The 57,671-nt window shown below is 42.0% G+C and carries 48 protein-coding genes and 1 pseudogene (2 of these 49 cut by a window edge); 18 read left to right on the top strand and 31 right to left on the bottom strand.

The genetic code is table 11. From position 1 onward, the window contains the following. Positions 1 to 1,310, top strand: partial view of a radical SAM/SPASM domain-containing protein gene (locus tag IQ274_RS21505; protein WP_194143365.1) — the 3' portion only. 181 nt of this gene lie to the left of the window's left edge; only the last 1,310 of its 1,491 coding nucleotides appear in the window; its start codon lies off the left edge, out of view; its stop codon occupies positions 1,308 to 1,310. Between the two features lie 133 nt (positions 1,311 to 1,443). On the opposite strand, the gene IQ274_RS21500 is transcribed toward IQ274_RS21505, so the two are convergent. From IQ274_RS21500 to IQ274_RS21465, 8 genes are all read right to left on the bottom strand, one after another. After that, a complete protein-coding gene (locus IQ274_RS21500) occupies positions 1,444 to 2,145 on the bottom strand; it encodes a hypothetical protein (protein ID WP_194143364.1) in 702 nt (233 codons plus the stop codon). 839 nt (positions 2,146 to 2,984) lie between these two features. Continuing rightward, a complete protein-coding gene (locus IQ274_RS21495; protein WP_194143363.1) occupies positions 2,985 to 4,178 on the bottom strand; it encodes an MFS transporter in 1,194 nt (397 codons plus the stop codon). A 12-nt stretch (positions 4,179 to 4,190) separates the two neighbouring features. Further along, positions 4,191 to 4,763, bottom strand: coding sequence for a Uma2 family endonuclease (locus IQ274_RS21490; protein ID WP_194143362.1), 573 nt, complete (start codon positions 4,761 to 4,763; stop codon positions 4,191 to 4,193). Between the two features lie 94 nt (positions 4,764 to 4,857). Then, positions 4,858 to 7,017: a DNA helicase RecQ gene (recQ, locus tag IQ274_RS21485; RefSeq protein WP_194143361.1), complete on the bottom strand. Its 2,160-nt coding sequence runs from the start codon at positions 7,015 to 7,017 to the stop codon at positions 4,858 to 4,860. 162 nt (positions 7,018 to 7,179) lie between these two features. Further along, a complete protein-coding gene (locus IQ274_RS21480; protein WP_202985799.1) occupies positions 7,180 to 9,033 on the bottom strand; it encodes a DUF4157 domain-containing protein in 1,854 nt (617 codons plus the stop codon). A 355-nt stretch (positions 9,034 to 9,388) separates the two neighbouring features. Next, entirely contained in the window at positions 9,389 to 10,951 is a 1,563-nt protein-coding gene (locus IQ274_RS21475; protein ID WP_163929733.1) for an AAA-like domain-containing protein, read from the bottom strand. 133 nt (positions 10,952 to 11,084) lie between these two features. Beyond that, complete coding sequence (locus tag IQ274_RS21470; protein WP_194143360.1) at positions 11,085 to 12,470, bottom strand: AAA-like domain-containing protein; 1,386 nt, start codon at positions 12,468 to 12,470, stop codon at positions 11,085 to 11,087. A 221-nt stretch (positions 12,471 to 12,691) separates the two neighbouring features. Then, positions 12,692 to 13,354, bottom strand: coding sequence for a class I SAM-dependent methyltransferase (locus IQ274_RS21465; RefSeq protein WP_194143359.1), 663 nt, complete (start codon positions 13,352 to 13,354; stop codon positions 12,692 to 12,694). Positions 13,355 to 13,928: 574 nt separating this feature from the next. On the opposite strand from IQ274_RS21465, the gene IQ274_RS21460 reads away from it, so the two are divergent. The 5 genes and pseudogenes from IQ274_RS21460 to IQ274_RS21440 all read left to right on the top strand — a co-directional run bounded on the left by IQ274_RS21460 (position 13,929) and on the right by IQ274_RS21440 (position 18,072). Beyond that, complete coding sequence (locus tag IQ274_RS21460; protein ID WP_163937818.1) at positions 13,929 to 14,867, top strand: phosphoribulokinase; 939 nt, start codon at positions 13,929 to 13,931, stop codon at positions 14,865 to 14,867. 217 nt (positions 14,868 to 15,084) lie between these two features. Then, positions 15,085 to 15,816, top strand: a complete 732-nt coding sequence (gene radC, locus IQ274_RS21455; RefSeq protein WP_163937806.1) for a RadC family protein — start codon at positions 15,085 to 15,087, stop codon at positions 15,814 to 15,816. 21 nt (positions 15,817 to 15,837) lie between these two features. After that, positions 15,838 to 16,041, top strand: a pseudogene (locus IQ274_RS21450) (TIGR00341 family protein); the annotation flags it as partial. 70 nt (positions 16,042 to 16,111) lie between these two features. Continuing rightward, positions 16,112 to 17,665, top strand: coding sequence for a cation:proton antiporter (locus tag IQ274_RS21445; protein WP_163937820.1), 1,554 nt, complete (start codon positions 16,112 to 16,114; stop codon positions 17,663 to 17,665). A gap of 23 nt (positions 17,666 to 17,688) precedes the next feature. Further along, positions 17,689 to 18,072: a hypothetical protein gene (locus tag IQ274_RS21440; protein WP_194143358.1), complete on the top strand. Its 384-nt coding sequence runs from the start codon at positions 17,689 to 17,691 to the stop codon at positions 18,070 to 18,072. 113 nt (positions 18,073 to 18,185) lie between these two features. On the opposite strand, the gene IQ274_RS21435 is transcribed toward IQ274_RS21440, so the two are convergent. The 6 genes from IQ274_RS21435 to IQ274_RS21410 all read right to left on the bottom strand — a co-directional run bounded on the left by IQ274_RS21435 (position 18,186) and on the right by IQ274_RS21410 (position 25,262). Then, on the bottom strand, positions 18,186 to 18,743 hold the full coding sequence (locus IQ274_RS21435; protein WP_194143357.1) for a DUF3124 domain-containing protein: 558 nt from the start codon (positions 18,741 to 18,743) through the stop codon (positions 18,186 to 18,188). Between the two features lie 76 nt (positions 18,744 to 18,819). Next, entirely contained in the window at positions 18,820 to 19,497 is a 678-nt protein-coding gene (locus tag IQ274_RS21430; RefSeq protein ID WP_012412607.1) for a potassium channel family protein, read from the bottom strand. Between the two features lie 88 nt (positions 19,498 to 19,585). Further along, a complete protein-coding gene (locus tag IQ274_RS21425) occupies positions 19,586 to 20,122 on the bottom strand; it encodes a general stress protein (protein WP_194143356.1) in 537 nt (178 codons plus the stop codon). A gap of 117 nt (positions 20,123 to 20,239) precedes the next feature. Further along, complete coding sequence (locus tag IQ274_RS21420) at positions 20,240 to 23,245, bottom strand: MFS transporter (protein ID WP_194143355.1); 3,006 nt, start codon at positions 23,243 to 23,245, stop codon at positions 20,240 to 20,242. A gap of 336 nt (positions 23,246 to 23,581) precedes the next feature. Further along, complete coding sequence (infC, locus tag IQ274_RS21415) at positions 23,582 to 24,115, bottom strand: translation initiation factor IF-3 (protein ID WP_012412604.1); 534 nt, start codon at positions 24,113 to 24,115, stop codon at positions 23,582 to 23,584. A gap of 664 nt (positions 24,116 to 24,779) precedes the next feature. Beyond that, positions 24,780 to 25,262, bottom strand: coding sequence for a DUF4385 domain-containing protein (locus tag IQ274_RS21410; RefSeq protein ID WP_163936080.1), 483 nt, complete (start codon positions 25,260 to 25,262; stop codon positions 24,780 to 24,782). A gap of 77 nt (positions 25,263 to 25,339) precedes the next feature. On the opposite strand from IQ274_RS21410, the gene IQ274_RS21405 reads away from it, so the two are divergent. After that, positions 25,340 to 25,807: a VOC family protein gene (locus IQ274_RS21405; protein WP_194143354.1), complete on the top strand. Its 468-nt coding sequence runs from the start codon at positions 25,340 to 25,342 to the stop codon at positions 25,805 to 25,807. A 28-nt stretch (positions 25,808 to 25,835) separates the two neighbouring features. Continuing rightward, positions 25,836 to 26,132, top strand: coding sequence for a hypothetical protein (locus IQ274_RS21400; RefSeq protein ID WP_194143353.1), 297 nt, complete (start codon positions 25,836 to 25,838; stop codon positions 26,130 to 26,132). A gap of 86 nt (positions 26,133 to 26,218) precedes the next feature. Here IQ274_RS21400 and IQ274_RS21395 read toward each other — a convergent pair whose 3' ends face one another. After that, positions 26,219 to 26,902: a Uma2 family endonuclease gene (locus tag IQ274_RS21395; protein ID WP_194143352.1), complete on the bottom strand. Its 684-nt coding sequence runs from the start codon at positions 26,900 to 26,902 to the stop codon at positions 26,219 to 26,221. An 86-nt stretch (positions 26,903 to 26,988) separates the two neighbouring features. Then, complete coding sequence (locus IQ274_RS21390) at positions 26,989 to 27,753, bottom strand: class I SAM-dependent methyltransferase (protein WP_163936068.1); 765 nt, start codon at positions 27,751 to 27,753, stop codon at positions 26,989 to 26,991. 154 nt (positions 27,754 to 27,907) lie between these two features. Here IQ274_RS21390 and IQ274_RS21385 point away from each other — a divergent pair, with 154 nt between their 5' ends. Beyond that, positions 27,908 to 30,169: a cation:proton antiporter gene (locus tag IQ274_RS21385; RefSeq protein ID WP_194143351.1), complete on the top strand. Its 2,262-nt coding sequence runs from the start codon at positions 27,908 to 27,910 to the stop codon at positions 30,167 to 30,169. A 277-nt stretch (positions 30,170 to 30,446) separates the two neighbouring features. Here the strand turns inward: IQ274_RS21385 and IQ274_RS21380 are convergent, their stop codons facing one another. The 6 genes from IQ274_RS21380 to IQ274_RS21355 form a co-directional block, all read right to left on the bottom strand. Beyond that, positions 30,447 to 31,859 carry a TolC family protein gene (locus tag IQ274_RS21380; protein ID WP_194143350.1) on the bottom strand — a complete coding sequence of 471 codons (1,413 nt, stop codon included), beginning with the start codon at positions 31,857 to 31,859 and terminating at the stop codon, positions 30,447 to 30,449. A 116-nt stretch (positions 31,860 to 31,975) separates the two neighbouring features. Then, a complete protein-coding gene (locus tag IQ274_RS21375) occupies positions 31,976 to 32,647 on the bottom strand; it encodes an ABC transporter ATP-binding protein (protein WP_163936059.1) in 672 nt (223 codons plus the stop codon). Between the two features lie 125 nt (positions 32,648 to 32,772). Then, positions 32,773 to 34,053: an ABC transporter permease gene (locus IQ274_RS21370; protein WP_175586931.1), complete on the bottom strand. Its 1,281-nt coding sequence runs from the start codon at positions 34,051 to 34,053 to the stop codon at positions 32,773 to 32,775. A 22-nt stretch (positions 34,054 to 34,075) separates the two neighbouring features. Further along, positions 34,076 to 35,662: an efflux RND transporter periplasmic adaptor subunit gene (locus IQ274_RS21365; protein ID WP_163936056.1), complete on the bottom strand. Its 1,587-nt coding sequence runs from the start codon at positions 35,660 to 35,662 to the stop codon at positions 34,076 to 34,078. A 99-nt stretch (positions 35,663 to 35,761) separates the two neighbouring features. Continuing rightward, a complete protein-coding gene (locus IQ274_RS21360; RefSeq protein WP_163936053.1) occupies positions 35,762 to 36,316 on the bottom strand; it encodes a hypothetical protein in 555 nt (184 codons plus the stop codon). Positions 36,317 to 36,584: 268 nt separating this feature from the next. Next, positions 36,585 to 37,223 carry a TetR/AcrR family transcriptional regulator gene (locus IQ274_RS21355; protein WP_163936050.1) on the bottom strand — a complete coding sequence of 213 codons (639 nt, stop codon included), beginning with the start codon at positions 37,221 to 37,223 and terminating at the stop codon, positions 36,585 to 36,587. 145 nt (positions 37,224 to 37,368) lie between these two features. On the opposite strand from IQ274_RS21355, the gene IQ274_RS21350 reads away from it, so the two are divergent. Next, positions 37,369 to 38,256, top strand: a complete 888-nt coding sequence (locus IQ274_RS21350; protein WP_163936046.1) for a tetratricopeptide repeat protein — start codon at positions 37,369 to 37,371, stop codon at positions 38,254 to 38,256. Between the two features lie 428 nt (positions 38,257 to 38,684). On the opposite strand, the gene IQ274_RS21345 is transcribed toward IQ274_RS21350, so the two are convergent. Beyond that, positions 38,685 to 39,092: a response regulator gene (locus IQ274_RS21345; RefSeq protein WP_012412589.1), complete on the bottom strand. Its 408-nt coding sequence runs from the start codon at positions 39,090 to 39,092 to the stop codon at positions 38,685 to 38,687. Positions 39,093 to 39,418: 326 nt separating this feature from the next. Here IQ274_RS21345 and gyrA point away from each other — a divergent pair, with 326 nt between their 5' ends. The 4 genes from gyrA to IQ274_RS21325 all read left to right on the top strand — a co-directional run bounded on the left by gyrA (position 39,419) and on the right by IQ274_RS21325 (position 42,968). Continuing rightward, complete coding sequence (gene gyrA, locus IQ274_RS21340) at positions 39,419 to 41,929, top strand: DNA gyrase subunit A (protein ID WP_194143349.1); 2,511 nt, start codon at positions 39,419 to 39,421, stop codon at positions 41,927 to 41,929. Between the two features lie 9 nt (positions 41,930 to 41,938). Beyond that, positions 41,939 to 42,097: a hypothetical protein gene (locus IQ274_RS21335; protein ID WP_194143348.1), complete on the top strand. Its 159-nt coding sequence runs from the start codon at positions 41,939 to 41,941 to the stop codon at positions 42,095 to 42,097. 158 nt (positions 42,098 to 42,255) lie between these two features. Beyond that, positions 42,256 to 42,387: a GNAT family N-acetyltransferase gene (locus IQ274_RS38050; RefSeq protein WP_194143371.1), complete on the top strand. Its 132-nt coding sequence runs from the start codon at positions 42,256 to 42,258 to the stop codon at positions 42,385 to 42,387. Between the two features lie 395 nt (positions 42,388 to 42,782). Continuing rightward, positions 42,783 to 42,968: a chlorophyll a/b-binding protein gene (locus tag IQ274_RS21325; protein WP_069073374.1), complete on the top strand. Its 186-nt coding sequence runs from the start codon at positions 42,783 to 42,785 to the stop codon at positions 42,966 to 42,968. A 136-nt stretch (positions 42,969 to 43,104) separates the two neighbouring features. On the opposite strand, the gene rpoD is transcribed toward IQ274_RS21325, so the two are convergent. Together rpoD and gyrB are read right to left on the bottom strand one after the other, a co-directional pair. Then, positions 43,105 to 44,274: an RNA polymerase sigma factor RpoD gene (rpoD, locus tag IQ274_RS21320; RefSeq protein WP_012412585.1), complete on the bottom strand. Its 1,170-nt coding sequence runs from the start codon at positions 44,272 to 44,274 to the stop codon at positions 43,105 to 43,107. 1,620 nt (positions 44,275 to 45,894) lie between these two features. Continuing rightward, entirely contained in the window at positions 45,895 to 47,832 is a 1,938-nt protein-coding gene (gene gyrB, locus IQ274_RS21315; protein ID WP_163929230.1) for a DNA topoisomerase (ATP-hydrolyzing) subunit B, read from the bottom strand. A gap of 197 nt (positions 47,833 to 48,029) precedes the next feature. On the opposite strand from gyrB, the gene miaA reads away from it, so the two are divergent. Further along, positions 48,030 to 48,938, top strand: coding sequence for a tRNA (adenosine(37)-N6)-dimethylallyltransferase MiaA (gene miaA / locus IQ274_RS21310; RefSeq protein ID WP_194143347.1), 909 nt, complete (start codon positions 48,030 to 48,032; stop codon positions 48,936 to 48,938). 217 nt (positions 48,939 to 49,155) lie between these two features. Here the strand turns inward: miaA and IQ274_RS21305 are convergent, their stop codons facing one another. Further along, entirely contained in the window at positions 49,156 to 49,857 is a 702-nt protein-coding gene (locus tag IQ274_RS21305) for a diacylglycerol/polyprenol kinase family protein (RefSeq protein WP_194143346.1), read from the bottom strand. A gap of 61 nt (positions 49,858 to 49,918) precedes the next feature. Here IQ274_RS21305 and yidD point away from each other — a divergent pair, with 61 nt between their 5' ends. The 3 genes from yidD to ychF all read left to right on the top strand — a co-directional run bounded on the left by yidD (position 49,919) and on the right by ychF (position 51,688). Continuing rightward, the gene (yidD, locus tag IQ274_RS21300; protein WP_163929227.1) at positions 49,919 to 50,155 is read left to right on the top strand and encodes a membrane protein insertion efficiency factor YidD; all 237 of its coding nucleotides are present in this window, start codon (positions 49,919 to 49,921) and stop codon (positions 50,153 to 50,155) included. A 198-nt stretch (positions 50,156 to 50,353) separates the two neighbouring features. Further along, on the top strand, positions 50,354 to 50,551 hold the full coding sequence (locus IQ274_RS21295; protein ID WP_194143345.1) for a hypothetical protein: 198 nt from the start codon (positions 50,354 to 50,356) through the stop codon (positions 50,549 to 50,551). Positions 50,552 to 50,596: 45 nt separating this feature from the next. Further along, on the top strand, positions 50,597 to 51,688 hold the full coding sequence (gene ychF / locus IQ274_RS21290) for a redox-regulated ATPase YchF (protein WP_194143344.1): 1,092 nt from the start codon (positions 50,597 to 50,599) through the stop codon (positions 51,686 to 51,688). Positions 51,689 to 51,732: 44 nt separating this feature from the next. Here the strand turns inward: ychF and IQ274_RS21285 are convergent, their stop codons facing one another. The 5 genes from IQ274_RS21285 to IQ274_RS21265 all read right to left on the bottom strand — a co-directional run. After that, entirely contained in the window at positions 51,733 to 51,870 is a 138-nt protein-coding gene (locus IQ274_RS21285; RefSeq protein ID WP_194143343.1) for a hypothetical protein, read from the bottom strand. Positions 51,871 to 51,892: 22 nt separating this feature from the next. Beyond that, positions 51,893 to 52,822, bottom strand: coding sequence for a hypothetical protein (locus IQ274_RS21280; protein ID WP_228058289.1), 930 nt, complete (start codon positions 52,820 to 52,822; stop codon positions 51,893 to 51,895). A gap of 293 nt (positions 52,823 to 53,115) precedes the next feature. Continuing rightward, positions 53,116 to 55,404 carry a response regulator gene (locus tag IQ274_RS21275; protein WP_163929233.1) on the bottom strand — a complete coding sequence of 763 codons (2,289 nt, stop codon included), beginning with the start codon at positions 55,402 to 55,404 and terminating at the stop codon, positions 53,116 to 53,118. Positions 55,405 to 55,409: 5 nt separating this feature from the next. Beyond that, on the bottom strand, positions 55,410 to 55,835 hold the full coding sequence (locus IQ274_RS21270) for a response regulator (protein ID WP_175586658.1): 426 nt from the start codon (positions 55,833 to 55,835) through the stop codon (positions 55,410 to 55,412). Positions 55,836 to 55,852: 17 nt separating this feature from the next. Further along, on the bottom strand, positions 55,853 to 57,671 hold the 3' portion of the coding sequence (locus IQ274_RS21265; protein WP_163929222.1) for a GAF domain-containing protein. 743 nt of this gene lie beyond the right edge of the window; 1,819 of the gene's 2,562 nt are visible here — the last part of the coding sequence; its start codon lies beyond the right edge, outside the window — the gene reads right to left on this strand; the stop codon is at positions 55,853 to 55,855.

Here is a 57,671-nt window from a genome sequence, read left to right as displayed (position 1 = left end):
CCAATTCGCAAATAATGAATCTAGATGATACTTACTCTATCTGTTATGGAACTAATCATAAAGTAGCAGTTCTAAATGAATCCGCATTATATTTACGAAATATATTTACAAATTCTCATAAATTAGATGATATCACAAAAGAGAATTCTCACATTAACCAAACAGACTTACAGACAGCTATTCAAGAGCTATATCAAGCCCGTTTAATTGTTCCTAAAAATAGCTCATTTAACCTAAATGAAATACCAGAAACTTTATCTGCATGGTTACATATCACCGATCGCTGTAACTTAAGATGTGACTACTGCTATCTTCCTCATTTAGCAAGGGATATGTCAATAGAGATAGGCAGAGCAGCTATTGAATCTACATTTCGCTCTGCGAGCTTAAATCATTATCGCCGCGTCAAACTGAAGTATGCCGGAGGAGAAGCATTATTATGCTCTCCTTTAATTAAAGAACTGCATTTATACGCTCAATCCCTTAGCAAAGAAAGAGGCATTATATTAGATGGAGTTGTTCTCAGTAATGGAACATTGATTACACCTGAGATTATCGAGATGCTTCAAAGATTGAATCTGCGTCTCATGATTTCACTAGATGGATTATCAGATTTCCACAATATCCAACGAAATTACGCAGGCGGAAAGGGTTCATTTCAAGATGTTGAACGGGGTATTAAGATTGCTTTACAAAATGGGCTGATACCCGATATTTCCATCACCATTAGCGGGCGCAATGCAGAAGGATTACCCGATCTGATTGAATGGATATTGGAGAATAATCTGCCCTTTAGTTTCAACTTTTATCGTGAAAATGAACTGTCAGCTTCTTACGAAGACTTGCAACTAGAAGAATCTAGAATGATTCAAGGAATGTTAGCAGCATTCAAAGTTATTGAATTGAAATTACCTAATCGAAGCTTATTAGGTTCATTAGTCGATCGTGCTAATTTAGCATCTCCTCATAAACGAACTTGTGGAGTTGGGCAAAGCTATCTTGTATTTGATTATCAAGGACAAATTGCCAAATGTCAGATGCAGCTACATAAAACTATATCCTCAGTTGATGTTCAAGATCCTTTAAGTGTTGTGCGACAAGATAAAACAGGTATTCAGAATTTATCTGTTGAAGACAAAGAAGGCTGTCGTACATGTGAGTGGAAATACTGGTGTACGGGTGGTTGCTCTTTGGCTACGTTTAAGGCTACAGGCCGTTATGATATTCAATCTCCAAATTGCAATATTTATAAAGCTCTATATCCTGAAGCTCTCCGCTTAGAGGGCTTACGCCTTCTCAAATATAGTTAAGTTAGGATTTGATTCTCCCTAACCATCCTTAAGAAGCAGGGAACTAAGCCACCCTTTTTAAGGGGTGGGTTGGGGTGATATTCTGAGTCTAAACACCAATTTACAGGTGGAAAATGTTCTTGAATGCAGACTGCTACCGATATTCTTTTTCTGGTACTCTAAAAGCTGCATATTTCCATTCATTACCTTCTAAATATTCAATTTTAAACTCTCCTTTAGTCACCAAACTAATATCTTTCAGTTGTACTATCGCGTTTTCTCCTAATAAAACACATTCAGAGTTACTAGTGGAAGGTTGATTTGGTGTTGTAGTTATTTGATTAATTATTTTACGTTGTAATTCTTGATATTGTTGCTCTGTTATTAATTTCGAATCGTATAATTTTTTTATATCTCTTAGTTGGGTTTCTATATTTGAGCCACCTTGATTTGACACATTACCTACTTGACAAGAATCTGGCTTAAAAGCAATTTTTCTAACAGGATGATCCCACCATTTAGAAACCTGAGTTAACCAATTAGTTGTTCTTGTTGTATGTACTACTTTTACTTGATTATCAGTTATTTCTAAACGAACCCAATCAGTGGATCTTTTTTGAATCAAACCAGCAAATCCCCAAGACAAAACACTTCCTACTGAAACACCAGAATCTGCTAGATGAAGCTTTATAACTCTAGGTTCTATAGCTTGTCCTATTTTAATTGGAGCCAAAGCTATAGAGTTAATATTCTTAGCAAAGAAATTAGGATTCTTTTCTGTCGCAGTGGAAGGCTTTACTGCTGTCGAATTTGCAACCAATACTGCTACTAGCAAAATGCTAACTCTCTTGCTCATGATTATGATTATTTATCTTACTGAAAAACGTGTAAAATAATAGACTATAGTAATTAATTTCAGCTTGTCAAGAAAATAATATTTAAGGCTAGCCCTTTCAAGGTGGATAACAATTTTAGACATTAACTTCTTATCTCTGTATCCTCCGTATTATCTGCACTTGTGTAGTTAAAATAATTACTTTTTAAATGCATAGGCACAGAGAAGCCAGTGCGTTGGGCGGGTTCCCCGACTTGTCGCAACTGGCGGGACGCAGAGGAAAAGAGATTTTACGAGTCGAATTGAAATTATAAGAATATATTAAGTTAGCTTATAACCGATAAAAGAAATTAAAATGCTGCTTTGAAGCAATTGTACTAATTTTGCTTCAAACTAAAAATATAGTAAACACCAATTTTGAAATAAGGACGATCGCACATGAGTTTAATCGATGGTATATTACTGACGCTGCTAAATACTGTTGCTTGCCTTGCGCTGCCTAAATTGCTAGTAATTCTATCTGCAAAAAGCCAAAACACTTCACCATTGCGCTCTACTGCAACATCAAAAGATTCTAACTCTGAAATCCCCAGTTTTTCTTAATATAAGCTGATTGTTTATAGATATCGCTTTGATGAGGAGAAAATTTAGTTATTGGTGCAAAGCCATATCTTAATGAAAGTTATGCACATTTTTTTCGGAAAATAATAAGTGTGCATACTTTCAAAAAATAAAATTTTTAGAGAGAAAAAAGCTGGTCTACAGTACAGCGAAAACCTAAGCAATAGAGAATAATTACAGTATTACTACTAAATAAAGCTTTTAGCAGCTTGATCTTGCTTTGTTACCGCGATTTTTTGTTATTCTTTATTTATTTTTGCTGTAATTGTTTTAGGTCTGACGATAATAAAAAATCCGAGCAAAGTAAAAACTAACATTTGCCAAGTTACCAAATTCCAGCCACCAAGATTCCAGCATAATAAACCAATGCTAGTACCTACAGCACCGCCGATAAAATAGATAGTTATGTAAACTGTGTTAATGCGACTATTCGATTGAGCATCAAGAGTGTATATCCTTGCGACATTGGTGACTTGAATTGCCTGCACACCTACATCTAGTAACAATACAGCAACAGCGATCGCCAGTGCAGAATTAGAAGCAATTTTAGCAATTACTAAACTTGCAATGACGAGCGATACAGCAATTGTCAAGGAACGTTGCGAGTTACCTCGATCGGCTAGTTTACCAAAAACTGGTGCCATCAATGCACCTGCGATCGCCACAAAACCATACATTCCAATTGTGTCAGATTGAAAATTGAAAGGCGCTCCGCTTAAATGGAAAGTCAACGTTGTCCAAAATGAGCAAAATACACCAAACAATAACCCGCCTATTAAAGACGCTTCTCTTAATAAAGAAAAGCGTTTAAATTGTTTAATTGTTGAGTTTAATAATTCCAAATAATAACCGTTAAATTCATTTTTAATATTAGGTAAATATATATTTAGTAAGACAGTCACAATTAAAACCATTACTGCCGAAAATCCATATACATAACGCCAATTCAACCATTCAGCAATATATCCACTAAAAACCCTTGCTCCTAAAACTCCAATCAATATACCAGTAAAAATGTAGCCTACAGTTTTGCCTGTAGTTACTCTATCTATACTTGCTGCTAAGGGAAGAATAACCTGAGCCGATACTGTCGCAATCCCAATCGCTACACTCAATATCCAAACTTCAATGATGTTTTGTGAAAACGTCATGAGTATCAACAAACAAAACAAACATATCAATAAGGAAAGAATTAATTTTTTCTTGTTGATTTTATCGCCCAAGGGGATTAAAAAGAAAAGCCCAAAACCGTAACCAACTTGTGAAAGCACAGATATGCTACCCACTTCGCCTTCACCAACTCGAAAAGAAGATGCAATATCTTTGAGGATTGGCTGATTATAATAAATGTTGGCAACACAGACACCAGATGCGATCGCCATAATCAGTACCTGGACTTTAGTTAATCCGCTACTTGAGATTTGTTTTTCCATTCAACCTAAAATTTATACAGGAAAAAACTGGTTGACATTACAGCTAAAACCAGGTAATAGCGGAGAAATTATATTATCACTACTAAATAAGGTGGCTACCAAGTTAAGTTGACTTTGTTCGCGTCGATAGACCTCTAGTTTACGCGATCGCCAATCACCAATCCAATATTCTTTTACTCCTCTGGAAGAATAAAGTTTAAGTTTAGCTTCTTTATCTCGTCTTTGATCTTCGTTGCTAGCAGACAAAACTTCGACTACTAAATCTGGTGCGCCAGTTAAATGTCCCGCTTCATCCAATGTTAGCGCCAAGGTTTCTTTCGTAACCCAAACTACATCAGGAATCACATTATCTGATTCTGAAAACAAAACGCCGGGGTTGATTACAGCTTCTCCTAAACCAGTAGACTCTGACCAAATGTTAAGCTGTTGGAAAATTTTGCCACAAGTTTGCTGATGTTTAAAGTGAGGTGTCCTGGTCATAAATAATTCTCCATCAACTATCTCGTAGTGCGTCCCTTCATTTTCTGGGAAGAGTTCCACATCATGAATTGTCCAGCGTACTCCTGTATTAAGCATCTGACTCATTAGATAACTCCTTTAATCTTGCTGTTGTATTTTAATAAAATATAATTCATCATTCATACTAATTGATTCTGTATTCTGTGTTCTTCTTCAATCATCACTTGCGATTTTCACGCCGCCACTTACAGCGTACTAGGCGAATTTCATCAAAACTGTAGCTTTCACCTAGTTGTTCTTTAATAGGAGTGAGGGAAATATCACCGAGTACTTCTAAAACTTGCCAAATTTTTTGTTGATGTTCTAAAGGTACTAATTGATTTAAATCAACTGGCTGATTTTTCTCAATTAGTTTTTCTAGATGGCTGCTAACTGTTGCCGGACTAAGGTTCCGCTTTTGGGCAATTTGAGCAATATTTAAACCTTGTTGATGTAATTGTAATGTTTGTAATTCGGTGTAAGAAGAAGATGATTTGGCAGAAGATACGGAAGTAGCAGATTTATTTTGCAAACCTTTTTCTTGGCGGTAGGCGCGAATTTCTGTAATGAACTTTTCGCCATATTGAGCGAGTTTATGACTACCAACACCAGAAAGTTTGGCAAATTCATTTAAGTTTTGGGGTTGCACCTGTACCATCAATTTTAAAGTGGAATCGTGGAATATCACGTAAGGTGGTACAGATTGCTCATCAGCCAATTCTTTACGTAGCGATCGCAACTTCTGTAATAATATTTCTGCAACTTCTGCTTTTTCACTCCCCTGTTCCCAGGTAATCTTTTGGACTGTGGTTACAGCTAGCGAAACTGTGCGTTGTTTTCGCATTACTTCCCAACTTAAGGCATTTAGTTTTAAAACTGAGTAACCATCGCTAGTTTGTTCTATTAACCCTTGATGTAAAAGCGATCGCCCCAACATTCGCCATTCATCTAGAGTTCTATCTTTACCAATACCGTAGGTGGAAAGTTTATCGTGTTCGTATTGAATAATTTTGTCTTTTTTTGCCCCCCGCAACACATCAATTATGTGTAGCATCCCAAATCTTTCTTTGCAACGCGCCACACAAGATAAAAACTTCATGGCTTCAACTGTCCAGTCTTGCATGGGTTTGGGATGACGACAATTGTCACAGTTACCGCAATTCCCAGGAAACCTTTCTCCAAAATAACCTAGTTGAATCGTTCGCCGACAATCAGTGCCTTCAGCGTAATCGATCATCTGCCGCAGTTGTTGTTTAGCAATCAACTGTTCTTGAGGGTCAGTTTTTTGATCGATACTCCATTCAATTGTTTTAACATCACCAAAGCTGAAAAATATTGTACAGCGAGATGGTTCTCCGTCTCTACCTGCTCTACCAGATTCTTGATAATAACTTTCTATATTTCTGGGCAGATCAAAGTGAACTACCAATCGCACATCAGGTTTATTAATTCCCATTCCAAAGGCGATTGTTGCTACCATTACCCGGACATCATCTCGAATAAATCGCGTTTGATTACTACTACGTTCTTCATCACTTAATCCGGCGTGATAAGGTAGAGCAATAACTTTATCATTTTGTAGTTTGAAAGTTAGTTCATCAACTTTTTTACGAGTTAAAGAATAAATAATTGTCGAACCTTCCGTTTCTCGAATTAGTTCTAATAATTCAGCGTAAGCATATTTAGTTTTAGGACGAACTTCGTAATAAAGATTTTCACGGTTAAAACTGGCAAGATGAATGCTAGGTTGCTTTAGTCCTAGTTGTTGAATGATATCACTACGGACGCGATCAGTTGCTGTGGCAGTAAGGGCGACGGTAGGAACATCAGGATAGCGTTTCCGCAGAGATTTCAACTGGCGATATTCTGGACGAAAGTCATGTCCCCATTCCGAAACGCAGTGCGCTTCATCAATAGCAAAGCTAGAAATACCGATTTTTTCTTTAACTAAATCGAGAAATGGGAGAAACCTTTCACTGAGGAGACGTTCAGGGGCGACGTATAGTAATTTTACTTTACCGCTGAGGATGGCTTCTTCCCGCGATCGCACCTTGTAAGCATTCAAACTGCTATTGAGAAATGTCGCGTTAATATTATTATTTCGCAGTGCTTCTACTTGGTCTTGCATCAAAGCAATTAACGGCGACACCACCACCGTTAATCCATTTTTTAACAATGCTGGTAGTTGAAAACACAGAGATTTTCCCCCACCAGTCGGCATCACAACCATTAAATCTCGATTTTGCAGCGCATCTTCGATAATTTGCCGTTGTCCGGGGCGGAATCTGTCGTAACCGAAGTGATATTTTAGCGCTTGTTCGAGATGGGGATACTGAAGCATAGCGATCGCTTTTTCGGGGGCTATCTGCGTGAGTAGTTATGAAGATATCAGGATTTTAACTCACATCATCGGCAGCTTTGGTCACACCTGCATTTCTATTGGCGATCGCTTGACTTTTAAGACAGTTGCTACAAAATTAGCGATCGCACGGCGAAAAAGATGTTACACAATGTCCATAGCGTCTGTGGAAATTCCTTTAAGGGGCTCTTTCAATGCCACCGTATTCTTAAGTGTGTCGTCTAGTGCTTTACACACCTCCTCGAAAGATTTGGTAGCTGGCTTGTCGTGAGATTGGGTATTAAATTCTACAATAACGGGAGGCGTATAAGTGTTGATACCTGTCTCAAAATTAAAATGATAAGAAATACGGGTTGCAACCGGGATGCTTATTCCGTCAACTATAAAGTCTTGCTTCCTAGCATTCACAACTAGATTAAGCTTCCACGCTTGGTCTTTGCTTAACAGTCGCTTTATCTTTGTCTCATAACTAAGCATCTCTGTATTTGCCGCTGCTGTTCCTAGCACCAAGTTTTCACTGATTTGTTGAGGCTGGTTGGTTCGTTGGATCAAGTCTTTTGATTTTTGGGATAGATCGCCAACGTGTGTCTGCCCGATGCTGAAAGCCACCAAGTGGAGCCATTCCCACGATAACGGGGTGGGGCACTCAAACCCTAATTTATGCGCGGCTGCATTGGGACTGATATTATCCATCACCTTAGTCTGCGTGATGTTGCGCTTGCTGCCGCTTGGAAGATCATTATAGCCATGCCCAACAGAAAAAGACATCTGGTTGTTTGTGTCTTCTCCTTGAGAAACACCGCCTTTGGGATACTGAACTAATCCACCCATCCCGCTTGTGACTGTTTCCATAGTAGTGCCACCGCTTGGGTCATAACGGAAGGGGAAGGGTGGGGTATAAGAAGTGTCTATACTTGTGTCCAGAGGTGCTGCTCCCACCAACTGCCGCGCTTCATTTATAGTGTAGGTTTTTGAAGTGTCATTGTGAAGTCCTTGGATTTTAGTCTTCTGTTGTTGGTTCAAGTCCTTCATAACTTTGGTATTGGATTTCAGCGTTCCCGGTTGATAGCCTTCAATTTGACGCTGAATGGGGGCTGGGAAACTCAGATGCCCATTCTGTTGCACCACATGAGTCAATTCATGCGCCAGCAACTCCTGCCCTCCTCGACTCCCCGGCTCATACGTCCCCTGCCGAAAGAACACGTCCTGCCCCGTCGTAAACGCCTTCGCCTGTATCGACTGATTTAACTGATCAGCCTGGGAATCTGTGTGAACCTTCACCCTACTGAAATCAGCTCCAAACGCTTGCTCCATCGGTTCACAGATATTGTTTGCCAATGGCTGTCCCCCACCCCGTGCCTGATTGATGGATGTTTCCAAATCTTGTGTAGCTGCCATACCATCGTCCGACACACGCTGCACCATCGGTTTCATTTGCAATTCATCTTCTTCATCAAGCAATTCTTCGCGCTGGATATTGCTTGATGGTTTCATTTGCAATTCTTCTTCTTCTTCGGGCAATGACTCGCGCTGAAGTTTCTCGCTCTGTGGCTGATGAATCTTTTGCACTACCTGACGTGCTGTTTCATCGGCTTCCTGCTCGTACTTATCTCCAGGTTCCCCAATTGTCAGCTTTGCCTGAATTGGTGCTGCTATATTTGGTTTTCTTAGTGGAATATTGGCAAAGTTATGACCAAATCGAGTTGCGTGTTCCAGTCGAGAATTCAATAATCCATCCATCTTGGCTTGCAGCACAGTCAGCCGTTCTTGTCCCTCTGGCGTAATCTTGGCATATTTTGCTTGTAATTCCAGTCCAGTAGCCTCAATACTTTGTTCTGCAAAGGCAACATCCTCTATGTCCGTTTCTGTCACTGATGCAACTGATGCTTTTTGAACTTTGCTCCCAAACGGTCTATACGTCAATTTCGGGTTTTGTTCTGCTGCTTGGGGATTGGTATTAATAGATGAGGGAGTCTTTGATAATTTCTTATTGTGCATTATTTTTACAAGTTCTTTATTTGCACTTAACCTGACATTAAGCTTTTGGTCTACTGATATTGGGTAATAACTTTATCGTAAGAAACAAATATGTATGTCAATACTTTTCGGGTTTTGGGGGAAAGGGGAAAGGGAAAAGGTTTGAATTTCCCTTTCCCCATTACCCTTTAACCTTTCCCCAGAGCAAAAGAGAGATTATTGGGTTTAACCGAAAAGTATTGATATGTATGTAGGACTGCGTTAAATTATTTGATTGTTCGAAAAATGTATTCATCTATCCCCAGATATAGATTACCGCTTAAATAATGAATGCAAATTTCATGAATACCGCAAAATTTTAAATCTCAAATTCGCCTCAGCATCGATCTAACCGAGAAATTGCAGTTTTCACTTTGCCTTGATGCTCTATTCGGGTACATTTTAGCTGTGATTCTAAAGCATCAATCTTTCGTAAAAGCGAGACTCCCCACACTATAGAAATCACCAACTTGATTGTCATACCCGCTAGCAAGAGTGTGACTATTGTGGAAGTTTTCTTTTGTTGAGCTAATCTTTTTTGTTGTTCTGCAAGTCGTGCTTCAACTTCTTTGGCACGTTCTGCTTCTAATGATTGCTGCATTTCTCGCCGATCTAATTCTTCACTAGCAGCTAAAAATCGATAATCTAAATTGCTCAAGCTTTTGCCATGTGCCCAGGTTTGGGCATCAATCAAGGCTTGTCCGCGCAATAGGCGAGATTCATCATTTTCTTTTGAGGCTATCCACGCATTGAAAGTTTCATAGTAGGGGCGCAGGTAAGCTAATTTTTTTCCAACCCATTCTAAATTGAAAACTTCTTCATAAATTCGGTTTTTGATTTGGAGAAAACCTTGCTTTTTAACCACTAAACCAGACAGCAATAGTTCTACTTGTTCTCGACTATCATCGGCTGGTACTTCCACTCCTTGGAGGATTTGCTGATAAATTCCTAGCAATCTGGCGGCAATTTGTTCGTTTCTGAGGATGCGATCGCGAATTGTCCGCAAATGTTCTGGTTCATCTTGTGATTCCCATTGATCGATGATGTGCGATCGCACCACATTTTCTATCCAAAATTCTTCTGTACCAGGGGGAATTTTTAACTTTCTACCCACATCATCTTGAGATAGACTAACAAGTAACCGACACAGCTTTTGAGTCAGAAATGGTTGCCCTTTTGTCCAAGCTAATACTTCCTTCAAAACTTTTTGGGGATGATTGTCTTTAATATCCAGTCCTAAAGATAGTGGTTGAGCTTCTTCAAATGTAAAGCCATTTACTCGGATAGCTTTACCAAAATTAAACTTTGTAATATGGTTTTGATATAAAATTAAATCTGAAGGTGTAGCAACACCAAAAATTGCAAATGTAATCCGAGCATACTCTGGATCAATTGCTCGTTGGTTATAACAAAACCGAATCAAGCTAAAAAAATCATCCACAGAGAAATCGAGACCGAGAATACTATCAATTTCATCAATAAAAATGAATAGCCTTTCGTTAGAAAACTGAACTAACAGAATTTCTGATATAAACCGACTAAGTTTCTGAGCTAAAGAAATATCATTTTTTTCTTGCCACCAGGTTTTTAAATTGACTTTTCCTAACAGTTTAAAACCCAGCCACAAATCGCCTACAACTCCCTTATACCACTGTTCGGGAGTTATATTTTCGCAACCAATATTAGTCATATCAATGGTGACACATCGAAAGCCTTCTTGTTGCAAGCGATGCTTGGTTTTTACCATAAGTGAAGATTTGCCCATTTGCCTACTGCTTAGGATGTAGCAAAATTCACCATGCTTTAAGGCTTCGTAAAGTTCCACATCCGCTTTGCGCTCAACATAGCTAGGAGCATCACTGGTTAAAGTGCCACCAACTTGATATCGATAACTGTTCATTTGATTTAAAATTTTAAATTAGTTCTCGTTCTTAATAAATAAATTTCTATCGGAACAATTAATAAAATTCATATTAAGAACGAGAATTACTTATTTTGATTATTTATCTTTCAACAGTCTACCAGAACAACTACTATCCTGAGTGCTTTCCAAGCTGTTGGCTAAAGTAAAGGCGATATAATTCACACATAACATGAGCTTGATTACCGTTGAGTTTAACCAAACCCATACTTTCTAGCTTATAAGCAGCGATCGCGTCTAGCTCTACTTTTTCATCTGTTGCAATTACCTGTTGCATAGCTGACATTAATTTTGGGTCTTTTTGCAGTAAGCTCAACAGTTCCCGTAAATGCTGACTGTAAATTCCCACTGGTGTAGATGCAGTTTCTAGTAATACCTCTAATGTCATTTCCTCCTGACATAGATGATAAAGCGCAAGGCTCACCAAATAGGGATGTCCTCCTACCATTGCTTGTAAGGGTGCAAGGCGTTTTGCGTCTTCGGAGCCGTCTGCACAATTTAGTCCATAAGACAATGCTAAATTCTGTACCTGATTGAGAGTCAATGGTGGGAGCGTAATTGTGATCCCGACATTGAAAGGCGATTGGTTAAGCTTTAGTGGAATATATATTTCTGTGGTGTGAACTACCACCATCCGTAGTTTTTGCCAGATTTGATCCTGCTTTGCTTGTTCGTGCCAAAATCGCAGCATTGGCAGAAAATCTTGGGCAATATTGGGATGTTCAAAAACTCGATGAACTTCATTCAAAGCCAAAACTAGAGGACTATTATCAATGTATTGCAGTAAATATGCTTCAAAATAGATTTTGCAGCTTACTTTGCTGCCCATTTCCGTATCCCAAAAATCATCTAGACAGGGAAGGAGATTTAACTGTCTGCTGACATTGACACAAAACCAACGCAAAAATTTATCAAGAGAAGCAAAAACATCTTGATCGGCTTCTTGAAAGTCCAAATAGACGATTTGATAACCTTGCTCTCTAGCATAAGCAATCATCCGGTTGAGCAGCGAACTTTTTCCTGTCTTTCTAGGTGCTTTGATTCGGATTAAGCAACCAGGGTATAAAATCTCGTTACAAACAAGTTCTTCCAGAGGAGGGCGGTTGATGTAAAGAGGAGAACCCAGTGGTACGGGGCCGCTAGGAAATTCAATTTTGCTTGCTGAAAACGAGTCTGGAGACACCATTTCTAAATTAGATTTTTCATTGACTTCTTGTTGGCTCTGATTTTCCCGATCGCCTATTTTTTCTTGCAGGTATTTCTTCAAGGCTAAATGCAGATTTTTTTTGGTTATTTTTTTTCCAAGTGCGATAGAAAGGTCTTGCCACAACTCAGAGCCAACTTCTTTGATGTAATTGTCGCGGTAGCCTGATTCCTCTGCCATTTCACCATAGGTTTTGCCCAACCACGACTGAGACAGCACAAAGCACTGAATGGAAGCAAGAGGTTTGTCTTGCAGAATTGTTTCTACTGCTTGCAGAATATCTTCCACGGACATTAAACTTTAAACAATTACTAGATATAGTTATCTATTTTGATCTATTAATAATATACAACCGAATAAATACTAAAAAAAAGAAAAATAAATTTCTAAAAATACAGTTTTTTAAACTATAATTTAATATTGCTTACTTCAAAAAGCTTGCTTATTTTTAAGCAAGATTAGGGAAAGTCAAGTATTAACCTAAGCAGATTGGGTTTTGAAAAGTTAGAAAGACATCACTTTTTCAGTGCCAGAGTCAAACCATCTGCGATTGCTACTAAACTCAGACTAACTCGCTGGTCTTGATGCAGCTTTTGATTAAAGGCACGAATCCTTTTAGTTCTATTATCCTGTACTTGGGGGTCGGCAACCCTGCCTGACCAGAGAACATTATCGATCGCAATTAGTCCCCCTCTTCGCACTAATTGCAGCGATCGCTCATAATAACCATCATAGTTGCTCTTATCTGCATCGATGAAAGCAAAATCAAAGCTTTCCGCTTCTCCTGTTGCCAGTAACCGATCTAAAGTCTCCAAAGCTGGGGCAATGTGCAGTTGAATTTTATCCGCCACTCCCGCTTGCTGCCAATAACGCCGCGCGATCGTTGTAAATTCTTCACTCACATCACAGGCTACCACCTTGCCGTCGCTCGGTAACGCCAAGGCTACCACCAGGGAACTATAACCTGTAAAGACCCCTACTTCCAGAGTTTTTTTCGCTCCTAGCAACTGCACCAGTAACGCCAAAAATTGCCCCTGTTCAGGAGCAATCTGCATTCTACCTACTGGATGCTGGGCTGTTTCTTGCCTCAATTGGGTTAAAAGTTCTGGTTCTCGGAGAGAGACTGATAGTAAATAGTCATAAAGGTTTTGTTCGAGTCCTAGCGTTTGAGTGGTCATAACGTGCCTTTTTCTTTTACCTAAACCCCACAGACTAATTATCTGGTTTTTAGGCTTAAAGCCCTTACCAATGACAAATGACAAAGGACAAAGTACAGAGTCCCGAATTGGCCTGCAACCCCAGTTGGCAAGCAGTGGAAGGAAATTACTCAAGAACGGATAGTTCCATCAGAATGGGTAGGCAGGGAAGGCATCTTCCCCTGGGAAGCGAAAGTGTACGCTCTAGTTTAATAGTGATACCGCTCAGGAAAAAATGATGTTAGGTCAGGTATGGTAAGCCAACCTGACTCAGTACTACTCGGTTAAAGGGAAAAGGTTAAGGGCAAAAGGAGTGAAAGGCACGATATATAAGGTTTTCCCCCTTTAACCTTTTCCCTTTCCCCCTGCCCCTCGCCCCCTTGCCTCTTTTGACTCATCAGCTATGTAGATGGCAATAAACCAGCGCATAGATATTTTATATGTAGAGATATTGCATACCAAGGCTTTGCTTGAGTTACTTGCCTAAACCCTTCTAGAATTAAAACTATTGTAGGGAAATTGTATTAATAAACTTACTTTTATTCTGGGAGGTATGATGAGCCGTCCAATAATTCTTGGTATTGTCGGCGACAGCGCTGCTGGGAAAACAACACTAACGCGGGGAATCGCTCAGGCACTCGGCCCAGAAAATGTCACAATCATCTGTACAGATGATTACCACCGTTACGATCGCCAACAACGCGCAGAAATTGGCATCACTGCCCTCCACCCAGACTGCAACCATTTAGATATTATGCAGCAACACCTGTCGCTGCTACGCACCGGACAGCCCATTCTCAAGCCAGTTTATAGCCATAAAACAGGCACATTCGAGCCACCGCAGTATATCAAGCCCAGTAAATTCGTAGTTATTGAAGGATTACTCGGTTATTCGACTCGTGCGGCCCGTGATTCTTACGATGTTAAAGTTTATCTTGCGCCTCCTGAAGAATTACGTGCTAAGTGGAAAGTCAAGCGAGATACGCAAAAGCGGGGCTACACACCTGAACAGGTGCTAGCAGAATTAGAAAAGCGCGAACCAGACTCATCACAGTTTATCCGTCCGCAACGGCAATGGTCTGATATAGTTATTAGTTTTTATCCACCGACTGATGAAGATGATGAAACCAATGGACACCTAAATGTTCGATTGGTACTGCGTCCGACAATTCCCCATCCAGATTTCACCGTAATTACCAATTCTAGTTATGGTAATTCTGACTCAGCCATTCGTCTGGGGCTAGACAGAGACATGAGTAAGCCTGTGGATGTCTTAGAAGTTGATGGTCATGCAACCTTAGAACAGGTGAATAAGCTAGAGCATATTATTTGTTCTGATATGCCCCATCTCCGAAATCTTTGCGATCGCGAAAGTAATCCAGAACTGGGTAAAATTGCTGGTACAACTGGAGAGACATTGCAAAGTTACCCTCTGGCTTTGACTCAGCTAATCATTACCTACCACATGCTCAAAGCAACGCAAATTTATCAATAATCAGCGAAGATGGAGGGGTTTAACGAACATAGCGTAGTTTACCACCGTAGGCATCGTCCTAAATCATATTATTTTTAGTTTTCCCTTTGAAAGTTGCAAATGAAATTACCCACATAACCTTACCAAGGTTAAAGATTTTCTCAAATAAAGGTGATTTTGACAGCAAACGAGGGATAACTAAGGATAGTTTGATGTGTGGTGACGATTTTCTTTGTTTATGACCTATTGCCTCAGAATTGCTGACCTACCTACAAATGAGCGTCCGCGTGAGCGATTAATGACGCATGGTGCCAAAATTTTAGCCACAGCAGAGTTAATCGCAATTCTTCTAGGCACTGGTCAAGGCCCAGGAAAACTATCTGCTGTGGGTTTGGGACAATTTATTTTGAGCGAATTAGGCAAACACCAACGCGATCCTTTGGCGGTTTTGCGAGAAGTTAGCCCCGCAGAGTTGATGCTAATTTCTGGTGTTGGCCCGGCGAAGGCGACAAGTATTTTAGCAGCAATTGAATTGGGCAAACGCGCCTTTCAATCTCGACCGAATGATGGCACATTGATTGATAGCCCCCTTGCTGCTGCCGCTACCCTCAGTCAAGATTTGATGTGGCAGACACAAGAACGTTTTGCAGTGGTGCTATTAGATGTTAAGAATCGCTTGCTAGGTACGCAAGTAATTACCATTGGTACAGCAACCGAAACCCTAGCCTCTCCGCGTGATATTTTTCGGGAAGTTATTCGTCAAGGCGCAACGCGGGCAATAGTTGCCCACAACCATCCTTCTGGGAACCTTGAACCTAGCCATGAAGATATAGAATTGACGCGCCAGTTGTTAGCAGGGGCGCAGCTTTTGGGCATTCCGGTACTAGATCATCTGATTTTGGGTAATGGCAATCATCAGAGTTTACGGGAAATAACGACCTTGTGGGATGAACACCCGCAAGGGGATTAGTGAAAAAGCAGGGAGCAGGGGCGATTGCAGTTACTTAACAGAAATACCAATTGGTTGGCAAATCCCCCAGAAGTCCGTTTGATTGTCCGGGCAAGGGAACCTGTGACACCTCGGCAAGTAAAGTTATTAGAAGAATTTATTAAACAAGAGATGGGGCAAGCATTCACTTTAATTTTTGAAGTTGGTCAAGTGGAAGAAATTAGAAGTTCTGAACCCACACCCTGAAGTTGCTAATTTGGCATGAATGAAGAGAGAATCTATCAGTCAAGCCCAACTAACTTTCCAAAACGTAATAGTGGATGTAACTCAATTAGTTAAAGTTTCAATTATTCTCTTGCTGCTTGCTACAGGTGTAGCTTTGCTATCCCGGCGGTTGCGAATCCCTTATGTGACGGGTTTAGTATTGGCAGGTTTACCAATCACTGAGCTATTATCTCGTCCGATTGGTTTAAATCCAACCTTGGTTTTGAATCTTTTCTTACCAATTCTCATCTTTGAAGCTGGCATTAATACAGATGTCAGCCGCCTACGCAGCACCTTTAAACCAATTGCCCTGCTAGCTGGCCCTGGGGCTGTGCTTTCCAGTGGGATTATTGCCGCCCTGTTAAAATTTGGGCTGGGACTGAGTTGGATACCTGCGTTATTTGTCGGAGTAATTCTGGCAAATACTGATACAGTTTCTATGATTGCCGTCTTTAAGGAAATACCAGTACCCTCCCGGCTTTCCACCATCGTTGAAGGAGAAACTTTATTTAATGATGCAGCTGCTCTAGTTTCATTCAACCTAATTTTGCAAGTATATTCTACAGGTTCACTCACATTTATAGAGGGAATCCAACAACTGCTATTTATCTCTCTAGGAGGCTGCGTTGTCGGGTTAGTCTTGGGCTACTTGAGCATACCTGTATTCGCCCGTTTAGATGATGCCCTTAGCAGCTTATTACTAACAGTGGCAGTTGCATTGGGAACTTTTCAGGTTGGGCAATTTCTTGGTGTATCGGGTGCGGTGGCTGTAGTTGTCGCTGGATTAATTTTCGGAAATTTAGGGCTTTCTCAGAATACTTCTGCTTCTAGTCGCATCACTTTGTTGAGTTTTTGGGAGTATGCCAGTTTTACCGTCAACACCTTTATTTTTTTGTTAATTGGTGTAGAAATAGACCTGGTAACGCTCTGGAGAACTTTACCTGCAATTCTCTTTGCAGTTTTGGCTTATCAAGTTGGGCGAGTTCTTACAGTCTATCCGTTGCTAGCAGGGATTCGTTTGATTGACCGTCCAATTCCATTGCGCTGGCAACATTTACTTTTTTTAGGTAACATCAAAGGTTCGCTCTCGATGGCTCTGGCATTGAGTTTACCAGAAACACTACCAGGGCGAGATGTTCTCATCGCTTTAGTTTTTGGTAGTGTGCTGGTGTCGTTAGTTGGACAGGGTTTAAGTTTGCCTTGGGTGGTAAAACGCTTACAGTTATCTAAATTTTCTGAAGTTCAACAACAGGTTGAAGAGTTACAAGCCCAGTTGATGACGGGTAAGGCCGCACAAGATGAATTAGATAGCTTGTTGAAATCGGGTGTATTACCAAAAGCTGTTTATGAAGAGATGCGTTCAGCTTATCAAGTGCGAATTGCCGGTGCAGAAAAGACACTGCGGGAACTATATAATCGTCGTCCTGATGAGTTAGACGGCAAAAGTAACAGCAGTGGTAAACTTGATGCCATTCGCCGCCGTTTACTGCTGGCAGAAAAAGGAGCGCTTAATGAGGCGATGCGGAAGCGAATTCTCTCAGAAGAAATTGTGCGCGGACGGATACAAAATCTTGATGAACAATTGCTGAAGTTAGATGATGATTAAATGTGGGGAATGGGAAATAGAGAATGGGGAATGGGGAATGGGGAATTGGGAATAGTCTGAGCTTCGTTGATGAACCTCTGAGCTTTGTGAATGAACCTCTGAGCTTTGTGAATGAACCTCTGAGCTTTGTGAATGAACCTCTGAGCTTTGTGAATGAACCTCTGAGCTTTGTCGATGAACCTCTGAGCTTTGTCGATGAACCTCTGAGCTTTGTCGATGAACCTTTGAGCTTTGTCGATGAACCTTTGAGCTTTGTGAATGAACCTCTGAGCTTTGTCGATGAACCTTTGAGCTTTGTCGATGAACCTTTGAGCTTTGTCGATGAACCTTTGAGCTTTGTCGATGAACCTTTGAGCTTTGTCGATGAACCTCTGAGCTTTGTGAGTGAACCTCTGAGCTTTGGCTGATTGATTGGGAACTGCTGCCTCCGCTTAGACATTTAGTCAGAGACTCAATCAATGCATTCTTATACAGAGCATGAAAACGAAGAAAAACTTAATTACGAATTACGAATTACGAATTACGAAGGCGATCGCTTATAGTTCTTTTGACTTTTGATCGCTCTACCAGGACTGATAAAAGAAATTCCTTGTTGGAAGTCAGTACCAATCATGACTGCCTCCACTATGGGTTCGGATATTTCTGTTTGAGCTACCCACTCGACAATAAAGTTTGCGCCTAAACCTCCACTAGTGTCATTTCTATTTATAAAAAAATCTGTAGAAGCTAGCGCATCAATTTGAATAGGACGTTCCAAATACTGTTTAACTAATTTCCCTTCTGAGTTGTAGTAGCGTACAGAAGTAATAACGATCGGATTGGTCAAATCTGTATTCCGAATACTGAGTGTAACTGCTAACTCGAAAATTTCCTGCTTATTGTGATGATAGATATGTGAATAGACAGGAACATAAATAGTTTGACCGCTTGCTATCTTAAAATTCTTATCTAGCGTTACTATTTTTTGAACTGGGGTTGCTTGAATAGCGTCGGGTTGTGATTTGGGTGAAATATTTGTTGATTGACAAGATGCCAGAAAAATAAGAGCGATCGCTAAAATATATGGATAAAGCTTCATCAAAACTATTTACACCCATTTTTTTATACATTTGTAGCTAATCCCACCTAATAAATAGTTTCAGTCGGGACTACGCTCAACATCTTTGTTCAATAAAATCAATAACTTGATGTAAAGATCCTGGTTTAGTCACAATCAACACTGTTGAATGAGGTTCCAGTATTGTACTGCCATTAGGAATCATCAAATCTTCGTGAGGATGGGATTGATAACCAATAATTAGCGAACCACTAGGAAATCGGGCATCCTGAGCGATTTCGGCAACACTACGACCAGCAACATAGCAATTGTTTGGGATGGCAAGTTTCAAAACCTCAATCTGTCCTTGCTCAAAATGCATCATTGATTCCACTTGGGGATACTCAATGGCATTCACCATTGTTGAAACTGATAGTTCAACAGTACTAATGATATGGTTGGCTCCAGCTATCCGCAATGGTTCGGCAAAATCTGGGTGGCGCATCCGACTCAAAATATGGGTGACACCATAGTGTTTAGCAAGAGTTACCATTGCCAAGTTTAAGGCATCACTTCTTAAGACAGCTGCCAAAGAACCGGCTTTGCGAATCCCAGCTTCTAGCAATACTTCTGTACTTACAGCACTGCCTTCAAAAGCCATTGCCCCTACTTGTTCACGGGCATAACGACAAGCAATAGGGTCAACGTCAATTACAGCAACAGTATGTCCTAGCTCTACGAGTTTTTGGGCTAAACTTAAGCCCACTAAACCAGCTCCACCTATTAGTACGTACATAGCTGCTCTTTTTACTTTATTTGATCTTCCTATTCCACTTTACAAGTTAGGAAAGTAATGAAAGCGTAGCTTGTATAGAGATATACGTTCAGCTTCTGGGAATATCAAAAATACGCCATTCTTGAATACCAAAACGCTTCAGAATTGGTTCGGCTTGATGGATACTGTGTTCTGTACTTTCTATTGTCACTAAATAATCGCCTTGAAATACTCGGTCATTATAGAGTTTGGCGGCTTCTTCAGGAAGAAACCAACCCCGCAGTGCGCCAATAAGACCGCCAGCCGCTGCACTAGCTCCACTTCCTAAAAGTGTGGCTAAAACAGACTCCGCTGCTAGTGCTGGGCCAAAACCAGGAATAAGCAAAATACCCAAACCCGCAACCAAGGTAAGTAAACCTCCCACCCTAGCACCGGCTAATCCACCCGCCTTAGCACCTTCAGCAGGAGTGATAGTACTTTCACTCGTGTCGGAACTGTCAAGTTGCTCATTGAGCTTGGGTGTTTTAGTGATTACAGAAATCTCATGCATCGGAAAGCCACTACTTCTGAGTTCGTCGAGCGCCTGTAGTGCAATTTGGCGGTCGCGAAATATACCAATAGCGTGTTGAAGTTGTCCAGAAGCCATTTTGTTTGCCTCCCAAAAGCATTGATGAACCTGCAAAGCTTTTACTGGTGATTGATTTGTCTATAGCCTTACAAACAAATGTGGCCACAAAGTGATAGCACTTGTAAGCAGTTAGATTTATTCGTAGCGATTGAATTGGTATTTTTCGAGCAACTCCTTTACTTGAGCAGCTACCAAAGGATGTGGATCTTTTTGTAACTGGGGTAAGATTTGCAGGAGGACGCGATGTGAAACCATATTTAGATATGCGATCGCAGCTTCTCTAACAAAGCCTGTTGGATGACGCAAACTCACTAAAATCTCAGAACTGGTAAGTCGGATGCGAGTCACTTGAGCAAAATGGAAACAACAAGCTAGACACCAATCAGAAAGGAAGTTACCTAACATCAGCAATCTGTGGAGGCGATCGCTAACTAGCATATTCTCATATTCTACGATCTTGGCTTCTACAAGATGTTGCAATTTTTCTGACTGCGGTCGGTTATCTAAAATATTCAGCAACAGAGACTTGCAAGGCAAAGTTACGGTATGCTCTAAGATTTCTAAACCCCGTGCTAAATTTACCACAGAGAGCGATCGCAGATTAAATGCTGCTGCCTGCATCTTTTCTGGTGAGTAAAGCAGTCTGAGCAACAGTAGCAGCCGCTCTTTCACATCCAATTCCAATTCTAAAAGGGCGCGTTGGAGTAACTCAGAGACAATCGCAATCCTCTGGCTTGATTGATGATTTTCTTTTTCATCTAATATTTTCAAGTCTATATATGCACCATAAATCTCACCTAAAAACTTTAATTCCTGCTCAATTAAATTTTCTACCCGACTTTCATAAAACCGATCTACTAAACCTCTAATTCCTGGTTGTTTATGTATTTTTAGTAAGCTCCGAAGAATATGATCCCTAGTTATACCCCAGGATGCCTCCAAGTTTTCCCATAAGGTCTCTAATGCTTCCTGAGTGCCAATTTGAGCAATGGTACGCCAAGCGTACATCCGCACTACTTCTGGTTTGTAAATATTGTTAGCTAACCGCAACAGCATCTCTATCGCTTCATTTTCTAGTCGCACTAGGGATGACATTGCTATAGTGCGGGTTGATTTGTAATAAAGTGCTGCAATCAGCGCCGAATAGTATTCCTCTAAATGGGTTGCTGCAATCATTTCCAATACGGCACAGCGCACCCGTAACGACTCATCTTGTAATAAATTTGGGATGTGAATCCGTAACGCTTGTAAATAAACTGCTTCTCTAAGGGCTCTAACTCCATTCACCCGTTCCCGTTCTTTCTTATGAGTTAACATCCGCCGCATAGTTTGGGTAGCTGCTACCTTTTGCATCGGCGTTCCCTGACGTAAGACTAAAGCGGCGGCGGTAGCGCGGATGAGTGAGTTTTGGCGGGGGTTCAGATATTCTTCTAGGATGCTTAAATTGGGATTTGGTTCAGCTAGCCAAACGTAACGTAGTGCTAGGGCAAAAACTTCGGGGTTAGTTTCTTGGGGTTGTTCTAACAAAGGACGAATCGCAGATAGATAAGCGGGATTTGCACCTGCTATCAGCATCACTTCCAAACTTTGGCGCTGCAAATCTGGGGTTAACTTAACTAACAGGGGTGCTAAAACTTCCGCAGCTCCTTGAGAGTCAATTTGGGCTAAAAGTTCAATACAAGAGCGTTTATCAGCCTCGCTGCCTTTTTCTCCCAAGGCTTTGACTACACCTTGCTTGAAGAATCGTAAGCCGACATTGGTTGCACTCAACTGGCCCCGTGCCACACTCAAGACTAACAGTTCAACGTAGCGCGATCGCAATTCCCAAACTACTTTTAAACAGGTGCTAGCTATCAGCATTGTTTCTGCCACCAACACCCACTTTTGCAGGGATACGGGTACAAAGCGGTTACAAAACAATAGAGTTGCAAAAATTAGTACTCCTGTCAAACCTGTAGCGATCGCTTCGGCGGTTCCGCCAGATAAAGTCTGCATCCGGCTGCGAATTGACTCTGGAATCGGTTGGTACAGGATGGGGCCGCTACTCATGACAAAGGTGTAGCGCAGAAGTTCATCGCAAAATTTGACAATTATCAGACCCCAGAAAAAGCTTTGCGATTGTATGGCTGGAATTAAATGCAAAAATACCAGCACTCCTGGTAATGAAAAGCCTACGGTGATTGGTAAAAGTGTCGCGGTGAAAAATACCCCCATCCGTTCAATGAGTCGGCTGGAAATAAACCACTGCAATAACAACTCACACAGTCCCAACATCCCACCAAAAAGACCCAAGAAACTGGCGAGTTCTCGGTCGCTCATATTGGATTTGAGTTCGCGCAGATATTGAAAATCTATTAATAACCCAATGACTTGCAATAGGCCCACGAAAGCAAACAATTGCCAAACATAGCGCTTCAGCGGACTTTTAATAAAGCGCTCTCGTGAAGCTTGTTCTTCAGGAATTAGTCTTTGTGGAGTTTCAGGAAAAGCCGCTCGATAGTGATTAGTTAAATACAATAAAATCCCCGATCCGAATAAAATCACTACACAGGCGATGAAGATGATCTTATTCAGCGAGGTGTATTGCACTAGCCAAGGCAAACTAAAGCCACTAATCACATCTGCTACCAAAAGTCCACTACTCACCAGTGGGTAAGTCCGCTTAATCTCTCGAATGTTAAATATTTGGTTAGCGACAATGGAGGTGTTGAGGTCATTAACTACATAAAGGGCATCTACCCATAGCCGCAGCAGAAAGGCCGAAATAACTACCAGGTAAGAAACATGAGATCCCCAACGTAATAAAACTAATAGAAGTAATGGCATCAACATGCAAGGTGCGATCGCTACAATCACCTGGCGTAACGGAAAAATCCTTTGCAGCCAAGAGTATAAAAAAACCAGTGCTGCGCTCATAACGGCACTGGCAATATACATCCACGGCAATAGATGAGTCCCATATTCATCCAAAAACAGCGCCACCGTACTGTCTTCTGCCCACCGCAATCCTACACATACAGTTGTGTAAAAAATAAACATTAGTTGTGTTCGTTCACTCTCCTCTGGCCGGAGATTCACCCACTGTAGTAGTCGTGGTAAAACAACTTTATTTACAGCAAACCAGTGATTTTTCAGTTCCATGCAGTTTTATTTTCTGGTAGTATCACCGCCCAATAGGGGCAGGGGGCAGGGGAGGCAGGAAGACAAGGGGGCATTATTGAACAAGTCTCTCTCTTGTCTCCCTTGTCTCTTCTTCATGCCCAATGCCCAATGCCCCATTCCCCATTCCCCCTTCCCCTGGAAATAGCAAAAGTCCTGAGCAACTGAGTATTATGTTTCCCACTCAGCCTTCAAGACTATCGATTTGAGATAAATTTAAACGACTTCAAAGTTTTGGACATATCTTGTATCCAAACGAAAAAACCCCTGACTTCTAACCAGGGGTTTTCAAACTTGGTCTATTAAACAGTTAGAGGATTATTTCTTGGGCGAGATAAGCATCATCATGTTTCGCCCTTCTTTTTTAGGCGCTTGTTGAAGCTCACCAAAAGGCTCCAAATCCGTTGCCATTCGCTTGAGCAAATCTTCTGCTAGGTCGCTGTGTTGAATTTCTCGACCCCGGAACATCACAGTCGCTTTGACTTTATCGCCATCTTTCAAAAAGCGCTCTGCTTGCTTAACACGCACGTTGTAGTCGTGTTCTTCTATTTTGTAACGCATCTTAACTTCTTTGACATCAGCCGTGTGCTGCTTTTTCCGGGCTTCCCGCGCCTTTTTCTCCTGCTCAAACTTATATTTCCCGTAGTCCATAATCCGACAAACTGGCGGGTCAGCTTTGTCACTTATAAGCACCAAATCTAACTCTTTCTCTTCTGCTAGTTGTAGTGCTTCCTGTGGGGGCATAATTCCCAATTGGGCACCGTCAGTATCAATGACCCGAATTTTCGGGAAGCGAATTCGTTCGTTAATTTGGGGCAGATCGCGAGTTCTTTTCTTCTCAATCACAGGCATTATGATTTGTGGGAGCTCTTAATGAAGGATTTGGTGTGGTCTTGATTGGTATGCCTCAGAGGCAAAATACGGAAATAACTCAGGACTGAAAACATAGTCTACAGTTCTAGAGTAACTAATCCATAAAATAGTTGCGTCGTTGTATTTGTCATTTTACTAACTCTGAGAGAATTTCTCTGCAATAGTTAATCTAAATTACACAACCTAGACACATGTTAAATATTATTACAACTTTTGCTCAATAATGTTGACAGTCGAATTAAGCACTGTTTTTCCAGAATCCCAAGCTTACAGTATGTAGATACATCTAGTAAAACTTATGTAACATATTAACTTACATTAAGTATTTTAGCATTTAAAATGGCAGTTAGAAACCGTAGCTACACTAGGTTTTACCCTCCTGTGTGGGTTGCAAACCCTCCATTCTCCTGAGACTACCCTGCGGCAAGGCTTTGTTGAGGTTTGTATAGCTGCTCATAAAACAAGGTAGTAATCAGATTGACACTATCAGGTCTAAAGACACGCTCGATTCTCCAAGTCAAGTTCGCCTTCCCTATTCAGCTTCGTGAGCGTTCTCAAGGTTAGAGAAAAAGCAATAACACACAGGCAGACTTCGTTTATGATGCAAGATGAACCGCGATTTCTAATGGCCAGGTATATTGATTTACAAAGGTGAGGTGCTTTCATACATCTGTTTATGCTTGGCTAAAAGCTCTTGATATTTCTCATTTGTCTTTGCTTGTATCCACTTGGCTTTAAAAATTGCTGCTGACTCGGCTTTAACAGGGTCTTCTTCGTAAGGAAGAATCTCTTTTTTCGAACCTGAAGTTTCCGAATTTTGTTTATATTTTCTGCCGGTTTTATGATTAGCATAACGGCGAGAGCGAGTATAACCCATTTGGATAAACTTTCGTGCCATATCTGCGCCGATAAAATCATCTTGTTTTAGATAAGCAAGAAACATTTCGTAGATTTTTTCACTTGATTCTCTAGCAATCTCAGGATTTTTGAACCGCCAGTAGGGAAGAATTTCTGATTTGTATGGTTCTACCAAAAGTACGCCCTGTTCACCCTTGCCAACGCGATATAGTTCAGGATGTTGGCGAAAATCGATATTTTTAAAGTCTAAAGAATAATCAAATGGCATGATAGATTTTTATTAGGAATAATAAACTTTAAATAAAAAGTTCAGCTTCTATCCTAGTAAGGAGATTTTCTTCTACTATGCTATCTAGCACCCAATCTGTTAACAGTGTCCTTGCGCCAGGAAATTTGCGTAAAGTGCATCACATTGCCCTCAATGTCCAGGATATGCAAGCTTCCCGCTATTTTTATGGAACAATCTTGGGTTTACACGAACTTACAGGCGACGAAGTACCCGCAACTCTGACGGAACTTGTCGCATCAGGGAAAGTAGCGAACTTTATTACCCCGGATGGGACGATACTGGATTTATTTGGGGAACCAGAATTATCACCACCAGATCCCAATCCAGAGAAGACATTCACCAGAGCCTACCATTTGGCTTTTGACATCGATCCACAGTTATTCGATCGTGCAGTGACAGTGATCAGAGAAAATAAAATAGCGATCGCATACGGCCCAGTCACTCGTCCTACTGGTAGAGGTGTGTATTTTTACGATCCAGATGGCTTTATGATTGAAATTCGTTGCGATCCAGAAGCTAGTTAACTTAGGGGTAAAAACAAAAGTATCTACTATGGCTGCAAATCTCACGCAAATTTTTAAAGTAATCGAAGATACTATTACAAAACCGCCAATTCCACACGAACCATATAAGCAATCATTGAAAGCCTGGGCGATGTATTGTTTGCGAGACAAAGGTTTTATAGTCGCTTATGCTCAAAATGCTGACTTTGCCATTGAAAGAAAACGTGAAGAGAAGCTATATTTTAAAGTTTCAAACAGCCCGGATGATTTAGATAATTCTTTTAACTGGATAGTTTGGGATAGTGTAACTAAAAGCGTCAGTCTCATTACCCAAAAAACAGACTGAGATCAACAAAGTTCTGTAACCGAAAATTAGTAATTAATCGTGTAGATTAACTACCTGTCTTCTATCAGGTAATTACGAATTACGAATTAATTATCAGATAATTGCTGCACAAATATCTGATGTTCTGGCGAATTTAATCCCAACTGCAACACAGACCATACTTGCTGCATATTGCCAGCAAGTAAATTTGGCATTGACAACCATAAACCAGGAAATATTTGGCTTTTAATAATTCCATCTGCATCCACTTCTAATGACGCATATTCTCCTTGTTGCAGGCTAAACCAATCTAATTTATTTTCAAATATTTGCCAAACAATATATTCTTTTACCCCATTACGTCTATAGACTTTTTTCTTGTCATGTAAGTCAATAGCAACACTGCTAGCAGCTATCTCTATTACGAGTTCTGGCGCACCTTCTATGTAGTCATCATCGCTCAAACGAGATTGTCCTTTAGCTGCTGGTGTGATTAATAACACTCCATCTGGTTGGGGTTCATTGTCTCGATCCAAGCGGACTGTTGGCTCAATTCCCAATCTCACTCCAGGAGTGGCAATTTGGTAAGTCCACAACCAGCCGATTAGATGACCATGTGGTTCAACATGACTTTCAAAGCGTAATGGTGATGCCAAGTATACAACTCCTTCAATTAATTCTGCCTTTTGGTGACGGGACATTGCCTGATAGCGTCGTTCAAATTCGTAGCGAGTGAGGCGATCGCCATTTTCTAAAGGAGGAATTCGTTGCTTGAGTGATAAGTTAACCATGATTTTCTGCTCTGGCTAGGAGTCTTACTTTATTATCCCTTGAAACCTTAATTACGAATTACGTTAGCGTAGCGGGGCGTAGCCCATTACGAATTAGTGTTGGGTTTCTCAAATACCATTAAATGCTGTTGAGGTAACAAGTTTTTAGTTTCACGCCAAACCAGATCAACGGCTTGCATTTCTTTGCGGACTTGCTTTTGAGTCATTTTGTGCAGACCTTTAATCATAATAAAGGCATTTTCACCTCGGTACTCAACCAAAACTACTCGACCACCTGGTTTTAGTGCTTTCACAATTCCTTGCATCACTTCTTGAGGATACTCAAGTTCATGATAAGCATCTACCATCAATGCCAAATCGATACTTTCAGATGGTAAGTTTGGGTTATTAAGGGTTGCTAAAACAGGCTCAACATTGATGATATTTTTCTCTTTTTTGAACAACTCAATTATTTCTAACATTTCTGGTTGAACATCTACAGCCAACACCTTCCCCTCTGTTAATAAGGGCGCAATGCGAAAGCTCAAGTAACCTGTACCAGCACCAATATCAGCCACTACATCGTTAGATTTAAGATTAAGGAGGCTCACGATTTTACTTGGCTGTTCCTCCACCTCTCGGCTTTGTCGTTCTAGCCAGCCAGCGCCTGTATATCCCATAACTTTGGCAATTTCTCGCCCCATATAGTATTTGCCAATACCATCTGGACTATGGATAATACGCTGTTCGTAAACCGTGGTGGATGAAGAAGCGGCTAATGCTATGGAAGCTTTGTCAACCAGCAAGCATTCAAGTATTAACAGGAAAATTACTATCAAAGGTAAGATTTTAAGCTTGTGGTTATAACTCATCTGTGCCTCAATTAATAATTGTCGCGGGTTGGGGGATCTGTTGTGCGTAAGTCATTATCATGACACTTTAAGCTTCTAGACCGATGTGTAAATAAACATTTCAGGATTTACTTGAACAGCCCGTTTAAAATTTGTAATCCAACCTTTGGACATTATGCAAAACCTGTCCCTAATGTTAGTGCCTGTACTCGCTGCACAGAAAGTAGCAGGTGACGGTTTAATTAAACCTCTCGGTCATCATGAGTTGCTGTTGGTGCTGGTGCAGCTGTCACTATTGCTGCTCGTAGCGCGGGGATTAGGTGAGTTAATGCGCCGAATTAACCTCCCGCCTGTTGTTGGGGAATTATTGGCGGGTGTGCTGCTTGGCCCCTCTCTTTTTGGTTTGCTCCTTCCAGACTTGCAAGCTCACATCTTTCCCAAAAGTCAAGAACAATCTAATTTACTTTCGGTGATTTCTTGGTTAGGTGTGTTATTTTTGCTGATTGTAACTGGGTTGGAGACGGATCTCAAGCTAATTCTTCGTAAGGGTAAAACGGCTCTGCTGATTTCACTGGGCGGAATTATTGTCCCGTTTATCACCGGCTTTGGATTGGGCTGGCTATTGCCAGATAGTTTTTTAGCCGACCCAGAAAAGCGACTAGTATTCAGTCTATTTATCGCCACAGCAATGAGTATTTCGGCAGTACCAGTGATTGCCAAGGTGCTGATGGACTTAAACCTGATTCGCCGTGACATTGGTCAAGTAACCTTAGCGGCTGGGATGACTGACGACACCATCGGCTGGATTTTACTTTCTGTGGTTTCAGGTCTAGCTAGTAGCGGCAAGTTTGACCTTGGGACAATTTTCCATTCCGTGAGTGCGGCTATATTATTTCTAGCGATCGCTTTCACAATTGGACGTACCATCGTAGATCAGATTTTGCGCTGGGTTGATGACTATGTTGGTGGAATCGCCGCTAGTATGTCGGTTGTGCTGATTCTTTCGCTCGCCGCAGCAGCACTTACCCATGCATTAGGTCTAGAAGCAGCATTAGGTGCTTTCGTGCTGGGGATTCTGGCCGGTCAATCCCGTCGCTTTAGCAATGAAGCTGGACACATGCTAGAAGTCTTCACAGCAAGCTTTCTAGCGCCAATTTTCTTTGCTTCAGCTGGCTTGAAAGTTAATTTGCTAGCTCTGTTAGTCCCCCAGACGTTGTTATTTGGCTTGATTGTTCTCGCTGTCGCCTGTGTTGGCAAATTTACAGGTGCCTACCTTGGTTCTCGCGTCGGTGGCTTGAGTCATTGGGAAGGTTTGGCGATGGGTTCCGGGATGAATGCTCGCGGGGCAATGGAAATTGTCGTTGCCACGATTGGTTTATCTTTGGGAGTCCTGAATCCCCAGATGTACTCAATTATTGTTATGGTGGCGATCGTCACTTCCCTAATGGCTCCACCCCTTCTGCGCTGGACTTTATCAAAAGTGGTTATGAGTGAGGAGGAAGCTCAACGGTTGGAACAAGAAGAGCAGGATAGCCGCAGCTTTATCAAGCAAATCCACCGTATTTTAATACCTACTAGTGGTGGTACCAACATCCAACTCGCAGCGCAATTAGTGGGCTACATGGCTCACCAAAACTCGATAGAAGTGACATCTCTATATGCCCTGAGTGACAAGCAGCCCCAAAAGAAAGGCCGCCGGGCAGCAACCCAGCTTAAAGATACCGCCGCAGAGGAAGCTCTGGCTTCTGTTGCTGAGGAAATGCAGCTACCTGATAATACGACCCTGCAAACAAAAATGGAGTCTGGGCGTAGTAAAGCCGAGGTAATTTTGAATGAAGCGAACAAAAACTATGACTTGATCGTATTAGGAGCTTCCGAACAGATACGCCCCCAGAAAACATTGTTCAATTTGCTTGTAGATCGGGTAGTACAAGAAGCGCCATGTGCAACGATGGTGGTCAAGTCGCACCTACCCCAAGCTAAAGGCGAGATATGCAAAATCGCTCAACAAAAGCTGACAAAGATTCTGGTGCCAACTGTGGGGACAGAATATAGTAAAAATGCTGTAGAGATGGCAAGTACGATCGCTGCTCAAACGGGAGCATTAGTGATGATCGTGAACGTGATTAATTTGCCACAAGTTGAGTATATTCTATACGAACAGCGATCGCTAACTCCAGTGAAGGAAATTGCTCACGATCTGCTTGAACAGCAAGCAGCAATTGGCCGCAATCTAGGTGCTGATGTCAAAACCTATATTCTTCAAGGAACCAGCCCAGAAAGGGAAATCCTCAAGTTTGCCCAAACCCAGGAAGTTGACCTAATTATTCTCGGAAGTAATATCCGAATGGTTACGGGTCGTGTTTTCTTCGGTCACAGAGTAGATGCAATTTTGAGTAAAGCCCATTGCCCAGTAGCAGTAATTACCGTACCATAGTCTTTCTCAGCTGCATCTAAGCAAACTTTTCTTTAATAATTCCCCCTTTTCCCCCTCATCTCCCCCTGCTCCCCTGCCTCCTGCCCTCTGCCCCCTGCCTTTCAAGGGTAGGTTTTTTAGAATCTCAAAAATAGTTGAGAAAATTCTCAATTGTTTAACGTGGTTTGGTCATTTTAGGATTTAAGCATCGGCTGAAATAGCCAAAAAATGACCAAATACAAAATACCTACCCTTGAAAGCTACCCTTAAAGCGATGGGATATTTTTTCGGAAGTCCCCTAGCGGGAAGCTCTGGAAGTAACCGATCGTTGCAAATTAGCTAAAGCGCGATTGTAATCCAAAATAGCTGTGACTCGATTACCTTCTGCTCTTGTGAGGTCATTTTCAGCAGAGATCACCTCTGTTTGAGTGCCCACACCAGCTTGAAACCTCAGCCTTGCTAAATTCAAAGCTTCCCTGGCTTGATTTAAAGCCACACTAGAAGTCTGCACATTATTTAAATTAGATTGCAATTGAGAATAGAATTGTTCTACATCAAAGCGAATTTGGTCACGCTGGGTGGCAAATTGACTCTCTGCGATCGCAATATTTGTTCTCGACTGAGCTGCCCTTGCTCTTGCTGCTCCTCCATCAAACAAAGTGAGATTTCCTTGGAGCCCTACTGAATAGCCATCAGTAATGCTGACACCATCATCATAGCGATCTAGCAGGTTGTAGTTGCCTACCAAACTAATTTGCGGCCCTAACTGTGAAAGTGCTTGCCGTCGCTGTTGCTCACTAATGTTACGTTGTGCTAATTGCTGTTGCAATTCTGGACGATTTTGAAACGCTTGGACAATACTTTGTTCTACCGTCTGCGGCCAAAGACCGGCTAACTGTACAGGATCTGCGGTACTGATATCAACTGACTGCGACAAACTTAACGTAGTGGCAAGCTGACGACGGGCAATTTGCTGCTGCGAGATAGCATTTGTCAGTTGTTGTTGGGCGTTTGCTAAATTCACCTGAGCTTGCAGCACATCGAACCGCGTACCCACTCCCGCCTGTTCTCTGGCTTGAGTATCCCGCAAACTAGCCTGGGCATTCTCCACAGCAGCTCGGTTAATTCTTACTTGTTCATCTGCTTGTTGCAAATCGTAGTATTGAGTCGTGGCATTCAACCTAATTGTCAAAGACTGACTTTCAACATTCAATTCATCCACACGTAGTTGTTCTTCAGCTGCTTGGATTGCCCCTTGTCGATTACCGGAGGTGTAGAGGTCGTAATTTAGTTGTGCTGAACCATTAAAAGAGGTACTGGATTGAGATGAATTATTAGTAAAACCATTACCACTATTAGTCAAATTACTGTTGATTCCCAAAGTAGGAAATAAGGCAGCTTGAGATTCGCGTAGAGCTGAACGACTGCGTTCTAGCTGTAATATTGCTACCTGTAAATCTCGATTATTGCGTCGTGCTAGTTCCAAAGCTTGTGCCAAAGTGATTGGCACAGTTCCCTGAATCCTTACTTCCTGGGGTTTAGTAGGAAATTGCAGAGGATTGGGATTAGGGTTGAGGTAATCAGGAACCTGCACAGAGCTTGAGTTATTCTGCGGTTTTGGGGGAGTTACAGCACTTGCTAAAGCTGGAAAAAGAATCGCAAACGCAACACCAACCCAGGTAGAATGCACAAATAATAAGCTAAAATTCATAATCTAGATGTAGTCATTAATTAGGTTTTTTGAGGATACAATCAAAAGTTTTTATCCTGATTGACCTATAGAAATTTAAAGTTTAAATTCCTCCTCTAAGGGTTGATATTAACAAATTAGCCAACAATCAAGCCATCCTGAACTCGAATAATCCTTTTGGTTTGAGCAGCGATATCTGGTTCATGAGTGACAATTACAATTGTGATTCCTTGGTCATTAAGTTCTGTCAGCAAATTCATCACCTCATGAGAAGTTTCAGTATCTAAAGCTCCTGTTGGCTCATCTGCCAAAACTAATGCAGGTCGGTTGACTAAAGCACGAGCGATCGCTACCCGTTGTTGTTGACCTCCAGATAGTTGACTAGGACGATTAGCTATGCGTCCCTGTAATCCTACTTTTTCCAGGGCTTCTAATGCCCTTTCACGGCGTTTTGGCTTGGGTAAGTTAGCGTAAACCATTGGTAACATAACGTTTTCCAGGGCTGTTGCCCTCGCCAATAGGTTAAATTGTTGGAAAACAAAACCTATCCTTTGGTTGCGAATATACGCTAATTCATCATCATCAAAAGTCGTCAGGTTTCTCCCTTCAAAAATATAGTCTCCAGTTGTCGGACGATCCAGACATCCCAAAATATTCATGAGCGTGGATTTGCCCGAACCTGACGCACCCATAATCGAGACATATTCCCCTTCCTCAATAGAGAGTTGAATTCCCTTGAGTATTGGAACACTAACTTCTCCCAAGTGATAGGTTTTAGTAATAGATTCCATCCAAATCATTGTTGGCATAAGATTTAAAAGTTAGGAGTTAGGAGTTAAGAGTAGAGACGCGATTAATCGTGTCTCTACAGGAGTTTGTAATTACGAATTACGTTAGCGTCGCGGGGCGTAGCCCATTACGAATTACGAATTATTTAGTCGCTTCTTAAAGCATTAATTGGATCTAATTTAGATGCGTTTCGTGCTGGAATTACCCCAGCGACTAAGCCAACACTCAACGAGAGTACAAATCCAGCAATAATCGACAAGAAAGAAATGACAAAGGGAAATTTGAAAATACTTGAAGCTATAAAGGCTAATAAAATCCCAGTGGCCATCCCAATACCTCCGCCAACAATGGAAATTACGATCGCTTCAGCTAAAAATTGATTAAGGATTGCCGAATTGGTGGCTCCTACAGCTTTGCGAATCCCGATCTCTCGCGTCCGCTCAACTACGGAAACTAGCATAATGTTGGCAATACCAATTCCACCAACCACTAACGAAATGCCAGCGATCGCTACCACCATTACTGTAAATAAACCTACAACACTAGTAAAAGTACTAACAATATCAGCTTGATTAGTTAGCCGAAAATCATCAGCTTGTGGCGGATAAATGTTGTGACGCAGACGTAAGAGATTGGTAACTTGAAACTGAGCAGCTTCTAACTGCTCCTGATTAGCGCCTTTGACTAAAATTCCATTTACAGAAACGCCTACTAAAGCATTGTTCCCAACTAGTCTCTTCGACATACTAGTTAGAGGAATGAAAACCTGGTCATCTCGATCCATCGGCCCCTGAGAGCCTTTAGGTTCCATCACCCCAATTACTTGATAAGCCTCTCCCTGAATGCGAATTTTCTCGCCAATAGGATTTACACCCTGTCCAAAGAGCGTGCTTTGAACTGTAGGGCCAAGAATAGCTACCTGTGCGACAGTATCTAGTTCTTCTTGAGTAAAATATCTCCCTTGCTGGGGGTGAGTATTTCTGACTTCTGGATAATTTAAATCTGTGCCATAAATGGTTGTTGAAGTGTTCTGTCCTGCATACACAACTTGAGCAGTCCGTTGGAGATAAGCAGAAACCATCTGTGCTGATGGTGCTTGTGTAGCGATCGCTTTTGCATCTTCCCAGGTCAAGGTGCTGCTAGAACCGACTCCTTGACGGACATTCCCGCTTCTTGCAGCACCCGCTAAGATTTGGATCACATCTGTACCCAATGCTTGTATCTGTTGCTCTACGCCCTTTTGCACTCCCTGACCAACAGAAGTAATGGCAATGACTGATGAAATCCCAATAATCACGCCCAACATCGTTAGACCTGTGCGTAATTTGTTACTCCACAATGTCTCTGCCGCCATTGTCAAGATTTCCAGCAACGGTACTGTGCGGGTCTTCTTAGCTTTGTAAAAGCCCTTAAATATCTTAAACATAAGGTTTTATTTAAAACTCACTTTAAGGGGAACCACCGCCTGAACGACCACCGCCGCCACCGGCTCCTCTTCCGCCACCGCCACCGCCAGTTCCACCGCCTCCTCCAATACCAGGGAAAACTCCTCCTCGTGGTGTTGATTGCGGGCGCGACCCTGGTGGAAAACTGAGTAATACTCTCTCGTTTCCTGTCAATCCAGACTTAACTTCGGTAAAGTTATTTGCGGTGACACCAGTCTCGATGCGAGTAAAGACAGGTTTGTTATCTGCTCCAGCCACATATACACCTGTGGCATTTTGTTGTCGCACAACTGACGCGGTTGGCACGACTAAAACATTTTCAACCTGACCGACTTGAAAATCTACTTCCGCATTCATCCCAGACCGCAGTAATCTTTGAGGGTCTGAAAGTGATATTCTCACTTCAAAACTGGTAACGTTTTGTTCTACTATTGCTTGGGCTGCGATTTGGCTGACTTTACCTTCAAAGGTTTTTCCTGGGTAGGCATCTGCTGTAATCGAGACTTTTTGACCAAGGCTGATTTTGGAAATATTTGTTTCCGCTAAATTTGCGACAACTTCATTGGTTGAAGCTAGAGACAAGATCGAAGAAGAAGAAGAGGAAGCTACTTCACTACTAGCAGTTGTGGGTGTCACAAAAGCGCCGGGATCGGCAAATTTCTTTGTCACCACCCCATCAAAAGGGGCGCGAATGATCGTGTCATTGATTTCGGCTTGGATGTTTTGTAGCGAACCACGAGCAGATGTTACCTGGGCGCGGGCTGCATTAATATCTTCTTGGCGCGTTCCTGCTTTCAGAAGTGCCAAAGCTTGCTGTCTCTGCTTCACTACAGCTTGTGCTTGCTCGATGTCTTCTGGACGTGACCCAGCTTTTTGCAATCCCAGTGCTTGCTGTGCTTCATTTACACTAGCTTGGGCGCTGTCACGAGTGGCACGGTTTTGGTTAAGAGTCTGAAGGGATATACCGCCTGCATTGTAAAGCTGTTGATTACGAACAAAATCATCTTCTGCTTGCCGAAGAGTGGCTTGAGCGCTTTGCAAGCGTGCCTGTGCTTGGGCAATATCTTGAGAGCGATTGCCTGCTTGTACCTTTTGCAGATTCGCCTGGGCTTCGTCTAATACTCCTTGTGCTTGAGCAATATCTTGAGGACGATTACCTGCGATCGCTTTTTGCAAATTCGCCTCGGCTTGTGCCAATTGCCCTTGAGCAGAAGTAAGTTGCCCCCGCAGGTTGGAATCATCCATGTAAGCGACAATTTGTCCTTGTTTAACGAGATCCCCTTCCTTAGCTAGCAGTGTTTTTAAAATGCCAGAATTTTTCGGACTGAGGTTAATTGACCGCTCAGGTTTCACTGTTCCGTTTGCTGAAACTGTGATTGTTAAACTCTGCCTTTGTACAGGTCTTGTCAGTACCTTACGCCTGGCTTGTTGCTGGGAAACAACGGCTACTTGGTAATAAACTGCATAGCCAATTCCACCCAAAAGGCAAAAAGCAATTAGCCAAGAGAGCCAATTTCGTTTGCCCTTTTTTTTCTTTACCTCTGGAACTAAAACTGATGAATCTACGGTATTTGGTGTATCAATTTTCATATCCATTTTGTCTATAAGGAACGGCTACCGAGCCAGTATTCACGGCTAAACTATAGCCTGGTAGCCCTATACTGACAATGATTTTGAGTTTTTAGTGTTTTAAAGGTTTATTTGCAGTACTAGTCCACTAGGAAGTCTGAAATAATCATCACGCACTCTCACTAATCTTCCAGCAGGAACAATTTCCTGACTGGGAAGAAGAATATCTCCGTTGGGAAGTCTGAAGTAACCTTGGTTACGCAGTCTAACTATGGATCTAGCAGGAATAATTTGCCCGTTAGGATATCTAATGTCACCATTACCAAGTCTGACTACTCTGCTATAGGATTGGTTGTCGCGGTTCCAATTACCCCGATCTCTAGAATTTCGGATTTCTCCAGGATAGGGTCTGCTATCGCGGTTCCAATTGTCCCGATTTCTAGGGTTTCGGACTTCTCCACGATAGGATCTCCCATCGCGGTTCCAATTATTATCCCGATCTCTAGGGTTTCGGACTTCTCCAGGATAGGATCTACCGTCGCGATCCCAATTTTGATCGCGATCGCCAACAACATAGACTTTCGTCTGGGCACTTGCAGGCGCAGTCAAAAGAGTGGGAACAATTATCAGAGCAGCAGCAGCTAGGACTATCGATACACGGTTTGGTTTCAACATGAAATTAACTCCTCATTGCTATTAAATTTCTATTCTGTTGAGGTTTAGATTCAGCAATACTTAGATAGTTGCCTTTATTTGGGTATCAATATGTTTGGTATTTACCTCATCGTATAAATTCATACATAATAATTATCGATCAAAAAGCTGAAACCAATGTATGACGAAAGTCATTAGTAATCCGAGACTTATGTATGACCAAAGTCATCAGTTTTTAATGGGGAGATGAGGGAGAATAATTAATATCCAACGCCCAATTTTTTTAAATTTAATCCTGTATTGGCGCAATTCCTTGCCAGATAATATCCACAAAATTTTGGATAAATGCTGATACTTCTGTACCACGATCTTCAGACTTTAAGTAATTTTTTATGGGAAAAACGTCTGTTTTTATACTTTTTTGAGACGAAATCTGCTCTAAGAAAACATAGTTCATCAACGAGCCAAGTAAAATATGAGTCACTGTCTGGGGATCGCAAGGGCGAAGGCGATTTTGGTTGATTTCATACTCTAGAAAAGCGGTCAGTGCTTTGAAATCTTGTATGGGTCTTGGTTCTTTACCTCCAAGTTCTGGAAACGCATTGCCTCGCGATCGCAGCATCACGATCTGAGGCAGCACCTCACGATAAAATTCCGTAATCTGGAGGCAAATATTGATTAGGTTTTCTTTGAGATTGCCTTTGCCACTAAGAGATTCCAACTCGCTCACCCACACGGGTTTTTCTGGAATTCCCATCGCCGCAAAAAATAATTCTTCTTTGGTTGAGAATCGCTTAAAAATTGAAGCTTCAGAAATACCTGCCTGTTGAGCAATTTCTAAGGTTGAAGCACCAAATCCTTGTTGCAGGAAAACTTGACGAGCCGCTTCTAATATCTGCTGATTGGTGATTTTGGGTACACGAGCCATAAATAAGTGAGTAATTACTTATTAATATATTGCCTTTGTGATGGGAATGTCAATAACTAATGACGTAATATTTTGCTGCCGTCAAGAGCGGAGATCGTTTAAGCTAGCTGAAAGATTCTTTGATTAGTGGCTTAAAGGCGGTAATGTGCCTAAACATGTTCGTTTGATTTCTTTTCTAATGGTCTGTAGTTTGTGGAGTATGCCAAAAGCCGCTAACGCGCAGGCATTAATACCCCATACACTGCAACTAGATGGGACAAAGTTAGAGAAGCAGGGATTGAGCTTGGCACAAGAGGCGGCTCAACTAGCTCAGTTTCAACAGGTTGAATTAGCTTTGCCACGAGCGCGGCTGGCTAGTCAACTGGCTCCGAAGAATGATAAAGTATGGTTGCTTTTAGGTGGATTGCAACTACAAACCAAAGAGTTTGACGGGGCGATCGCTAGCTTAAAAAAAGCGCAATCTATCAATCCTAAAAATGGTGATATTTTGTTTGCTTTGGGTTCAGCTAATTTTCAGCAGAAAAATTACCAAGCGGCGGTTGTTAATTACCAAGAAGGTTTGAAGTTAAAACCCAACGATCCAGAAGGGTTATTTGATTTGGGTAATGCTTACTATCTACTGGGTAAATTGCCAGATGCGATCGCACAGTACGATAAAGCAGTCTCTCAAGATAAAAAATTCTGGCCAGCGCTCAACAATATTGGTTTAATCAACTACGAACAGGGTAATACCTCTGAAGCAATTAAGCGATGGCAATCTGCTGTAACCCTTGATAAGCAAGCCGCAGAACCTTTATTAGCTTTGGCAGTGGCACTCTATACGAAAGGCGATCGCCAACAAGGTCTAACAATGGGAGAAGCTGCACTCCGCATCGATCAGCGCTATGCTAATTTGAATTTTCTTAAAGAAAATCTCTGGGGCGATCGCCTATTGTCTGATACGAAAAAATTCCTAGAATTACCCCGTATTCAAGCAGCCCTACAGCAACCAGAAAACTCATCATCAGCTCCTGGAAAACAGCCTACTCAATAGGAGTGGGGAGTGGGGGGACAGGGGAGCAGGCAATACGGTTCGGATAAGCATTTTTCACTTTCCTTCTGGTCTGGGTAAAGGGTAAGGGGTAAGGGGTAAAGGGTAAAGGGTAAAAATTTATTCAAAACCTTTCCCCTTTCCCCTTTCCCCTTTAACCGAACCGTATTGGGGGAGCAGGGGGAGCAGGGGGCAGGGAGCAGAAAGGAAAGAAGAATTTTTCATTAGTCCCATTCCCCATTCCCCATTCCCCATTCCCCATTCCCCATTCCCCATTCCCCATTCCCCATTCCCCATTCCCCATTCCCCATTGACTTTCCTATTACCACTTGCCTAATAGTACCTTTTCGTAGTACATCTATACTAACTAAGTACAGGAAATAGTCGCCCAAAAACCTTTGCGGGCGAATATTCCTGGAATCAGTCGTCAATTATGATTGGCCGTCTGTGGGTAGAAGTGCGAGGATTTGATCAACAAACTGTTGATGGTCAACAACTGGCTTAGAAATGTAGCCATCAGCGCCGCTTTGCTTGAGAAAATTCTCGCGATCGCCTTCCATAGCATGTGCCGTCACCAAAATAACAGGTAAGTTCGCTGTTTTTGGATCGGATTTTAACATCTGTGTAATCTTGATTCCATCAACAGATTTCCCTTGGTAAACACTTCTGGATAGAGAAACATCCATTAAAATCAGGTCGGCTTCTCCTGATTGGGCAATTTTTATTACTTCTTCCACATTTTCAGTATGTTTCACCCCCAAGCCGCCGCGCTTGGACAAAATCTTGGAAAAAACGCGAGCATTAATTAGATCGTCTTCGACAATTAAAACAGTTTTCATGAGAATTTTAGTTATAGAGGTAGAGGTGAGGGGATTAAGCAATTCAAAATTAAAAATGAGAAAATGCAGTCATGGCAGGTATCCTGGCTATAAAGCCTATACAAATTAAATGTGTAGCAGATTATCATTCGATTAAAACAGCTACCTGCTATCTGTTTCCTTTTTAATAGTGTATGTACCTCCTTGTCATCAAGGATGATACTACTGCTTTTTCTTCTATGACTATCAATATTTTGTTAGGAATCCCATTTCATCCGTTATGCTGTGGTTGCTGCAATATTGAGTTCCGCCGGCTTTTGTGTAGTTAAATTTCAGGGAAAAAACTCATGGCAAAACAGTTAAACCTTCTCTCAACGGGACAGGTAATTCCAACAGCCCTGCACACCGAGATGCAACGGTCTTATCTCGAATATGCCATGAGCGTGATTGTCGGGCGAGCGCTACCAGACGTGCGTGATGGCTTAAAACCAGTGCATCGCCGCATTTTGTATGCAATGCACGAACTCGGTTTAGTACCAGATAGACCCTATCGAAAATGTGCGCGTGTAGTGGGTGATGTGTTGGGTAAATACCATCCCCACGGCGATCAATCAGTTTACGATGCCTTAGTCAGGTTAGTGCAGGATTTTTCTAGCCGCTATCCTTTGCTAGCAGGACACGGTAACTTTGGCAGCGTCGATAATGACCCGCCAGCAGCGATGCGCTACACAGAAACGCGTCTCGCACCCATCAGCCATGAGGGAATGCTGACAGAAATCGGCGAAGAGACGGTGGAATTTGTCGGGAACTTTGATAATTCCCAGCAAGAACCAACAGTGCTACCTGCTCAATTGCCGTTTCTGTTGCTCAATGGCTGTTCTGGGATCGCCGTGGGAATGGCGACAAATGTACCACCCCATAACTTGGGGGAAATTGTGGATGGGTTAATTGCCTTAATCGACAATCCAGATTTGCCAGATGAAAAGTTATTTGAGCTAATTCCAGGGCCAGACTTTCCCACCGGTGGAGAAATAATTGGTGAGACTGGAATTCGAGAAGCATACACCACAGGTAAAGGTGGAATTCTGCTGCGGGGAGTTGCGACTCTAGAAGAAATTCCAGCCAGTAGGGGAAGCAAGCGGCGGACGGCAATTATCATTACAGAATTGCCTTATCAAGTGAATAAGGCAGCCTGGATTGAGAAGGTAGCGGACTTAGTAAATCAAGGTCGTTTGCAAGGAATTTCTGATCTGCGGGATGAGAGCGATCGCGAAGGGATGCGAGTAGTAATTGAACTCAAGCGCGATACCAATCCCCAAGAAGTTCTCCAGCATTTGTATCACCAAACTGCTTTGCAAATGACGTTTGGGGCAATTCTCCTAGCAATAGTGGATGGACAACCCCGCCAGTTAAGTTTGCGTCAACTGTTGCAAGAATTTTTGAGTTTCCGAGAAGAGACGCTGAACCGTCGCTACAATTACGAGTTGGGGAAAGCTCAAAGTCGGGTGCATTTGGTAGAAGGTCTGCTAAAAGCGCTGTCTAATTTGGATGAGGTAATTCAAATTTTGCGGCAAGCTCCCGATGGGAGTACGGCAAAAATAAATCTTTGTAGCCGACTGGATTTGAGTGAGGTACAAGGAGATGCAATTTTGGCTATGCCGTTGCGTCGCCTCACCAGTTTAGAACAGCAAAATTTGCAGCAGGAATTTGAGCAGATAAGCGGACAAATTAGCTTATTGGAACAATTACTTAACGATCGCCGCGAATTACTCAAGGCGCTGAAAAAAGATTTGCGATCGCTCAAGCGCAAGTACAGCGATCCCCGGCGAACAAAAATTGGAGAGGAGCAAAAGTCTAGGGCAGAAGAGCAGAGAGGCAGAGGAGCAGAGGAGGAAGAGGAACTTAAATCTTCTGAACCGGCAGAAGAAGCAATTTTAGAATTTACCCAACGGGGTTATGTCCGCCGCACCCAACCATCTGGGAGAAAGTCAAAAGCTGAAAATGGTTTGCACGATAATGACTTCATTATCCAAACCGTGTTGACTGATACCCAAAAAGACCTGCTAATCCTAACCGGTGGCGGCAAAGTCTATCCTGTGAATGTGGGAGAAATTCCTCCAACTACTGGGCGTTCTCCACGGGGGAAACCTTTGATTACTATGCTCAGTAATACTGCTCAAGGCGCTCAAGAAGCTGTAGTCAGCCGCTTTTTGCTGCCGGACAATCTCGAAACTCAGCAGATGATTCTCTTAACAAAACAGGGACGAATTAAGCGTTTGTCTCTGGGAGAATTCACAAACTTAACGCGGCGCGGAATCACGATTTTAAAGCTCAAAGACGATGATGAATTGTCATTTACCCAATTCACCGCTCCAGGAGCGCATCTGATTTTAGCTAGTTCCGGTGGGCGAGTGCTGCGCTTTGCAACCAATGATGAACAATTACCGATCATGGGTCGCACAGCGATGGGTTTACAAGCATTTCGGTTATTGAAAAATCAGCAAATGGTTGGCTGTGTGACTGTCGGTAAAGATGACTATCTGCTGCTAGTTACTCAAGAAGGATATGCCAAACGCATGGCTGCGAGTCAGTTAAGAGCGGCTAATCGCGGCGATTTAGGGACGCAAGCGCTGAAATTTGCTAGCAAAACTGATAATTTAGCTGGTATGGTCATAGCGATGCCTTCGGCGGGCTACGCCAACGCATCTGGCGAGGTAGCTTTAGTGACGAATAAGGAACGGGTAGTGCGGATACCTGTGGAAACAGTGCCGATTTTAGGCCGGGATGTCAAAGGTGAAAGTATCATCCAACTCAACCGCGATGAAAAAATCATCACCGTGGCTGAAGTGCGATCGTAAATCAGACTGATGTTCAACTTGCGACAAGCTAACTTGCAGAATTTAGAGGCGCTAATCCAATTGCGTCTCGAACTCCTGCGGGAGGCTGGCGATATTAAAGGTGACTCTGACACCACAAACCTACCAGAAGCAACTCGAAAATATATTGGCGGTGAGTTTTTAGCTTAAGTAGCTGAAGTGGATTGTCAAATTTTTGCCACTAGCGGCTTGGTATTTTTTCAACGACCCCCTCATAACACAATACAGTTCAGATAAAACCAAAACACTTGTCTTGACAGCGATTTATCGCGTCTTAAAAACCCAAAATTTTTGCCAGTGGCCCTTAACTGAACAACAGCAATCTCTCAGGTTTAGAAGCCTACATTCTGAACCTTTATACAATTCCGATGTGGCGAGGACAGGGAATTGCAACAGCTTTATTAAAGGAAATTATCTGCTTTGTTTGTGAGAGAAACTGAGGCAAAACATCTCTGGCTTCATTTCACTGAGGTACGGGCAGCTTGGTTTTGTTTCGACTTCAAAAGAAATGAAAATGGCTAGTAATGATTTAGATTATCAATAAATTTCCATTTTAGAATCCCAAATTATTGCAAAATAAAGCAATATAACTAAATTACTTGATAATTAATCTTAATAAGATATATTAGTCTATAAAGGTAAAAGTCTAGATAACATTTCTTAGATCTCTGTAAATCTCACTGAAGACTGATGTTTTAATCTGTATAAATAGCTATATCTATTTATGTCAAGATATAGAAACAAAAGTATAAAAAATGTTGCCTTTCTAAAAATATTTGTTATATTAGTTTACATAAGGCAATAAACCTTAAAAATAAAGTTTGGAGTCCGAACCATGACAAATGCAAGCACAACAAAAGTCACTACTCCTGTAATTGAAGATCGTAACGCTTGGCGCTGGGGCTTTACCCCACAAGCAGAAATTTGGAACGGTCGCTTGGCAATGATTGGCTTTTCAGCAGCTATTTTGGTTGAAGTTTTTTCTGGTCAAGGCTTCCTACATTTTTGGGGCATCCTATAATAAGTTTTAATATTTAAGATGACCTATAAATAAAAAAACCTGGAGTGCTAATTCACTACCAGGTTTTTTATTGTTTTGTCATTTGTCAGTTGTCATTTGTTTATTTACTAATGACCAATGACTAATGACTAATTGACTACCGAATATACTCTTTGAGAACGCTGTTACGATTTGGGTGGCGTAACTTACGAAGTGCCTTCGCCTCAATTTGACGAATCCGTTCGCGGGTGACGTTGAAAATCTGGCCGATTTCCTCAAGGGTCTTCATCCGACCATCATCCAAGCCGTAACGCAGTCTGAGGACATCGCGTTCACGGGGACTGAGACTGTCGAGGACTTTTTCCAGGTCTTCGCGCAGAAGATTTTTGGAAACTTGGTCTTCTGGTGTCTCACCATCGGATTCAATAAAATCGCCCAATCGAGAATCTTCTTCTTTACCAATAGGCGTTTCTAATGAAATAGGCAACTGGGCAGATTTTGCTATAAACCGCAATTTCTCAATCGTCATTTCCATCCGAGTGGCAATTTCTTCCTCGGTAGGTTTGCGACCCATTTCTTGAGACAGTAACTTGGTAGTTTTCTTAATCCGAGAGATGGTTTCGTAAAGGTGAACTGGAAGACGAATTGTGCGGGATTGATCTGCGATCGCGCGGGTAATTGCTTGACGAATCCACCATGTAGCATAAGTGGAGAACTTATAGCCTTTTTCGTGGTCAAACTTTTCAGCGGCACGAATCAAACCGAGACTGCCTTCCTGAATTAAGTCTTGGAACGACAAACCACGATTCATGTACTTCTTAGCAATTGAAACCACAAGACGGAGGTTAGATTGCACCATCTTATCTTTCGCTCTGCGACCAACATGCAGGCGATAACGAAAAGCTGGTAAGGGCAGTTGTACTGCTTCTGCCCATTCACTATCTCGAGGATCGCGATCCAACTGTTCTGAGAGTCTTTCCCGCACCCTCTCTAATTCCAGCAAATCGGCGATTTTCCGCGCCAATTCGATTTCTTCGTCTGCCCGCAACAGCCGAATTCTACCAATTTCTTGCAAGTAAAGCCGAATAGAATCTTCTGTGTAATGCTTTTTCTTGCTTTGTGTCCGACGACGCGATTTAGCGGCTTTTCCAGACTTTGCGTCGTCCTCATCAGACTGAGGCTCTAAAAATTCATCGTCACCTTCATCGATGATAAGCAAGTCCTCTTCATCATCTATTAAGAGTTCTTCTAACTCGAGCTCAGGCTGATTCATTATTTCTAGGTCAGGCTGATATATGCTTTCGAGTACGTTGTTAGCCTGGTTCATGCCGCGTTCCTCATGCTCCTTGCAGAATCAATTACTCAAGATGTGTTTACTGCTCTTTTAAACGAGCCAATTGTCAACCGAAAATAAGCTTTTTGGCAGATTTGCCAGAAATATTTTCGGATCTTTTGCACCTCCGGTAGGAGGTTTTTTTACTTTAGTTTAAGCCATTTTTAAAAGTGATTTGCTCACCCTAGTAAATGTTATATGTGTTGCTATCACATATTGCTTTCAACTAACTGGTCAAAAAAAATACTCGTCTTTCTGAAAAAATTTGCCACTCTATACTAATGAGTTCAGACTGCTGGCAGATTTTCTTATAAAGACTCTTCCGATTGTAGCCTGTTTCACAGAAATTGCACTCTTTTTGTGTATTAATCATGAACTCCCAGAGTAATTATTAGCCACTATTACCAAAAAGACATTAAAAACAAGAGTTATACCCTGAAATTTTTTCTCCACTTTTCGGAATTGCAGTGACGTTCTTATTACATTACAAAGTAAGTACGCTTGCTCCTGCTCGATTTCATGTATTTTACACAACATTAATTACTTAGAAAGAGTGCATTGTATGTTAACTCAGACGACAAGTATTAATCTAGCCATTTTTACATTTCCTTCATAAATTACGCATTCCTGAGATTAAAGCTAGTCTCTCGATTGGGTAAATACAACCAGGGTGGCGGTGCTTGCCTTAAAGAGTTAACCTTCTGCTTACTAATTACCTTAACTGAGGAGTTGAGGCTGTAGCATATCGACCTGATGGCAGATCAATTTAGGTTTAACTAATTCGGCCTTATTCACACGTTAGCGCACTGTGGCGATTTCAGCCCTATGAAACTTGACAAACTCTTCTTATTGTATACAAGGATATTTTAATCAATTCAAAAACAATTTGTCCTGTGAATTTGCCAGTATAGTCCTATTTCTGGCAAAACTTCATTAGATACATACGATACAATCGCGATCGCTACGGCAGTACATGAAGATATTAACAAGTTTTCAGCCAGATGGTGTGTGCTTCCAGTAGCCATTCTCTCAAGCCGAGAGAACCCAGAAAATTACCTGATGATTTTAGTTACAAAGCTGGATTGCGTAACTTAATTGTAAATTTCAATACTTTTCTTTCGGTAAGTTTCTGTCATCTTATGATGAGAAATCCTCAAGATACTTATTAATTGCTGTTTGATAGATGATATTCAGTGATTTTCTTAAAGCATAACAAATGTGTTTCTAGTTGGTGGACAAAATTAATCAGCTAGTCAGTGCAAAAAGTATTGTTATAACTAGCTTTCCAACAAAGTTGGTATTTTTGCTAACACTAGAAGATTGAATTTTCATCAGATATTGACAATAAGCAAATTATATGAGCCTCGACTAATTTCAAATTTACGTAAGAGTTAGGGAATAACAAGACGCGTTGGCGTAGCCTCTCGTAGAGAAGCGGCTTGCCGAAGGCTACCGCAGAGGCACAGGTGGATAAAGTATTTATGAAATATTGCTTTGTCATCATCCAAAAGAAGTATTTTTATAGAAGCCTAGGATATAAAAAAGGTAATGGGTGAAAACGTATCACTCATTACCAATGTTACAAATTATTAGAGTCGTGGTAGGGAATTGATATTAAATATCTAAATCGGTGAAGTTGAGTTTAGAACCATAAGTTTCGATAAATTCTCGTCTGGGTGCAACACGATCGCCCATTAAGATTGTGAAGATGCGATCGGCTTCGGCTGCATCCTCAATTTCGACTTGCTTCATTTTGCGGGTTTCTGGGTTCATGGTGGTATCCCAGAGTTGTTGTGGCATCATTTCACCCAAACCTTTGAATCGTTGGATGGTATAGTTGGCGTTAGCAGGGAATTTGGCGATCGCTTGATTCTTTTCGCGATCGCTATAGCAATACTCATGATTACGTCCCCGTTCTACTTTAAACAGTGGGGGACAAGCAATATAAATAAAGCCTTGTTCGATGAGCGCTCGTTGATATCGATAGAAGAATGTTAACAACAAAGTACGGATGTGCGCTCCATCTACGTCAGCATCCGTCATGATGACTATGCGGTGATAACGCAGTTGGTTGGAATCGAATTCATCACCTTTGACACCTAAACCGAGTGCTGTAATTAACGATTGAACTTCGTTGTTTTTATAAATTTTAGCGTCGTCGGTTTTTTCAATGTTAAGAATTTTACCACGTAGAGGCAAGATAGCTTGAGTGCGGCGATCGCGTCCTTGTTTGGCACTCCCACCTGCTGAGTCACCTTCCACGATGAATATCTCAGATTCGCTAGGGTCACGAGAACTACAATCTGCCAATTTACCAGGTAATGGCGAAGATTCTAGTACAGATTTGCGTCGAACTAATTCCCGCGCATGACGCGCTGCTTCTGCGGCTTTGAAAGCTTGGATAGCTTTATCTAAAATTGAATCTGCGATCGCCGGATGAAATTCTAGATATTCGGTGAGGACTTCTCCCACCAGAGAATCGACAATCCCCCGTACTTCGGTGTTACCGAGTTTAGTCTTGGTTTGCCCTTCAAATTCGGGATCGGGGACTTTCACGGAAATTACCGCAGTCAAACCTTCGCGGACGTGTTCGCCACTGAGATTAGGTTCATTCTCTTTAATTTTATTGCGCTTGCGGGCGATCGCATTTAATGTCCGAGTCAGAACTGCCTTCAACCCTTCTAAGTGCGTACCACCATCTACCGTGCGAATATTGTTAGCAAAACCTAGCACATTATCCGTATAAGCATCAGTACACCATTGCAAAGAAACTTCCACTTGTACGTTGTTGCGTTCACCCTGTACATAGATAATTTCTTCATGCAGGGGTTGCTTCTCACGGTTCATGTAAGCAATGTACTCTTTGATCCCACCCTTGTAATTGTAGGATTCTACCTTCGGTGTATCGCTTTTTAGTAGTTCTAGACGGTTGTCAGTAAAGGTAATTTTGACACCTGCATTCAGATACGCCAATTCCCGTAGGCGACCTGATAAAGTGATGTAATCAAACTCAATGCTAGTTGTAAAGATTTGGGTATCTGGCTTGAAGGTGACAGAAGTTCCAGTTCTCGCTTCTTTGTAAGGCTTTGTTTGCAGTTCGGTAACTGGGATACCGCGTTCATAGCGTTGGAGATGAACCTTTTTATCTCGCCAAACTGTAACTTCTACAACTTCAGATAGGGCATTAACAACAGAAATACCAACCCCGTGCAATCCTCCAGAAACTTTGTAGCCACCGCCGCCAAACTTACCACCAGCGTGTAGTACCGTCATCACGGTTTCCAAAGCCGATTTCCCGGTGCGCGAGTGAGTATCGACGGGAATACCGCGACCATCATCTGTTACAGTCACGGAACCATCAGCGTTGATATCCACCTCTATATGAGTGCAATGACCCGCCAAAGCCTCATCGATTGAATTGTCCACCACCTCGTAAACTAGATGGTGGAGTCCTCGCGGCCCGGTGGTACCAATGTACATTCCTGGTCGTTTGCGGACGGCTTCCAGACCTTCCAGAACTTGAATCTGATCGGCACTGTAACTGCTCGTCATGTAAACTCTCCTGATGCGTGGGGTTAAACTCGCCTAAAAATAAATAAAAGCAAAAACACTCCAAAATTGTAACACAAAAGCCCTGCTAGCGTCTGTAGGGCATTTTCAAGAGAAGTTTATACTAGGGTTGCACTACCGTTCAATAGTGGCAAAGAAGGGCAGGGGAGAAAGGGAAGAAAATTAATGACTAATGACTAATGAATAAATTAATTGTGATTTGTGGGGCGACGGCAACGGGTAAGTCGAGTTTGGCTTTGGCTTTGGCGATGCGGTTGGGTTCTGTAATTATTAGTGCCGATTCTCGTCAAGTTTACCGTAAGTTTGATATTGGGACGGCAAAACCAACTGTGGCTGAACAAAAATTAGTGCCGCACTATTTAATAGATATCTGCGATCCCACAGACACGATGACAGTAGCAGACTACCAGGAACAAACACAAGCGTTAATTGCTTCTGTTGATGTTACGCCACTTTTGCTAGTTGGTGGTACTGGTTTATATATCCGCTCCATTGTTCAAGGGATGAAAATTCCTAGAGTTGCACCACAAATGGAATTGCGATCGCAACTTGAATCTCTAGGTCAGCTTCAACTCTACGCCATGTTACAACAAGTTGACCCCGTTGCAGCACAAAAAATTCATGCTAATGATTCAGTACGAACTCTAAGAGCATTAGAGGTATATTATGTTACTGGATGCCCGATTTCCGAACAACAAGGGGAGAATCCACCGAATTATCCGATTTTGCAAATTGGTTTGGATTGCGATGTTGAAAAGTTGGGGAATCGGATTAAACAGCGTACTGACCAAATGATAGCAGATGGTTTGGTTGCGGAGGTGGAATATCTTTGTCAAAAATATGGCGCTGATTTGTCTTTGTTGAATACTTTGGGCTATCAAGAAATCAAGCTATATTTAGCTGGGGATATTTCCTTAGATGAAGCGAAAGAATTAATAGTTTTGCATACACGACAATTTGCCAAGCGACAACGCACTTGGTTTCGCGCATATCCCCAAATTGAATGGTTTGATGCGAATGATCCTGATTTATTAGAGAAGGTTTGGCACAGGATAAATGAGTTTACAAATTGCACTCATTCTTCGTGAGATTTTTGCTCATGTAAAGACGCAAAATTTTCGCGTTTTTACATGAGTGTCCTAGAGAGTTTCGGGATCGATGCCCATAGCTCGTAGCTGTTCTACATTATTGCTGAAGATGGGTGCGATCGCTATCTCAGCCCATTAAATCTATGCTTTTGCTCCCATATCCTTTGAACTAGATATTTAGAGAAACCTGTCGGGCAAGTATCTCTTGTTTGCTCAATTAGAAATAGACTAACTGACTTAAAAAGAAAGCAAGGGCTGCACTACCTAAAGGGACTGTCAAATTATCAATACCTAAAAAAGAAAAAGCCTCTAAAACTGTAGCGATAAATGCAACCGCGAGTGATATTACCCAATTTTGCCAACTATTTCCTTGAGTTCCAACTAAAATCAAAAGACTGATAAAATAGCTAACCAGCATCATAGTTAGGGAGCCTTCCCAACTTTTTTGTGTGCCAAAGACTTTATACTTGTGTATACCAAAGCGTTGTCCAATTAAGGCTGCTAGTCCATCTCCCCAAGTCATGATCAAAATTCCTAGTGCTGCGTACTGGGGTTGTTGTAAGTACCAGAAACTGGCAACTAAAATACCGAAACTAACAGAGTAAAAAAATGTCCCGAAACTTTGCCGCCCAACGCTATTAATACCAGGAAGAATAGGCAATCGGTAGGATAATAAGGTGATTGCACTCGCTAGAATGGAAGCTGTAATCCCTACACTGGCGGGGATATCTAGCCACCAAGCAAGTAAAATCACGTTACCAGTGCCAATATGAACTATCTTCCGCACGATTTCTGGCTTGTCGGCAAAGCGGTTTACCACCCCTGCAATCACGAGGATGAGTAACACCCAAATTGCAGTAATCGCAATTTGCAGCCATAAAATCGGAATTGAGGTGAAGTCAGAAAATGTAATCAACAAAGATGTAACAAAATGAAAAATTTTACCTCTGTTACTAATTTATAAGATTTAGGTAACTGCAATGAAACTATTATTTATTTGGCTGATTCGGGGCTACCGAATGTTTATATCGCCGTTGTTTCTCCCGACTTGTCGCTTTCAACCAACTTGTTCGATGTATGCTATTGAAGCCATTGAACGATTTGGAGTGTTGCGTGGTAGCTGGATGGCAACTCGGCGGATTTTGCGCTGTCATCCGTTTCATCCAGGTGGTTACGATCCAGTGCCAGAGATGGTGGAAAAGGTTAAGGAGGAGTAGTTTTGTGCAAATGGTGGGGAATTGAGGTTGGAGTTTAAACGCAAAGGGTCGCGGAGGGAAGCGCAGAGGGGCGCAGAGAATGAGAAGGGCGGTAAATTATTAAAGGATATGTTCGTGAGTATAGGTATTTGGGGAGATGTCAACAGATGAGGTTGTCATCTAGCGTGGGAAGGTTGAATAATTTAATTTAGACTGACGATGATTAATCCTACTGCGATTTCTATACCAGAACCACAAATTCCTACTCCTGGCCCGAACCCGCTACCTAGTCCCGAACCTGTACCGGGGCCAGCGATTCCTCAACCGTTACCGGGGCCTGTACCAGAACCAGTACCTGCTCCCATTCCTCAAACAGTTCCAGGGCCAATTCCCCAAACCATACCGGAACCTGTTTAGATTACCTTGGTAATGTAATCCAAAATCTCAAATCTAAAATCCAAAATGCTAAGAGCCGGAATTGTCGGACTTCCCAACGTCGGAAAATCTACTTTATTTAATGCTGTAGTTGCTAATGCTAAAGCAGAAGCAGCTAACTTCCCTTTTTGCACGATTGAACCGAATGTCGGCGTTGTCGCAGTACCGGATGAACGGTTAAATGTTCTTGCTAAGATTGCCAGTTCGGCACAAACTATCCCGGCGCGGGTGGAATTTGTAGATATTGCCGGTTTAGTTAAAGGTGCAAGTCAGGGTGAGGGACTAGGGAATCAATTCCTGTCCCACATCCGGGAAGTTGATGCGATCGTCCATGTGGTACGTTGTTTTGAAAATGACGATATTATCCACGTTGCTGGTTCTGTTGATCCAGCACGAGATATTGAAATCATTAATATAGAATTGGGTCTATCAGATTTATCACAAATTGAGCGGCGAATTGACCGCACTCGCAAACAAGCTCGTACCAGCAAAGATGCACAGTTTGAAATCACAGTTTTAGAAAAATTGGCTGCGGCTTTAAATGAAGGTAAATCGGTGCGCCAGGTAAGTTTGAATGAAGAAGAAGCAGTAATTATTAAAGGATTAGAACTGCTCACTTATAAACCGATTATCTATGCTGCCAATGTATCTGAAGATGAGTTGGCAACTGGTAATCATTTTGTGGAAACAGTGCGGCAAATTGCATCGACAGAAAATGCCCAAGTTGTGATAGTTTCTGCCCAAGTTGAAGCGGAATTAGTAGAATTACCAGAGGAAGATAAGGCTGATTTCCTCGCATCTTTAGGTGTGGAAGAAGGCGGTTTGAAGTCTTTGATTCGTGCAACTTATATGCTTCTAGGATTGCGGACATATTTCACCTGCGGCCCCAAAGAAACCCGGGCTTGGACAATTAATGCCGGAATGTCTGCACCTCAAGCTGCTGGTGTAATCCACAGTGATTTTGAGCGGGGATTTATTCGCGCTGAAACTGTCGCTTATAAAGATTTGGTAACAACCGGTTCGATGAATGCTGCGAAGGAAAAAGGGTTGGTTCGCAGTGAAGGAAAAGAGTATGTTGTGCAAGAAGGGGATGTAATGTTGTTCCGATTTAATGTATAGGGGTAATTAATTAAGTGACCGTTATCAATCAGATAATGGTCAACTTATAGCAAATTGCGATCGCCTACGGTGGGCGGGTACGCCATCGCACTGTAAGCCTTGACACTCCTTAAGGCAGTTGTTAGGCGATCGCAAATAAACGCAAATAAACCAGCAATCTGTTTTCTGATACCAGTTTGCATCGGTTATCAAAGGACATATCGCTCAGTTACTCCCGCCCACCATGTATATATAAGAACCAAAATTCTCATCATCCGTAGCAGTAATTACACCGCCTTCTGCACCGGGAACAAGTTCCATACCTTCAATTTTGTGGTAAGCAGAGCGGTAAAGAGGAACAAGTTGAGAATTTTGCTGCCATACAATTTTGTGATCACGCAATCCCAGATAACCAGCGACATACACAGCTGACTGAAATGGGCCATCGTCTCCGGCATCATTTGCTGAGGTGATGTACACAATTCCTAGAGGGTCTACCTTGATGTCTGATATATGACGTACATTGCCAGATGGAAACGGTACTTTCAGATTGGCAGAACCTGCGAGAGTAATTTGATATTTAGCCAAGTCAAACACTCCCCAAAATATAGTTGCTGGTTGTTCACCTTCGCCTCGATGTGCCCAAATAGCAACTAATTTTCCGTCTATATTTTGTAATCCAAATCCTTCAAAATTATTTCCTTGAATAATTTCTGGTAGATTGAATTCTTTGAGAACCAAGATAGTTTTATTGGCAGGGTTTAACCTGATAAAATAAGCTTTACCAGAACTGCTTAAAGCGATAAAAGAGAATTTTGTTTTCTCAGGAATAGATGTTAAAGCTTCTAAGTCGATGGGCAATTCTATGTTACTTGGCCACTTTAATGGGAAATATTCAGGTTGGTTTTTTCCTTTAATACTAATAATTGCTAAACGGGTTTGATTGGGTTTTTTGTTGTCATGGACAATCAGAAAATCTAGGGTATTGCTTTGCTGCTTTATCAAAGCCATACCACTGATCCCGAAAGGGATACCACCGCGAACTGGCCGCCAATCTTGCGCCCAAACTTGCACAGATATGAGTAACAATACACTCAAAACTACTATATTTATAATTAACTTGAGAAACCGAGGCATATTAAAAGAATTGGGCATGGGGCATGGGCAATACTTGTCGGGTTTTGGGGAAAAGGGGAAAGAAAAAACCTTTAACCTTTACTCTTTAACCTTTTCCCCAAACCCAATGCCGAGTTAAAAATGGTTAACCGAGCAGTATTGGGGGCATGGGGTATTGAGCATTGGATGTGGGGTTAAAAAAACTCTTCCCACTCGCTACACTCCGTAATAGAAGTGTGTTAGTCAATGCCCAATCATATCAAATCCGAAAAATTTTCACCTGCACAAGCAAGTAGTATTTTATCCCTGTATTTAGCAGTGTGATTATGTGTTTAGTTGGCTCCCGATAGTACTTTCTGTAAAGAAACCAATAATTCGTTGACAGTATAGGGCTTGACCAAAAATGTATTGACACCAACAGCAGCTACTGAACTGAGCTTATTTTCAGACATAAGTCCACTGCTGGCAATAATTCTGACTTTGGGGTTAATTTTTTGCAGGGTACGGATGGCAGTTAAACCATCGAGTGAAGGTAGCATAATATCCATCAGTACGGCACTAATTTTATCCCGGTTTTGAGCGTATACCGCGATCGCTTCAATGCCATCATTGGCAATTAGGGTTTTGTAGTTATGAGTTTCCAGTGATGTTTTGGTAATCTCTTGAATGGCAACTTCATCATCCACAATCAAAATCAATTCTCCATGTCCCGTCTGTGGTGGCAATTCTTCGGGAGTAAATGTTTCCATTCCTTCCACTGCTGGCAAGTAAACTTTAAAGCTGGTGCCACTTCCCAGTTCGCTATAGACGTTCACAAAACCACCGTGGCTTTTAATGATCCCCAGCACGGTGGAAAGTCCTAACCCTGTGCCTTTTCCAACATCTTTTGTGGTAAAGAATGGCTCGAAAATTCTATCTAAGATTTCTTTAGGAATCCCAACTCCAGTATCGGAGACAGTAATTACTATGTAAGGCCCCTCTTTGGCTTCCAGGTTCATGCGGGCATAATTTTCATCAATCAACAGATTTTCAGCCATAATACTCAAATTACCGCCATTTGGCATTGCATCGCGGGCATTAACGCAGAGGTTCATTAATACTTGATGCAGTTGGGTGCTATCTCCAGAAACCATCCACAAATCTTGCAGGACATCGGTACTGATTTGTATAGATTTGGGAAATGTCTCTTTAAGAATCTTGGCAACTTCCACAATCAGATGTCTGAGTTGCAAAGTGATACGCTTTCCTTCTACACCCCGTGCAAAGGACAGCACCTGTTTGACTAAATCAGCCCCGCGTCTAGCGTTGATTTCCAAAATTTCCAGTAGATGGCGAGTCCGCTCATCTGCATCAGGAAATTTGAGTGGTAAAAGTTGCGCTCCTGCCAGAATCGGTGTCAGGATATTGTTGAGGTCGTGAGCAATGCCACTAGCTAAGGTGCCAATACTTTCCAAGCGTTGGGCGCGAAATAATTGGGCTTCTAGATGTTTTTTATCGGTAATATCTGTGTCAACGGAGAGAATCGCTTTAGGTTTTCCTTGTTCGCTACACACCAAACTCCAGCGACTAGCAACAAGGATTTCCTTACCCATTTTAGTCAGTTTAGTTAACTCGCCCTGCCACTTACCTTTACTAGTAGCTTGTAAAAGAGCCGCTTCAATTTCTGGGGAAGGTTCGTCAAACAAAAGCTCAGTAGCATTTTTGCCCCAAGCTTCTGTAGCTTTCCAGCCGTAAAGTGTTTCTGCGCCTTTGTTCCAGAAAAGAATTTGATTGTTTAAATCTCGCACGCAAATGGCATCTGTGGTGACATCTAGTAATGCCGCTTGTTCACGGATTTTTTCTTCTGCCAATTTGCGTTCGCGTAGCGCAGCTTGTCGTTCGCTAATATCAATACTGGCGCATGTCACGCCGAGAATTTCTTGCGACTCATTCCGCAATGGCTCAACTGTCAAATCGTAATATCGAGTTGTATCTTTGATTGTAATTGATACTTCCTCTCGCGTTCCTATGCCAGTGGTTAGCACCCCACGTTTAATTGTGGTAAGACGTTGAGCATCTTCACCTGGCATAATATCCAAGTCTTGTTTGCCCAATATTTCCTCAACTGTCAATCCAGATGGAGGATTGTAAACCCAGGTATAGCGTAACTCCATATCTTGGTTGTAGACAAAGATGGGAGAGTTTTTGAGAGCCACCCGAAATCGCTCTTCACTGTGACGCAATGCGTCGTCTGCCCGTTGACGTTCGATGGCATAACGCATGGAGCGCACCAGCAAGTCGCCAGTTACTTGCCCTTTCACCAAATAATCCTGCGCTCCTTCTTGCATTGCCCTAATTGCTAGGGTTTCATCGTTTATACCCGTCAGCACAATTATGGGAGTGGCTTTTGCCTGATGGTGAGCGATGACAAAGGTTTCTAGCCCCTGGCTATCTGGTAGCGAGAGGTCTAGTAGAATCACATCAAAAATTTCCTTTGCTAAGTAGTTGATTGCTTCAGAAAGCTGCTCAACAGGCATCAAATCAACTACAACTGTGGTAACTTCCTTTAAAAACTCCTGTAATAAAAAAACATCACCAGGGTTATCTTCTACTAACAAGACTTTTATATTTTTACCTGCCATTTCCACTACTCCGGTGGCAGTTTTACGATCGCAAACCAAAAATTTTCTATTGATTGTACAATTTTAACGAATTGATCGAAATCTACTGGCTTAGTTATATAACAGTTTGCACATAAATTATAGGCTTTGAGGATGTCCTCTTCAGCTTGGGAAGTCGTCAGAATTACCACAGGAATTCGCTTGAGCTTTTCATCTCCTTTGATTTCTGCTAGTACCTCCCGCCCATCTTTTCTGGGGAGATTTAAATCGAGCAACACAATATCGGGATGGACTGCCTTAACATATTTTTCTTGTTTCCGCAAGAATGCCATTGCCTCTACACCATCCTCGACGACGTTGAGGTTAATCGAGATTTTACTATCTTCTAGGGCGATGCGTGTAAGTTGGGCATCGCCAGGATTGTCCTCTACTAACAAAACCTCAATAGGCATAATCGCTGTTATAATGCTCACGATTGCTTACCTGCTCTATCTGGAATTGTGAAGTAGAAAGTCGAGCCTTGACCCGGTTTCGATTCAACCCAGATCCGGCCGCCGTGACGTTCTATAATTTTCTTGCAAATTGCCAGACCAATTCCAGTACCAGGATACTTGTCTCTACCGTGCAAGCGCTGAAAAATTATAAAAATACGTTCTGCATACTGGGATTCCAAACCAATCCCATTATCACGTATCGAGAATAACCATTCATCTGCCAATGGTATAGAATTTAAACTTTCTTCGTCTGAATTTGGATTTGGCTTGGCTACCCCAATGTGAATTTGTGGCTGCTGATTCTGACAAAATTTGATCGCGTTGCCAATCAGGTTTTGAAATACTTGTGTTATTTGGGTAGTATCAGCCATCACTTCAGGTAGAGGTTCGTGAGTGACAATTGCCTTGCTATCTGCGATCGCAATTTGGAGATTAGCGATCGCCCGTTGTAAGATTAGATCACAATCCACTAACTTAAATGGCTGTCCACGGGTGCTGACGCGGGAATAGTTCAACAAATCGTTAATTAAGGTCTGCATTCGCCGCGCCCCATCTACTGCGTAGGTGATAAACTGATCGGCATTGGTATCGAGTTGATTTTTGTATCTTCGCTCTAGTAGCTGTAAATAACTTGTTACCATCCGTAACGGCTCTTGCAAGTCATGAGAAGCCACATAAGCAAACTGTTCTAATTCGGCATTAGAACGAGCGAGTTCCTGACTTTGCTGGGTTTCTTTTTCTAATAGTTGCGCTTGAGATAAAGCAATGCCAATTTGGTTAGCTAGTTGCTGTAACAACTCCGTCTCAAAGTTATTCCACTTTCGAGGTGCAGCACACTGATGAGCTAGCAACAAGCCCCAAATGCCATCTCTGACGAGAATCGGTACTACAAGGTTAGCTCTGACAGCAAACTGCTGAAGAAATTCTCGATGGCATGGTTGAATATGAGCGGTTTCAATGTCTTCCATAGCACTGACTCTGCCCTGGCGATATCTTTCTATGTATTCTTCTTTAAAGCAGGGGTCAAAAAGATTTTTTCTCAGAATTACGGGCCAACCAGGTAGCACCGCCTCTTGTACTACTGTTCCCGAACCATCAGCCTCCAGTCGAAAAATTAAAACTCGGTCAGCGTTTAATAATTTTTGTACCTCTGTCACTGTGGTTTCGAGAATTTCATCTATTTGTAAAGATTCTCGAATTTTCAGGGTGATTTCTGCAAATAATTGCGATCGCAAATTCTGCCGCTTTAATTCCTCATCTGCCCGCTTGCGATCTGTGATATCTGTATAAGAACCCACCATGCGAACTATATCACCCAATGCGTCCCAAAGTGCTTGTCCTCGATCTAGAATCCATTTATAGCTGCCGTCTTGGCACTGGACTCGATATTCACAGACATAAAACGGTGTTTTCTTGGCAAAGTGGTCTTGGAAGGCTTGAAGTACCCAATCTCGCTCATCGGGGTGGATTCGTTTTATCCATTCGTCCCAACCGATGGAAACTTCGTGGTCTTTATAACCGAGCATTTCCTTCCACCGAGTTGAGAAGAACACTTCATTAGTCTTGAAGTTCCAATCCCAAATGCCATCATTATTACCATGTAATGCTAATTGCCAACGTTCTTCACTTTCTCGTAGTGCTTCTACTGTTCGCCGCCGTTCAGTAATGTCTTGAAAATAAATAGACAAGCCGTCTTTTGCAGGATAGGCATGGACTTGAAGCCAGCAGTTTAGTGGTGGATAAAACTCCTCAAATTCCACACTCACCTGTTCTAAGATTGCCCTGTGATACTCA

Origin of the sequence: Nostoc sp. LEGE 12447 (genome assembly GCF_015206985.1) — a bacterium.
GTDB lineage: Bacteria > Cyanobacteriota > Cyanobacteriia > Cyanobacteriales > Nostocaceae > Nostoc.
This window is presented reverse-complemented; position numbering and strand designations above follow the sequence as displayed.

Excerpts from the sequence above, each read along its gene's own strand:
- IQ274_RS21500 (WP_194143364.1), bottom strand. The coding sequence starts at position 2,145 with ATGAGCAAGAGAGTTAGCATTTTGCTAGTAGCAGTATTGGTTGCAAAT.
- IQ274_RS21495 (WP_194143363.1), bottom strand. The coding sequence starts at position 4,178 with ATGGAAAAACAAATCTCAAGTAGCGGATTAACTAAAGTCCAGGTACTG.
- IQ274_RS21490 (WP_194143362.1), bottom strand. The coding sequence starts at position 4,763 with ATGAGTCAGATGCTTAATACAGGAGTACGCTGGACAATTCATGATGTG.
- recQ (WP_194143361.1), bottom strand. The coding sequence starts at position 7,017 with ATGCTTCAGTATCCCCATCTCGAACAAGCGCTAAAATATCACTTCGGT.
- IQ274_RS21480 (WP_202985799.1), bottom strand. The coding sequence starts at position 9,033 with ATGCACAATAAGAAATTATCAAAGACTCCCTCATCTATTAATACCAAT.
- IQ274_RS21475 (WP_163929733.1), bottom strand. The coding sequence starts at position 10,951 with ATGAACAGTTATCGATATCAAGTTGGTGGCACTTTAACCAGTGATGCT.
- IQ274_RS21470 (WP_194143360.1), bottom strand. The coding sequence starts at position 12,470 with ATGTCCGTGGAAGATATTCTGCAAGCAGTAGAAACAATTCTGCAAGAC.
- IQ274_RS21465 (WP_194143359.1), bottom strand. The coding sequence starts at position 13,354 with ATGACCACTCAAACGCTAGGACTCGAACAAAACCTTTATGACTATTTA.
- IQ274_RS21460 (WP_163937818.1), top strand. The coding sequence starts at position 13,929 with ATGAGCCGTCCAATAATTCTTGGTATTGTCGGCGACAGCGCTGCTGGG.
- radC (WP_163937806.1), top strand. The coding sequence starts at position 15,085 with ATGACCTATTGCCTCAGAATTGCTGACCTACCTACAAATGAGCGTCCG.
- IQ274_RS21440 (WP_194143358.1), top strand. The coding sequence starts at position 17,689 with ATGGGGAATGGGGAATGGGGAATTGGGAATAGTCTGAGCTTCGTTGAT.
- IQ274_RS21435 (WP_194143357.1), bottom strand. The coding sequence starts at position 18,743 with ATGAAGCTTTATCCATATATTTTAGCGATCGCTCTTATTTTTCTGGCA.
- IQ274_RS21430 (WP_012412607.1), bottom strand. The coding sequence starts at position 19,497 with ATGTACGTACTAATAGGTGGAGCTGGTTTAGTGGGCTTAAGTTTAGCC.
- IQ274_RS21425 (WP_194143356.1), bottom strand. The coding sequence starts at position 20,122 with ATGGCTTCTGGACAACTTCAACACGCTATTGGTATATTTCGCGACCGC.
- IQ274_RS21420 (WP_194143355.1), bottom strand. The coding sequence starts at position 23,245 with ATGGAACTGAAAAATCACTGGTTTGCTGTAAATAAAGTTGTTTTACCA.
- infC (WP_012412604.1), bottom strand. The coding sequence starts at position 24,115 with ATGCCTGTGATTGAGAAGAAAAGAACTCGCGATCTGCCCCAAATTAAC.
- IQ274_RS21410 (WP_163936080.1), bottom strand. The coding sequence starts at position 25,262 with ATGCCATTTGATTATTCTTTAGACTTTAAAAATATCGATTTTCGCCAA.
- IQ274_RS21405 (WP_194143354.1), top strand. The coding sequence starts at position 25,340 with ATGCTATCTAGCACCCAATCTGTTAACAGTGTCCTTGCGCCAGGAAAT.
- IQ274_RS21400 (WP_194143353.1), top strand. The coding sequence starts at position 25,836 with ATGGCTGCAAATCTCACGCAAATTTTTAAAGTAATCGAAGATACTATT.
- IQ274_RS21395 (WP_194143352.1), bottom strand. The coding sequence starts at position 26,902 with ATGGTTAACTTATCACTCAAGCAACGAATTCCTCCTTTAGAAAATGGC.
- IQ274_RS21390 (WP_163936068.1), bottom strand. The coding sequence starts at position 27,753 with ATGAGTTATAACCACAAGCTTAAAATCTTACCTTTGATAGTAATTTTC.
- IQ274_RS21385 (WP_194143351.1), top strand. The coding sequence starts at position 27,908 with ATGCAAAACCTGTCCCTAATGTTAGTGCCTGTACTCGCTGCACAGAAA.
- IQ274_RS21380 (WP_194143350.1), bottom strand. The coding sequence starts at position 31,859 with ATGAATTTTAGCTTATTATTTGTGCATTCTACCTGGGTTGGTGTTGCG.
- IQ274_RS21375 (WP_163936059.1), bottom strand. The coding sequence starts at position 32,647 with ATGCCAACAATGATTTGGATGGAATCTATTACTAAAACCTATCACTTG.
- IQ274_RS21370 (WP_175586931.1), bottom strand. The coding sequence starts at position 34,053 with ATGTTTAAGATATTTAAGGGCTTTTACAAAGCTAAGAAGACCCGCACA.
- IQ274_RS21365 (WP_163936056.1), bottom strand. The coding sequence starts at position 35,662 with ATGAAAATTGATACACCAAATACCGTAGATTCATCAGTTTTAGTTCCA.
- IQ274_RS21360 (WP_163936053.1), bottom strand. The coding sequence starts at position 36,316 with ATGTTGAAACCAAACCGTGTATCGATAGTCCTAGCTGCTGCTGCTCTG.
- IQ274_RS21355 (WP_163936050.1), bottom strand. The coding sequence starts at position 37,223 with ATGGCTCGTGTACCCAAAATCACCAATCAGCAGATATTAGAAGCGGCT.
- IQ274_RS21345 (WP_012412589.1), bottom strand. The coding sequence starts at position 39,092 with ATGAAAACTGTTTTAATTGTCGAAGACGATCTAATTAATGCTCGCGTT.
- gyrA (WP_194143349.1), top strand. The coding sequence starts at position 39,419 with ATGGCAAAACAGTTAAACCTTCTCTCAACGGGACAGGTAATTCCAACA.
- IQ274_RS21335 (WP_194143348.1), top strand. The coding sequence starts at position 41,939 with ATGTTCAACTTGCGACAAGCTAACTTGCAGAATTTAGAGGCGCTAATC.
- IQ274_RS21325 (WP_069073374.1), top strand. The coding sequence starts at position 42,783 with ATGACAAATGCAAGCACAACAAAAGTCACTACTCCTGTAATTGAAGAT.
- rpoD (WP_012412585.1), bottom strand. The coding sequence starts at position 44,274 with ATGAACCAGGCTAACAACGTACTCGAAAGCATATATCAGCCTGACCTA.
- gyrB (WP_163929230.1), bottom strand. The coding sequence starts at position 47,832 with ATGACGAGCAGTTACAGTGCCGATCAGATTCAAGTTCTGGAAGGTCTG.
- miaA (WP_194143347.1), top strand. The coding sequence starts at position 48,030 with ATGAATAAATTAATTGTGATTTGTGGGGCGACGGCAACGGGTAAGTCG.
- yidD (WP_163929227.1), top strand. The coding sequence starts at position 49,919 with ATGAAACTATTATTTATTTGGCTGATTCGGGGCTACCGAATGTTTATA.
- IQ274_RS21295 (WP_194143345.1), top strand. The coding sequence starts at position 50,354 with ATGATTAATCCTACTGCGATTTCTATACCAGAACCACAAATTCCTACT.
- ychF (WP_194143344.1), top strand. The coding sequence starts at position 50,597 with ATGCTAAGAGCCGGAATTGTCGGACTTCCCAACGTCGGAAAATCTACT.
- IQ274_RS21285 (WP_194143343.1), bottom strand. The coding sequence starts at position 51,870 with ATGCAAACTGGTATCAGAAAACAGATTGCTGGTTTATTTGCGTTTATT.
- IQ274_RS21280 (WP_228058289.1), bottom strand. The coding sequence starts at position 52,822 with ATGCCCAATTCTTTTAATATGCCTCGGTTTCTCAAGTTAATTATAAAT.
- IQ274_RS21275 (WP_163929233.1), bottom strand. The coding sequence starts at position 55,404 with ATGGCAGGTAAAAATATAAAAGTCTTGTTAGTAGAAGATAACCCTGGT.
- IQ274_RS21270 (WP_175586658.1), bottom strand. The coding sequence starts at position 55,835 with ATGCCTATTGAGGTTTTGTTAGTAGAGGACAATCCTGGCGATGCCCAA.